The sequence below is a fragment of the Paenibacillus sp. XY044 genome, assembly GCF_002257645.1.
Taxonomy (GTDB): domain Bacteria; phylum Bacillota; class Bacilli; order Paenibacillales; family Paenibacillaceae; genus Paenibacillus_AQ.
Genome location: NZ_NQMO01000015.1, coordinates 57,672 through 115,342, shown reverse-complemented (window position 1 = coordinate 115,342; position 57,671 = coordinate 57,672). Strand labels below are relative to the sequence as shown.

At 55.6% G+C, this 57,671-nt stretch carries 51 protein-coding genes and 1 other annotated feature (2 of these 52 cut by a window edge); of the genes, 15 read left to right on the top strand and 36 right to left on the bottom strand.

Features of this window, described 5'->3' with window-relative positions:
* Positions 1–171, top strand: the 3' portion of a protein-coding gene (locus CJP46_RS34160) for a glutamate-1-semialdehyde 2,1-aminomutase (protein ID WP_094600073.1). Its footprint begins 1,140 nt before the window's first position; only the last 171 of its 1,311 coding nucleotides appear in the window; its start codon lies beyond the left edge, outside the window; its stop codon occupies positions 169–171.
* Positions 172–333: 162 nt separating this feature from the next.
* Here the strand turns inward: CJP46_RS34160 and CJP46_RS34155 are convergent, their stop codons facing one another.
* The 5 genes from CJP46_RS34155 to CJP46_RS34135 form a co-directional block, all read right to left on the bottom strand.
* Positions 334–1,788 carry an ABC transporter substrate-binding protein gene (locus CJP46_RS34155; protein ID WP_094600072.1) on the bottom strand — a complete coding sequence of 485 codons (1,455 nt, stop codon included), beginning with the start codon at positions 1,786–1,788 and terminating at the stop codon, positions 334–336.
* Positions 1,789–1,904: 116 nt separating this feature from the next.
* Positions 1,905–2,777: a carbohydrate ABC transporter permease gene (locus CJP46_RS34150; protein ID WP_094600071.1), complete on the bottom strand. Its 873-nt coding sequence runs from the start codon at positions 2,775–2,777 to the stop codon at positions 1,905–1,907.
* Positions 2,778–3,680 carry a carbohydrate ABC transporter permease gene (locus CJP46_RS34145; protein WP_240913475.1) on the bottom strand — a complete coding sequence of 301 codons (903 nt, stop codon included), beginning with the start codon at positions 3,678–3,680 and terminating at the stop codon, positions 2,778–2,780.
* A gap of 116 nt (positions 3,681–3,796) precedes the next feature.
* The gene (locus tag CJP46_RS34140; protein ID WP_094600070.1) at positions 3,797–5,122 is read right to left on the bottom strand and encodes a response regulator; all 1,326 of its coding nucleotides are present in this window, start codon (positions 5,120–5,122) and stop codon (positions 3,797–3,799) included.
* A 42-nt stretch (positions 5,123–5,164) separates the two neighbouring features.
* The gene (locus CJP46_RS34135) at positions 5,165–6,973 is read right to left on the bottom strand and encodes a sensor histidine kinase (RefSeq protein WP_094600069.1); all 1,809 of its coding nucleotides are present in this window, start codon (positions 6,971–6,973) and stop codon (positions 5,165–5,167) included.
* A 257-nt stretch (positions 6,974–7,230) separates the two neighbouring features.
* Positions 7,231–7,535, top strand: a binding site (T-box leader).
* A gap of 313 nt (positions 7,536–7,848) precedes the next feature.
* Between CJP46_RS34135 and trpS the strand changes: the two genes are divergently transcribed.
* The gene (trpS, locus tag CJP46_RS34130) at positions 7,849–8,862 is read left to right on the top strand and encodes a tryptophan--tRNA ligase (protein WP_094600068.1); all 1,014 of its coding nucleotides are present in this window, start codon (positions 7,849–7,851) and stop codon (positions 8,860–8,862) included.
* Between the two features lie 128 nt (positions 8,863–8,990).
* Here trpS and CJP46_RS34125 read toward each other — a convergent pair whose 3' ends face one another.
* Positions 8,991–9,857: a LysR family transcriptional regulator gene (locus CJP46_RS34125; RefSeq protein ID WP_094600067.1), complete on the bottom strand. Its 867-nt coding sequence runs from the start codon at positions 9,855–9,857 to the stop codon at positions 8,991–8,993.
* 215 nt (positions 9,858–10,072) lie between these two features.
* On the opposite strand from CJP46_RS34125, the gene CJP46_RS34120 reads away from it, so the two are divergent.
* On the top strand, positions 10,073–11,008 hold the full coding sequence (locus CJP46_RS34120; protein ID WP_094600091.1) for an NADP-dependent oxidoreductase: 936 nt from the start codon (positions 10,073–10,075) through the stop codon (positions 11,006–11,008).
* A gap of 589 nt (positions 11,009–11,597) precedes the next feature.
* Here the strand turns inward: CJP46_RS34120 and CJP46_RS34115 are convergent.
* The 13 genes from CJP46_RS34115 to CJP46_RS34055 form a co-directional block, all read right to left on the bottom strand.
* On the bottom strand, positions 11,598–12,860 hold the full coding sequence (locus CJP46_RS34115; protein ID WP_094600066.1) for an SGNH/GDSL hydrolase family protein: 1,263 nt from the start codon (positions 12,858–12,860) through the stop codon (positions 11,598–11,600).
* 94 nt (positions 12,861–12,954) lie between these two features.
* The gene (locus CJP46_RS34110; RefSeq protein WP_094600065.1) at positions 12,955–14,562 is read right to left on the bottom strand and encodes a response regulator; all 1,608 of its coding nucleotides are present in this window, start codon (positions 14,560–14,562) and stop codon (positions 12,955–12,957) included.
* Between the two features lie 14 nt (positions 14,563–14,576).
* Positions 14,577–15,929 carry an ABC transporter substrate-binding protein gene (locus CJP46_RS34105; protein WP_094600064.1) on the bottom strand — a complete coding sequence of 451 codons (1,353 nt, stop codon included), beginning with the start codon at positions 15,927–15,929 and terminating at the stop codon, positions 14,577–14,579.
* Positions 15,930–15,964: 35 nt separating this feature from the next.
* Positions 15,965–17,689 carry a sensor histidine kinase gene (locus tag CJP46_RS34100; protein WP_094600063.1) on the bottom strand — a complete coding sequence of 575 codons (1,725 nt, stop codon included), beginning with the start codon at positions 17,687–17,689 and terminating at the stop codon, positions 15,965–15,967.
* A gap of 99 nt (positions 17,690–17,788) precedes the next feature.
* Positions 17,789–18,655, bottom strand: a complete 867-nt coding sequence (locus tag CJP46_RS34095) for a carbohydrate ABC transporter permease (RefSeq protein WP_094600062.1) — start codon at positions 18,653–18,655, stop codon at positions 17,789–17,791.
* The gene (locus CJP46_RS34090) at positions 18,652–19,605 is read right to left on the bottom strand and encodes a carbohydrate ABC transporter permease (RefSeq protein WP_094600061.1); all 954 of its coding nucleotides are present in this window, start codon (positions 19,603–19,605) and stop codon (positions 18,652–18,654) included. Before CJP46_RS34090 ends, CJP46_RS34095 begins: the two co-directional genes overlap by 4 nt.
* A gap of 115 nt (positions 19,606–19,720) precedes the next feature.
* Entirely contained in the window at positions 19,721–21,067 is a 1,347-nt protein-coding gene (locus CJP46_RS34085; protein ID WP_094600060.1) for an ABC transporter substrate-binding protein, read from the bottom strand.
* A gap of 210 nt (positions 21,068–21,277) precedes the next feature.
* Positions 21,278–21,550: a hypothetical protein gene (locus CJP46_RS34080; RefSeq protein WP_094600059.1), complete on the bottom strand. Its 273-nt coding sequence runs from the start codon at positions 21,548–21,550 to the stop codon at positions 21,278–21,280.
* A 133-nt stretch (positions 21,551–21,683) separates the two neighbouring features.
* A complete protein-coding gene (locus CJP46_RS34075) occupies positions 21,684–22,544 on the bottom strand; it encodes an inositol monophosphatase family protein (protein ID WP_094600058.1) in 861 nt (286 codons plus the stop codon).
* Positions 22,545–22,785: 241 nt separating this feature from the next.
* Positions 22,786–23,787 (bottom strand): UV DNA damage repair endonuclease UvsE, encoded by a 1,002-nt coding sequence (uvsE, locus tag CJP46_RS34070; RefSeq protein ID WP_094600090.1) that lies wholly within the window; start codon positions 23,785–23,787, stop codon positions 22,786–22,788.
* A gap of 36 nt (positions 23,788–23,823) precedes the next feature.
* On the bottom strand, positions 23,824–24,144 hold the full coding sequence (locus CJP46_RS34065) for a hypothetical protein (protein ID WP_076175803.1): 321 nt from the start codon (positions 24,142–24,144) through the stop codon (positions 23,824–23,826).
* A 139-nt stretch (positions 24,145–24,283) separates the two neighbouring features.
* Positions 24,284–25,378: a D-alanine--D-alanine ligase gene (locus CJP46_RS34060; RefSeq protein WP_094600057.1), complete on the bottom strand. Its 1,095-nt coding sequence runs from the start codon at positions 25,376–25,378 to the stop codon at positions 24,284–24,286.
* A gap of 69 nt (positions 25,379–25,447) precedes the next feature.
* Positions 25,448–26,458, bottom strand: a complete 1,011-nt coding sequence (locus tag CJP46_RS34055; protein ID WP_094600056.1) for an amidase domain-containing protein — start codon at positions 26,456–26,458, stop codon at positions 25,448–25,450.
* Between the two features lie 448 nt (positions 26,459–26,906).
* Here CJP46_RS34055 and acnA point away from each other — a divergent pair, with 448 nt between their 5' ends.
* Positions 26,907–29,621, top strand: a complete 2,715-nt coding sequence (gene acnA, locus CJP46_RS34050) for an aconitate hydratase AcnA (protein ID WP_094600055.1) — start codon at positions 26,907–26,909, stop codon at positions 29,619–29,621.
* Positions 29,622–29,711: 90 nt separating this feature from the next.
* On the opposite strand, the gene CJP46_RS34045 is transcribed toward acnA, so the two are convergent.
* Positions 29,712–30,926, bottom strand: coding sequence for a M20 family metallo-hydrolase (locus tag CJP46_RS34045; protein ID WP_094600054.1), 1,215 nt, complete (start codon positions 30,924–30,926; stop codon positions 29,712–29,714).
* Positions 30,927–31,240: 314 nt separating this feature from the next.
* Here CJP46_RS34045 and CJP46_RS34040 point away from each other — a divergent pair, with 314 nt between their 5' ends.
* Entirely contained in the window at positions 31,241–32,563 is a 1,323-nt protein-coding gene (locus tag CJP46_RS34040) for an NCS2 family permease (RefSeq protein ID WP_094600053.1), read from the top strand.
* Between the two features lie 25 nt (positions 32,564–32,588).
* A complete protein-coding gene (gene ade, locus CJP46_RS34035) occupies positions 32,589–34,361 on the top strand; it encodes an adenine deaminase (RefSeq protein WP_094600052.1) in 1,773 nt (590 codons plus the stop codon).
* Positions 34,362–34,488: 127 nt separating this feature from the next.
* Here ade and CJP46_RS34030 read toward each other — a convergent pair whose 3' ends face one another.
* Complete coding sequence (locus tag CJP46_RS34030; protein ID WP_179281443.1) at positions 34,489–35,046, bottom strand: hypothetical protein; 558 nt, start codon at positions 35,044–35,046, stop codon at positions 34,489–34,491.
* Positions 35,047–35,271: 225 nt separating this feature from the next.
* On the opposite strand from CJP46_RS34030, the gene CJP46_RS36760 reads away from it, so the two are divergent.
* Positions 35,272–35,415: a hypothetical protein gene (locus tag CJP46_RS36760; protein WP_179281439.1), complete on the top strand. Its 144-nt coding sequence runs from the start codon at positions 35,272–35,274 to the stop codon at positions 35,413–35,415.
* Positions 35,416–35,535: 120 nt separating this feature from the next.
* Here the strand turns inward: CJP46_RS36760 and CJP46_RS34025 are convergent, their stop codons facing one another.
* Both CJP46_RS34025 and CJP46_RS34020 read right to left on the bottom strand, forming a co-directional pair.
* Entirely contained in the window at positions 35,536–36,099 is a 564-nt protein-coding gene (locus CJP46_RS34025; protein ID WP_094600050.1) for a DUF1700 domain-containing protein, read from the bottom strand.
* Positions 36,096–36,440, bottom strand: a complete 345-nt coding sequence (locus CJP46_RS34020) for a PadR family transcriptional regulator (protein WP_094600049.1) — start codon at positions 36,438–36,440, stop codon at positions 36,096–36,098. The genes CJP46_RS34025 and CJP46_RS34020 overlap by 4 nt, the downstream gene beginning before the upstream one ends.
* A 276-nt stretch (positions 36,441–36,716) precedes the next feature.
* Here CJP46_RS34020 and CJP46_RS34015 point away from each other — a divergent pair, with 276 nt between their 5' ends.
* The 4 genes from CJP46_RS34015 (at position 36,717) to CJP46_RS34000 (ending at position 42,161) form a co-directional block, all read left to right on the top strand.
* A complete protein-coding gene (locus CJP46_RS34015; protein WP_094600048.1) occupies positions 36,717–37,115 on the top strand; it encodes a GntR family transcriptional regulator in 399 nt (132 codons plus the stop codon).
* On the top strand, positions 37,115–38,215 hold the full coding sequence (locus CJP46_RS34010) for a DUF1648 domain-containing protein (RefSeq protein ID WP_094600047.1): 1,101 nt from the start codon (positions 37,115–37,117) through the stop codon (positions 38,213–38,215). The genes CJP46_RS34015 and CJP46_RS34010 overlap by 1 nt, the downstream gene beginning before the upstream one ends.
* A gap of 45 nt (positions 38,216–38,260) precedes the next feature.
* Positions 38,261–39,880 carry an alpha/beta hydrolase family protein gene (locus CJP46_RS34005; protein ID WP_094600046.1) on the top strand — a complete coding sequence of 540 codons (1,620 nt, stop codon included), beginning with the start codon at positions 38,261–38,263 and terminating at the stop codon, positions 39,878–39,880.
* A gap of 268 nt (positions 39,881–40,148) precedes the next feature.
* Entirely contained in the window at positions 40,149–42,161 is a 2,013-nt protein-coding gene (locus tag CJP46_RS34000; protein ID WP_094600045.1) for a S9 family peptidase, read from the top strand.
* 157 nt (positions 42,162–42,318) lie between these two features.
* Here CJP46_RS34000 and CJP46_RS33995 read toward each other — a convergent pair whose 3' ends face one another.
* Positions 42,319–43,062 carry an IclR family transcriptional regulator gene (locus CJP46_RS33995; protein WP_094600044.1) on the bottom strand — a complete coding sequence of 248 codons (744 nt, stop codon included), beginning with the start codon at positions 43,060–43,062 and terminating at the stop codon, positions 42,319–42,321.
* A gap of 382 nt (positions 43,063–43,444) precedes the next feature.
* Here CJP46_RS33995 and CJP46_RS33990 point away from each other — a divergent pair, with 382 nt between their 5' ends.
* Positions 43,445–44,470, top strand: a complete 1,026-nt coding sequence (locus CJP46_RS33990; protein WP_094600043.1) for an alpha/beta hydrolase — start codon at positions 43,445–43,447, stop codon at positions 44,468–44,470.
* 60 nt (positions 44,471–44,530) lie between these two features.
* On the opposite strand, the gene folE is transcribed toward CJP46_RS33990, so the two are convergent.
* From folE to CJP46_RS33960, 6 genes are all read right to left on the bottom strand, one after another.
* Complete coding sequence (gene folE, locus CJP46_RS33985; protein WP_076175829.1) at positions 44,531–45,124, bottom strand: GTP cyclohydrolase I FolE; 594 nt, start codon at positions 45,122–45,124, stop codon at positions 44,531–44,533.
* Positions 45,125–45,180: 56 nt separating this feature from the next.
* Positions 45,181–45,447, bottom strand: coding sequence for a YneF family protein (locus CJP46_RS33980; RefSeq protein WP_094600042.1), 267 nt, complete (start codon positions 45,445–45,447; stop codon positions 45,181–45,183).
* A 95-nt stretch (positions 45,448–45,542) separates the two neighbouring features.
* A complete protein-coding gene (locus CJP46_RS33975) occupies positions 45,543–46,577 on the bottom strand; it encodes an HD-GYP domain-containing protein (protein ID WP_094600041.1) in 1,035 nt (344 codons plus the stop codon).
* A gap of 18 nt (positions 46,578–46,595) precedes the next feature.
* A complete protein-coding gene (gene queG, locus CJP46_RS37465; RefSeq protein WP_094600040.1) occupies positions 46,596–48,374 on the bottom strand; it encodes a tRNA epoxyqueuosine(34) reductase QueG in 1,779 nt (592 codons plus the stop codon).
* A gap of 44 nt (positions 48,375–48,418) precedes the next feature.
* Positions 48,419–49,024: a signal peptidase I gene (lepB, locus tag CJP46_RS33965; protein ID WP_094600039.1), complete on the bottom strand. Its 606-nt coding sequence runs from the start codon at positions 49,022–49,024 to the stop codon at positions 48,419–48,421.
* 155 nt (positions 49,025–49,179) lie between these two features.
* Positions 49,180–49,605 (bottom strand): GNAT family N-acetyltransferase, encoded by a 426-nt coding sequence (locus CJP46_RS33960; protein WP_094600038.1) that lies wholly within the window; start codon positions 49,603–49,605, stop codon positions 49,180–49,182.
* 612 nt (positions 49,606–50,217) lie between these two features.
* Between CJP46_RS33960 and CJP46_RS33955 the strand changes: the two genes are divergently transcribed.
* Entirely contained in the window at positions 50,218–50,835 is a 618-nt protein-coding gene (locus CJP46_RS33955; protein WP_094600037.1) for a superoxide dismutase, read from the top strand.
* A 139-nt stretch (positions 50,836–50,974) separates the two neighbouring features.
* Here the strand turns inward: CJP46_RS33955 and mutY are convergent, their stop codons facing one another.
* From mutY to CJP46_RS33940, 3 genes are all read right to left on the bottom strand, one after another.
* A complete protein-coding gene (mutY, locus tag CJP46_RS33950) occupies positions 50,975–52,123 on the bottom strand; it encodes an A/G-specific adenine glycosylase (RefSeq protein ID WP_256992657.1) in 1,149 nt (382 codons plus the stop codon).
* Between the two features lie 66 nt (positions 52,124–52,189).
* Positions 52,190–52,585 carry a holo-ACP synthase gene (acpS, locus tag CJP46_RS33945; RefSeq protein ID WP_094600036.1) on the bottom strand — a complete coding sequence of 132 codons (396 nt, stop codon included), beginning with the start codon at positions 52,583–52,585 and terminating at the stop codon, positions 52,190–52,192.
* Positions 52,586–52,833: 248 nt separating this feature from the next.
* Positions 52,834–53,088: a hypothetical protein gene (locus tag CJP46_RS33940; RefSeq protein ID WP_094600035.1), complete on the bottom strand. Its 255-nt coding sequence runs from the start codon at positions 53,086–53,088 to the stop codon at positions 52,834–52,836.
* A gap of 228 nt (positions 53,089–53,316) precedes the next feature.
* Between CJP46_RS33940 and CJP46_RS33935 the strand changes: the two genes are divergently transcribed.
* Positions 53,317–53,775 carry a WGxxGxxG family protein gene (locus CJP46_RS33935; protein ID WP_094600034.1) on the top strand — a complete coding sequence of 153 codons (459 nt, stop codon included), beginning with the start codon at positions 53,317–53,319 and terminating at the stop codon, positions 53,773–53,775.
* 122 nt (positions 53,776–53,897) lie between these two features.
* Here the strand turns inward: CJP46_RS33935 and CJP46_RS33930 are convergent, their stop codons facing one another.
* Together CJP46_RS33930 and CJP46_RS33925 are read right to left on the bottom strand one after the other, a co-directional pair.
* Positions 53,898–55,052 (bottom strand): carboxypeptidase-like regulatory domain-containing protein, encoded by a 1,155-nt coding sequence (locus CJP46_RS33930; protein WP_094600033.1) that lies wholly within the window; start codon positions 55,050–55,052, stop codon positions 53,898–53,900.
* A gap of 114 nt (positions 55,053–55,166) precedes the next feature.
* On the bottom strand, positions 55,167–56,903 hold the full coding sequence (locus CJP46_RS33925) for a pyrroloquinoline quinone-dependent dehydrogenase (protein WP_094600032.1): 1,737 nt from the start codon (positions 56,901–56,903) through the stop codon (positions 55,167–55,169).
* A 220-nt stretch (positions 56,904–57,123) separates the two neighbouring features.
* Between CJP46_RS33925 and CJP46_RS33920 the strand changes: the two genes are divergently transcribed.
* A complete protein-coding gene (locus CJP46_RS33920; protein ID WP_094600031.1) occupies positions 57,124–57,522 on the top strand; it encodes a cupredoxin domain-containing protein in 399 nt (132 codons plus the stop codon).
* 82 nt (positions 57,523–57,604) lie between these two features.
* Here the strand turns inward: CJP46_RS33920 and CJP46_RS33915 are convergent, their stop codons facing one another.
* Positions 57,605–57,671, bottom strand: partial view of a dipeptidase gene (locus tag CJP46_RS33915; RefSeq protein ID WP_094600030.1) — the 3' portion only. It continues 875 nt past the right edge of the window; only the last 67 of its 942 coding nucleotides appear in the window; the start codon falls outside the window, past its right edge; it ends in the stop codon at positions 57,605–57,607.

Below are 57,671 nucleotides of genomic sequence, written 5' to 3'. Positions count from 1 at the left end.
GATACGGACGGCGAAGCCTTCGCCGCTTTCTTCCGCGCCATGCTCAGCCGCAACATCAATCTCGCGCCGTCCAAATACGAGGCCTGGTTCCTGACCACAGCCCATACGGAAGCCGACATCGACGTGACGCTGGAAGCCGCGGAAGCTTCCTTCAAGGAAATCAGCAAGTAAGGAGCATCTGGGGAGTACGGGGAGTACGGGAACTACTGCAATCAACCCCGATCACAACGAAAGACCCTGCCTGCGGCTGTACATGCCGCGGGCAGGGTCTTTCTGCATTTAATAATTATTGCTTTGGGCCAAGCCTAACCGGGATTCCGGCTCCCTGATTCATTACTGCTGGGGTTTGATCTCATCGAAAAATTTGGTTTGCACCAGTTTGGCCGCATCGTCCAACTGCTTCTTGGAGTCCGTGTCCTTCTTCGAGAACAGCTCCTGTACGACGTTGGACATCGCGCCATAGTAATCCTGGGTGCCGTACTGGGCTTCAGGCTTGCCGTCCAGCAGTCCGAACAGGTTCGGATCGTATTTGTACACGTTGTCGTATTTGTCGTATATCGCGGCCACTTTTTTGCCGTATTCCGAATCGTCCTTGAAGTAGTTCAGCGGTGCCGGTACGAAATATTTATTGTTGGCTTTACGCTCCTGAATGTTGCCTTCGAGCGCTTCCAGCCCTTTATCCGTAAAGTAGTCGAAAGTGATATAGCGGAACGCCATTTCCTGCTCATCCTTGGTGGCGTTCGGATTAATGACGAGATAGTTGCCGCCGAGAATTCCGTAATGCTTGCCGCCTTTCTCGGCCGCCGGCATCGGATAAGCCAGCACGCTCTCCGGCTTCAGCCCGCCTTGGTTGAGCGCGGCGTCAATGACGTCATACGCGCCGGCAATGACCATCGCCGTACGTCCCTGCTGGAACGCGTTCAGGGCATCGCTCCAGCCGAGAGCCCAATCCTTCGGAATGGCGTTCGCTTCCCATCTCAGCTTTTTATAGAAATCGAGCGCTTTCACACCGGCATCCGAATTGAACGCCGCCGTATACTTCCCGTTCTCCACCTTCTGGATTTCCCCGCCCGCTTCGAACAGGAAGTTCGTCCAGTTCCATCCGGATTCATTGCCTTTCCCCATCGGTGCAATCCCGGAAATACCCTTCTTCACGTCAGCCGCGCCTTTGGCCGTGTTATACATGTCGTCCCACGTCCAATCCAGCGGCGGCACCGGTACCTGCTTAGCGTCAAGCAGCGCTTTGTTGATCATCGTCGACGTGATATACCCGTTCTGAGTAACGCCGTAGACTTTGCCGTCCACCATAAACTGGTTTTGCAGCAGCGGATTCATTTCGTCCTTGTATTCCCACTTGTTGTACAGGTCCGAAATGTCTGCGACCCAGCCGCGTTCCACCAGCATCTGCGCTTCGGTCGCAAACGTGTTGTAGAACGTCGGAGCTTCGTTTGAAGCCATTTTAATGCCGATTTCGTTGACGCTGTACTGCCAATCGTCCTTCACGATCGTCACGTTCGGATACTTCTCGGTGAACCGTTTGATCTTGTCGTCTTCCTGCGCCCGCAGATCTTTTTGGTCCGGGAGCGGATAATGGATCTTGATCGTGATTTTCTTCTGGGTAATATCGTCCTCCGATTTCCCCGCATCCGTCGTCGCCGTCGTTCCCCCGGATCCCTCGGATCCGCCGCCCTGATTGTCGCCGCCGGCCGTTTTGCTGCCGCCGCCGCACGCCGCAAGCACCGAGGCCGACAGCAGGAGGCACATCAGCACCATGGAAAACTTACGCATTGAAACTCCCCTTTTCGTCAAATGGTATGGTTTACCCTCTCATCATAAGAGAGGATGGTTCATCAATCGATGTGTAATCGTATGCCCTTCATGTGCATGCCTACGATGTTGGCCGGTCATCCTTTGACCGCCGACAGGCTGACGCTCCGCATAATGAACCTCTGGAACACGAGGAATACGAAGATCGGCGGGATCATGACCATGAACAAAATCGTGAATTTGATGTTGTTGTCCATGCTCCGTGCGTTGATGACGTATTTGTAAATCGCCGTGGCCAGCGTATACTTCTCCTCACTGTGCATCACGAGCGACGGCCAGAACCAGTCGTTCCATGCCGTGGAAAAGATAAAGATGGCCAGTGTGGCGAAGATCGGCACGGACAAAGGAACGGCAATCCGGACGTAGCTTGTGAGCTCGGACGCTCCGTCGATGCGGGCCGCTTCGAAGATCTCCGGATGAATACCGTCGAAGAAATTTTTCATCAGCAGAAAATAGTAGGCGCTCGCTCCGGCCGGCAGCCAGAACGCCCAGTACGTATTGAGCAGGCCCAGCTCCTTCAAATTAACGAAGTTCGGAATGATATAGCTCGACGCCGGGATAAACAAGGTCATCAGGATGAAAAAGTAAATTCCCCTGCGGAACGGCACATTCAGCTTCGAGATGCTGAACGAGGCCAGGCCCAGCACCAGCACGGTCATCAGCAGATTGCCGACGAAGATCAAGATGGTGTTCTTCAAAAACATCGGCAGGTTGATATAGTCCCAGCCTTCCGAGAAATTGTCCCAATTCCACGTTTGCGGAAAGAAATGCGGCGGGAACGAGTTCACTTCCTGGTTCGTCTTCAGACCGTTAAACATCGTCATCAGAATCGGGTACAGCATCGTGACGACCATCACCGCGATGCCAAGCACCATGATGCCGTACACCACTTTGTTCAGCGGCTTCCTCAAATCGGAAGAAGAAAGGATCCCTCTGTCATGCTGGCTCATCTAGTAATCCTCCTTGTTCATCTTGAATTGAAGCAGTCCGAGCAGGCTGAGAACGATAAACATCAGCATGCCCAGCGCCGTCGCCGAGCCGTAATCCAGCTGGTTGAACGCGTACTTCACGATAAGCAGCGCATACGTCAGCGTCGTGTTGTTCGGTCCCCCGTCCAGCAGGGCGAGCTGGGATTGGTAGGCTTGGGACGTCCCGATGATTTGCAGGATAAACATCAGCACAATCAGATTCCGAATAGAAGGGATCGTAATATACCGGATCCGGTTCCATACGCCGGCCCCGTCGATCTCGGCGGCTTCATACCAGTCTCTCGGAATGCTGAGCACGCCGGCCAAATAGATCAGCATCGCGGATCCGAACTGCTGCCACGTCTCCATGAACACGATCGAGATCATGGACCAGCGCCCGTCGGAGATAAAGGACACTGGTTCCACACCGAAGCTGCTGAGCAGCCCATTGATCGGACCGACCGGGTCATACATCCACCGCCACATGCCGTACAGCACCACGCCCGGCACGACAAACGGCAGGTAAGCGGCAATCCGGGCAAAGCCCTGAAAAAACCGCAGCTCCGAAATCGCAATCGACGCCACAATCGGCACCCAGAAGCCGATGATGACCGTTAAAAACATGTAATACAGCGTATTTTTAACGGCTGTCCACACATCGGGGTCGTGCAGCACCCTGGCGTAATTATCGAAACCGACAAAGGTGTTGCCTTTGACGAAATCAATCGTAAAGAAGCTGTACACCGCTCCTTTGATAATCGGCACCCACAAAAACAAAATGAAAATGACAATGGCCGGCAGGATGAACAGGTATCCCCAAAGATGCTTTTTCCACCTGCTCGTTCGTCTGCCCGCCGGCTCGCTCTTCGCTTCCGGCTTCAACATGGCTGTAGCGGGTTCCCCCATCTGTCTCCCTCTTTCCTCTAATGTCTCTTAAGGATCATTGTAGAAAAACGGGCTGCCCGCGCACATGTCTAGTTCTATGGAAATGATGGCTGTTCTTACTTCTTCATCTCGCTCGGGCTCATGCCGAAATACTTTTTGAATATTTTGCTGAAATGCTCCGGCGATTCGTATCCCACCCGCTCGGCGATTTCATAGCGGCGCAGGTCCGTGTTCTGAAGCAGGTGGCGGCTCTCCTCCATCCGCAGCTTGATGACGTACTCCCACAGGTTATGCCCGGTAATTTTCTTAAACAGGTAGCTCAAATAGTTCGGACTGACATGATTCTTCTTCGCCACCTCATGAATGGTCAGCCCCTTCTGGCTGTAGTTCTCTTCGATATAGCGCTTCGTGCTCTCCACGATCCGGTTGCTCTGCGTCGACAGCTCTTCCGCGGACGGGTCTTCGGCGTAATTATGCCAATTGAAATCTCCATAATAAAACACATGGTAGTCCGGGTAGTGCCGGCTCCACAGCATCGCCTTATCGGCTTGGCGGCCAAGCGTGGAAAGAAAAGGAATACCCTTCAGGATCTGGCTGATAGCGACCGTGCATTCCAGCCTCAAATATTTGTGGATATGATGATACATGCTGCGGCCGGCCATTTCGAGCTGGCTGAGCTTGTTCTCACCCGTTTCGGCATTCGTCGCTTCGCTCCACTGGATAATCGCATGGATGTCATGATCCGGTGAGTAGAATAGGACCGCATCCCATTCCTGATCAAGCAGCTCCTTCACGATATTCAGCGAGGCGTATTGGAGCAGTCTCCGATCTTTCTCGGTATAGGACGCACTGCCGGAAGAAAGGTCTAGCCTCATTTTGATGACGGCAAAATACGGCCCTTTCAGCCCAAGCGACCGATATTCACCGTTGGTCTCCGCTTCCCCGGATTCGTGGCCCGCTTCTTCCGACAGCAGCCGGTTCAGAAGCTCGTTCTTGCGGGGCTGGGGCTCCTCCATCCGAAAATCTTCATGGGTCACGGTCAAAAGCTCGCTCACCTGCGGCATTCGTTTATCTATTTTGAGCAGCACGCTGCCGACGGTGTCCAGAAACTGCTCGCTGTTCAGCGGCTTGAGCAAATAGTCCTTAGCACCGAGCCGGATCGCGCTTTGCGCGTACTGGAACGTTTCATGTGCTGAAATAATAATCGTCTGCACCCACGGCTTGATGATTTTCGCCTGGTGCATCAGCTCGATTCCGTTCATCTCGCCCATCTGAATGTCGGTGATGAGCAGGTCGACCTCCTCCATCCGGACGATATCAAGCGCCTCATGGCCGCTGCCCGCCGTGTAGACTTGACCGATGTCGAGGCCCGATGCGCTCAACAGCCCGGCCAATCCCTTGCAGATGAGCGGCTCGTCGTCGACGACCAAAATATTGAACATGGATGCTCCCCCTTGTATGTACCTTTGTTTATACCTTGTTTGTCATGAACCGCCTGTCGTTTCGGCGGGAAGCGTGATCGTCACCAGCGTGCCTCCGCCCGGGCGGGCACTGTAGACAAGGCCGTACTCCTTCCCATAGTGAAGCTGAATCCGTTGATGGATGTTCCGGACCCCATAACCGGCCGCAGGATCGTCTGTTTCATTGCTTAAAGTCCGGTTGATGGCTTCGATGTCCACCGGTTTGTAGCCGTTATCGGAAATGCGGATGCGCAGGATGCCTCCGGACGTCTCCGCTTCGATGCGGATCTCGCCATCCTCACCCATATTTTTAATGCCATGAATGATTCCGTTTTCGATCAAGGGCTGAAGCGTAATTTTGGGAATGCTGACCGAGTACAGCGATTCCGGGACGTCGATGCCCACATGGAACGCATAATCGTAGCGGTTCTGCTGCAGCTTGATATAGGCGGTCGCATGCTCCAGCTCCTCCCCAAGCGTAATCAGCTCCCTCCCCCGGCTCAGGCTGATTTTCATCAGCTTGGAAAGGTCCTTGATCATCTCGGCCGACACGTGGTTGCCTTCCATCTTGCTCTTCCAATAGATGCTCTCCAGCGTGTTGTACAGCAAATGCGGGTTGATTTGCTGGTACAACAGCGACAGCTGCGCTTCCTTTTGCTTTAAATCCATATCGTATTTGTAATGAATGAGATCGTTCAGGCGCCGGGCCATTTCGTAGATTGTGGAGATCAGCACGCTGACCTCGTCGTTCCGCCTCCGTTGCGGCGTCTCAGGTACGGCATTCCCCGGCTCATACCGCCGGACGAAGGTGACCAGCTTCTGCAGCGGGGTCATTAGGGACCGCCAGAAATATAAAATGATGATCAGGCCGGCGGCAAAATAAGCGACCGAGATGATCTGGATGACATGCTTCATTTCGTCCTGCTGCTGCAGAAGCGCTTTGACCGGCACTTTGTACACCAGCTTCTGCTGGAGCACGTAGTTATAATCCACGACATAGATAAAATCCTTGGTAATGACGTCCTTGACGCCCATGGGCGAGTTCCCCGGCTCCACTTCCGGAGGAAGGCTGAGCACGCCCTCGGCATTCGGCTGGGTGGAGGTCAAGATATGATTATTCCAATCGGTAAAATACAGCTCGCCCTCCGGCAGCGACACGGTCTTCAGCGATTCGCCGATCCGCGCGTCGACGTTCGTTACCATCAGCACGCCGATGGTACCGCCCTGATCAATGTTATTGATCGCACGGACATAGCCAAGCGTCTTCTGGTCGTACTTGCCCTTGGCCGGCGGGGATAAATGATCGGTAAGCCGCAAATAGCCGTTCCCTTTGCGGGCTACCGCCTCGTCAAACCATTCCGGCTTCTCGGCCTCGCTCGAAAAGAAATAGACCCCAGATTTTTTGGACTCCGGATAATAAGGGGCAAAAAAGTAATGGTTGCCGGGATCGTAGACGTACAGCGAATAGTACAGCGGCTCCCGCTCATCGGTCTCCTGCGAGTACGAGCTCAGCATTCGTTCCAGCCTCTCGTAGATTTTCACCCGTTCCAGCACCGTGTCCTTCCCCGTCGTGTCCAGCTGCTGGACCACCGAATTCTGAAACACCGTCGCCGTCACCTTGTTAACGGTTTCAATATCGCGGCTGATCAGTTTGAAATTTTGCTTGTTCAGCTCTATATAAGCATTGGTCACATGGCGTTTTAAAATCTGGCCCGCCCTGTTGTTACCGTACCCGTTCAGAATAAACACGGGAATGACGAGAACCAGAAACAGCAGGATCATCTGCTGCCTGACGTTCATTCTCGCCAACGGATTGCGGATCCCCCGCTTCATCAGTCATAACACCTCCGGCTTTCTTTCAATATACCAACAATAAAAATGGGGAAGTATGTGCGTTTCTACGACAATCATTCGCGATTGTAAGATATGCCCCGGTAGACAGGCCCATGGGCGATTAGTCCTAGTGTAATTTATTTTCGGCGGGTTGCCAGCAAAATTTTATGGCAGTGTTCCTGGAGGGTCGCGGCGGCGGAATAGCTGCAAATACCTCTTTCTTTCCGCGGAAAAATGAGCTACAATATTCCAAATCCATTTTCACGATGATGAAGAAGAGTACGCGCGAATGCAGCCTTACAGAGAGCCGGCGGGTGGTGCAAGCCGGTGGCGGCGCGCGCGGAAGTGGGCTTCGGAGTGCCCCGTCTGAACAAGAACGCTTCCCAAAGAAGCGGACAGTAGGATGGGCGGCAGGTCCCCACCGTTAACCGGGGCAGGGTATCGAGGAAGGCATGCGCAGTTTCATTTAGCTGCCGGAATCCGTACCTGTTGAGCAGGGCTGCATCCCCAGAGGATGGCGGCCAATCAAGGTGGCACCGCGGGCTAGAGCCCCGTCCTTGGATAGATCTCCGTCTGGAATAATTCCAGCATGGGGATCCCAAGGACGGGGCTTTTTTGGTGTTCAATGCGCATATGGACTGGGGCTTGTCTTGAGGCTTGAACTAAAGGGGCATGAGCTTGAAGCCCTTCCCAAGCATGGCATAGGCGTCTATCGCCGGTCCTTCTGCCCGATCAACCAAACAAAACTGCAGTACTGAAGGAGGTGATGGCCATGGATGATGGCTGGTGGTGGCGGCCCGGGAAAGCCGGGTTACAAGGAATGATGGTATGTACAGTTTGGTACACAAACAAAAGTAAATTCAGGAGGAATAACGATGACACATTCGAAAAACACAAACCCCAAGGACATTGTCCTTACCGGAGACCGGACGACCGGCAAGCTGCATCTCGGCCATTACGTCGGCAGCCTGAAGAACCGGGTGCAGCTTCAGCAGCAGTACGAAACCTATATCATGCTGGCGGACGTGCAGGCGCTGACCACCCATTTTCATACACCGGAAATGCTGGCCGGAAGCGTGCGCCAGGTGGCGCTGGATTATTTGTCCGTAGGCATTGACCCTGAGCGTGCAACGCTGTTCGTGCAGTCGATGATCCCCGAGATCGCCGAGCTGACGGTGTTTTACTCGATGTTCGTGTCGGTCAGCTCGCTTCGTCACAACCCGACGATCAAGAGCGAGGCGGCCGAGCGCGGATACGAGGATCTATATTACGGCTTCCTCGGTTACCCGGTCAGCCAAGCGGCAGACATCACCTTCTGCAAAGCCACCTTGGTTCCCGCCGGCGAGGACCAGATTCCCCATATCGAGCAGACGCGCAGAATTGTGCGCCGCTTTAACGAACTGTACGCCCCCGTCCTGGTGGAGCCGCAAATCATCGTGGGTGAGCGGCTGGACGGACTCGACGGTTCGAGTAAAATGAGCAAAAGCCTCGGCAACGCCATCTCCCTGGATTCCACCACGGACGAGGTCCGCAGCCGGATTCGCAAGGCCCCCACCGATCCGGAGCGCGTGCACAAAACGGATCCCGGCCATCCGGAGGTTTGCACGATTTACGGGTATCATCAGATTTTTCGCCCGGAGGACAGCGGCAATATACACGACATGTGCACCCGGGGCGCGCTCGGCTGCGCAGCCTGTAAGTCCAAAATCACCGATGCGATCGAAGAGGTGCTGGAGCCGATCCGCGAGCGCCGCGCACAGTATGAACAACGTTCGGGCGACATCGACGACATCTTGATGGCCGGTACCGCAAAAGCCCGCGAGGCCGCGCGCCAAACGATGGGCGAAGTTCGGGAGGCCATGGGCATCAACTATTTTTCCCGGACATAAATTTCACGTAAAAAAGGGCCACCGGAAGACTCCCGGCCGGCCCAACTGAGGATATCCGTCCAAGGTGATACGGCAGTAGGCCGCTCCTTGGGCGGTTTTTTGTTTGTCATGCAGAAACCCGGCATACCCTAAAAGCTCTGGACCAGGAAATCCCGGAATTCGCGCGCAGCCTGGGATAAATAGCGGTCCTTTTGCCATGCGATTTGGTACGTTCGCCGGCAGACCGGTTCCTCAATCCGCAGCACATGAAACGGAAAGCCTATGCGATCCACGAGCGTTTCAGGGAAAAAGGCGATGCCTACCCCCGCCCGGATAAAATGGCCAACGGCCGAATGCTCATCCACCTCGCACACGATATCCGGCTCAAACCCGGCCTGCCTGCAAAACTGATCCGTCATTTTCCGGAACGGATTGCCGCTCTGAATGCAAATAAAAGCTTCCCCCGCCGCTTCGCTTAACCGGATGCTGCTGCGACCCGCAAACCGGTGCGATGAAGGCACCGCCAGCAAAATATCCTCCATCAAAAATGAAATTCCCTCGATGCCCGGCTCCTCGATCGGAGGGAACGTGATGCACAAATCCAGCTCTCCGCTTTGCAGCTTATCCCGCTTCTCCTGCTCTCCCGCCTGGGAAATTTGCAGCCGGATTTCCGGATGCATCGCCAGAAAATCTCCGATCCGATCGGAGAAACACTTATGTGTGGTCGTCGCCAGGCTCACCCTGCCCTTCTCCGCTCCCGCCAGATCCTCGAGTTCTCTCCTTCCGTCTTCCAGAGCGTTCAGTGCGGTCTCCACCTTGCGCAAATAGGCCCGGCCAAAAGCATTGAGCCTAATCTTCCGCCCTTTCCGGTCAAACAGCGGCACGCCCAGGTCCTCTTCCAGCCGCGAAATCGTCTTGCTGAGGGCAGGCTGGGCAATGCGCAGCTCCTCCGCCGCACGGGTTATATGCTCAAGCTCGGCGACTTTGCGAAAATATTGAAGCTGCAGCAGCTCCATCGAAATCCCTCCTTATATACTCAAAGCTATTAATAAATAACATTATATATATTTTTTATTATTTATGATCGATTATAGAATAAATACAGGCCGAGGGCGATAGCAAAAATCAGGCCGCACAAGCTCACCACCGGCAGCCATGAAATAAAAAGCTCCGGATTTAACCATATTCAAATACCGAAAGGATGATCCATGTCATGGCAGAACAACGAAAAATGAACGCGGCGGTAATCCGCATGTTTGGTCCGCCGGACGTACTGCATACGGCGGAAGTGCCGCTCCCCATACCCGGTCCCGATGAGGTCAGAGTGCGTGTAAAAGCAGCGGGCGTTCAGCCGTTCGACCTGGCTGTCCGGGAAACCGGATGGGTCCCGCCCGGTCTAAGCATCCGGTTTCCGCAAATTCTCGGCAATGACTTCGCCGGAACGATCGAGCAGGCCGGAGACAACGTAGCGGACTTCTCCGCCGGCGATGCCGTGATCGGCTGGGCTCTGCTGGCCAGCTACGCCGAATACGTCGTCGTTCCCGCCAGCCAAATCGCACGTAAACCGCCGGGCATCCCATGGGCAGAGGCCGGGGCGCTCGCGGCTTCAGGGCAAACGGCCCATACCGCCCTTCAAGAGCTCCGTGTCGGCAAGGGTGACACTGTCCTGATCCATGGCGCCGCCGGCGGGGTCGGCACCATGGCCGTTCAGCTTGCCCGCGCCCTGGGCGCTACGGTCATCGGGACCGCAAGCGAGCGGAACCACGACTACCTGCGCGCCCTGGGGGCCATCCCCGTCGCCTACGGCCCCGGCCTAGGCGACCGGGTCCTTGCCTTGGCTCCCGGCGGTGTCGATGCGGCCCTCGACGCCGCCGGGAGAGATGCGCTCCGCGTGTCCGTGGACCTCGTCCCGGACAAGGAGCGCATCGGCACGATCGCGGACGGCGAGCTTGCAGAGGAGCTCGGCGTCCGCATGATCCGCAGCCAGCGCTCGGCCGCACGGCTGGCCGAGCTGGCGGAGCTATGCGCCGCGGGCATGCTGAAGGTCCACGTCCGTAGGACCTTCCCGCTGGAAGAGGCCGCCGCGGCGCACCGCGAGCTGGCCAGCGGGCACGGCCAGGGCAAGGTCGTGCTGATAATTGGGCAGGTGAAAGCAAGCGGCCGGTAATGAAGACGGCTGTCCAGCCAATTGGCGTATCCGTCGCGGGAGACCGCATTTCAAGTAAGGTCTGAACCGGATACTATCCGATGCCGAGTACGCCGTCTATGTTATGGAGGGAGAGAATGGCCACGCAGGGTCGATCTATGTGCACGGAAGGCTCCCTGCGGAGCCCTCGCCGTTCGCTGAGATAGGGACTTGCCTGCCGGGTTGCGGTGGCAGGAATAGGGCTATGGGCGAAGCCAGGCTTCGCCTCCTCCACTTCTCCGATTTCAGCGGAGCGGCCGGATTCATGCTGGAGAAGCGGCAGCGGCCGCCTAAAAGCTTTCCGCAGGAAAGCTAGCATCGAAAGCATAAGCTGTGAGCGAATTTCGACATCATCGTCTAATCCGGGAAATTCGCGAGCAACAGCGGTCGGAAGCATGAGCCGGACGCGCAGCGGGCTTGCAAAGAGGCTTCGGAGCGATTCCATCAGAGATGTGGGCGTCGGAGAAGATCCCACCAGAGGTATGGGCCCCGGAGCGCCTGCCCTCAGACTTCGAAGCCCCCACAAACAACAAGGGCTCCCCCATCACCGGGGAAGCCCTTCTCGTGCTTATTATGGATTGATAAATGCCGTTCTCAGCTTCGCCACGTACTGGACGTCGAAGCCCAGGCCTTGCGCCAGCGCTGCCAGCGGTACATACGTCTTCGACTCCTTGCCGACCTTGTTCAGGAACGCCGGTGCGCCGACGGCGACCGGTTGGCCGTTCACCTTCACGGTGCTGGCGCCGATCGTAATCACGACCGTGTTGCCCGCGTAGCTGATCGTCGCGCTGGACGTCTTGCCGTCCCACTTGGAAGTGGCGCCGACCGCGTTCACGATGTCCTGGATCGCCACGAAATTCGCGCCGTTCTTGATCACCGGCTTGTAAGGCGTGTTCAGCTCCTTGCCGCCGACGATGATGCCCATCGGCGAACCGGATTCGTGAACGGCCAGCTTGGTGTAGCCGCCCCAGATCACTTCGGAGAACACCTTCGCCATCGCCTCATACCCCATCTGGTTCGGGTGAATATCGCGATCCGCAATGATATGCGTCATCGTGCCCTCGCCGCCGACGAACTCCTTGGCCACATGGGCCACTTTGACATTGACGCCCTGCGACTGATAGGAGGCCGCCATCTTGTCAATGACGTCCGTAAAGGCCTGGGCCGTCTGCTCCAGCTTAGGATACAGCGCCTTGTCGGCGATTTCCGGCATCGGCTGGTACTGGTCGGCGACCACGATCAGCGCGTCCGGATTTAAGCCGTGCAGGTCGTCCAGCACGACCTTCATGCTGTCCGAGTACAGCTTGAACAGCTCCTGTACCCGGTCGGACAGCTGCTGGTCCGTCATCTGGCTCCCCGTCTGCAGCAGCTCGGACATATCGTTGCCGCCGATCGTGATTGTGATCGCGTCTGCGGCCTTCACGGCCGACTGGGTCTGTGAGACAGCCGCTCCGATCTGGGCGGTACGGGGATCCGGCAGGTTTGGCTGAATCGCCTCGGCACCGATCGGCTGTCCAGCTGTGACGGCCTCAACAAAGTGTTGGAGCCCCTCGCTCTTCAGTCCGGCGATTCCCACATTCACCGTTTCCGTCCGGCCGTGCAGCAGCCCCTGCTCCTGCAGTCGGTCCACAAAACCGTAAGTAACGTCCTTCTCGCCCTTGCCGGGCTCATAGCCGACGGTTAAAGAATCGCCGAAGGCGACGATCCGATAGGGCTCTTTCACCGCCGCTTGCGGTGAAGAAGCTGGTGCCGCACCCGCCCCGCTCAGCACGAGGGCCGAGGACAGCAGCGCAACGGACAGCGAACCTATGTACTTGTGAACAGTTCGAAGCATTTCATCACTCCTTATTCAATGGAACAAGCCTCCGGCAGGATGCCAAAGGCTTGCTTGCTAACTTCAGTTTACCACCATTTACCGGTTTGCGGGATTAGTTTTTCCCCGGAACAGCGGCATGCGATTCCCGGTATTCGGTCGGAGTTTGGCCCGTGGCCTTTTTAAATACCTGGGTAAAATACTTCGGATCCTGATACCCCACCAGCGGCGCGATTTGGTACACTTTTACGCTCGTATGGCTCAGCATGTATTTGGCTTTGTCCATCCGGCACTCCGTTAAATACTCAAGGAACGTGTAGCCGGATACCTGCTTGAACAAGGTGCAGAAATGACTGATGCTCAGGTCTGCGACTTCGGCGACCTCCTCGATGCTGAGATCTTGATGGTAATGGTTCAAAATATACTGCTTCGCCTTCTCGACCACGGTGGGCCCGTCTTCCCGGTGCTGGCTTTTCAGGTGATCCGTCAGCTGCGCCGCAAATACCCTTTTGAGCAGAGCGATCGCGTCATGCAGGCTTCCCTGGTCATGCAGCTCATGAATCAGGCCGTCCAGGCGCCAATCGATCTGCGGATTTCCCTGCTCCAGCTGGCGGCACAGGCCAATCGTCAGCTCGATGAGCAGCCGCTCGGCCGCCTCTTTCGGATAGGCTTGTTCTTCCAGATATCCCTTCAGCTCATCCCAGCTTGCGTTCAGGCGCCCCGTATCGAGCGTCCGGATGGCATCCAGCAGCAGCGATTCCAGATGCTTCGGATATTTCAAATCCGGATGTCCGGCCATTTCCTCATGTTCCGTGCCGGCAAACACGCCCTCCTGCTTGGAATAAAAGCGCTGGTACAGCGCCCGGGCTGCCCCGTCATAGGCTCTGCTCAGCTGGTGGATTCCCCGGGTCGTACGGCTGAGGCCAACCGAGCACTTCAGTTTGGAATACGTACGGATCCGGTCGATCATATCGTGGCCAAGCGTGATTTTTCGCGGCTGCAGCACATCCGGGAACAGCACGATCCATTCCCCGCTGTGAAAAGGAAATACCGCCAGGCAGCCGAACTGCTGCGACCACTCCTCCAAAATGTTGCGGACCGCAAACAACCACAGCCGCTTTTCGGCCATCGTCCACCGTTCGCTCAGCTGTTGGTAATGATCGAGATGCACGACGGCCATAAAGTAGTCCTCATCCAGTTCATGGCTATCCAGCCACTCCAGCGGCCCGCGCGGACGGTCGTTGCCCTCGATCCATTCCGCGTACATCCGCTCGCGGGCCATCACGGACAGCACCTGGACCGAATGCAGCAGGCTGTCGCTGGCCCGCCGCGCGTCCAGCCGGGCAGCCGCCCGCTTCAGCATCTCCGTTAATTCGTCATGATCAATAGGCTTCAGCAGATAGTCGAAGGCCCCCTGCCGAAGCGCCTCCCTGGCATATTCAAATTCACCATAGCCGCTGATCACGATGAAAATGCGGCCGGGGTTCTCCGTAAGCACTTCCTTCATCAGCGTAATGCCATCCATGCCGGGCATGCGGATATCGCTGATAATAATGTCCGGCGCTTGCTCCCGGACCAATTCGAGCGCCCCTTCGCCGTTTTTTGCCTCGCCGGCCACCTCGATCCCCAGCTCCTCCCAGGGGATGGCGGCCTTCAGACTCCGCAGGATGATCGGTTCGTCATCCACCAATAGGGCTGTATAATGCCGGCCTGAACCTTCCACTTCTTATCCCTCCTTTATTTCACCGTTGTGCTGCGCCTCAGGTTCCAGTACTGCTGCGAGGAGACGTCCAGCTCCTGCAGCGCGTCTCCTGCCGAAATGTCTCCGTGAATCATCTCTTCGATCACCGCCAGAAACGATTTGTTCACTTCCGGGGACAGCATATTGTCATAAGGAACGAAGGTTTGCGGATACTGCTCCATCAATGCGGTCACCTGCGGAAAGACCGGCCCGGTCCGCTCCGCGTCAAAAGGAATGCGCATGGACGGAATCCGCAGTCCCTCGTACACGATCCGCTCCTGCACTTCCGTCGTGTATAAGCTCTTCATCAGCTCCAGAGCCGCCCTTTTCTGCGCTTCCGTTAAATTGGAAGATAAGCCGATCCCGATCGTATAACCTCCCGCAAGCGACTTGGAGCCGCCGGGCTCGAGGGACGGGAACGGAATAGCCTTAATATCGTTCTGAAAATCAACCGGCGCCCGCTCATTATGAAACAGCGTAATGTCCCAGTTGCCATTTAAGTACATGCCCGCTTTGCCGTGGCTGAACAGGTCGATCGCTTCTTCGGTCGAAATATCGTTGGGATGGGGACCGAACGCTCCTTTTTCCGCCCATAACTCGATCTGGTTAAATGCCTTCAGATAGGCAGCATTTTGAAAGGCGGCGTCGCTCTTTCCCTCGACGAGGTTCTCGATCATTTGCGGATTACCGTAGCGGTCCATTAAATAATGGGCAAAAATGGCCGCCGGCCAGCGCTCCTCGTTGCCGAGGGCAAACGGGATATAGCCGTGCTGCTGCAGCACGTCCACCGCTTCGTTTAATTGGCTTAACGTTTCCGGAATGGCGATGCCGAGCTTGCGGAAGAGCGCGGCGTTTACATACAACGGCTCCGCATTGCCTTCAATCGGCAGGCCGTAGACATGGCGGTCGAAGGTCCACAGCTTCAAATCTTTGAACTCGTTCTCCAGGTGGTTGCCGTTCACGAACTCCGTCAAATCGAGCAGCCGGTTCGACCTGACGTACGGCTCCATCTCGGCACCGCCGAACAGGACGAACATGTCCGGTGGCGTACCGGTCACCATCTCGCTCTTAAGCTTCTGCTCCCGGTGGATCGTTTGATCCATCCCGTCGAAATTGACCTTGACGTTGGGATGAGCCTCCTCAAACTCGCGGACGACATCCTCAAAAATGTTCAGCATCGGCCGGTCGTGCTCGCTGATCCAAAAATGCCGGAAGGTCAGCGTGACTTTATCGGTGGCGTCCTCTTCGATCGGCTCATGGTTGGCATGCGCCACCACGACGACCGTACCGGTCAGTATGACCGCATACAGGAGAACCCAGCCCCAGCTTCGCAGTTTTCTTCTTAACATCCGTCTTTCTCCTCCTTTCCCGGACGCCCCCGGTGCTATGGCATAATTTTCGGCACCCGGATTCGGACGATGGATCCGCCGCCGGGAGAGGAGCAAATGAGGATGCCGTAATAGCCCCCGAACCGGATCCGCAGCCGTTCATGGACGTTCTTTAAGCCCACACCACTGTCATGATACTTGTTCGATCCGGCGGACTCCTTGTTCCAAATGCGAAGCAGCGACTCCGAGTCAAAGCCCGGCCCGTTGTCCGTCACGTCGATGACGATGTCCCGGCCGGCTTCATGAGCCTGAATGCGGATATATCCTTTGTCCTCCATCGGCTCAATGGCATGGTACAAAGCGTTTTCAACAATCGGCTGAACGATCAGCTTCTGGGTCATATACGATCGCAGCGTCTCGGGAATGTCGATTTCATAGTCGAACCGGTCTTCGAACCGGTATTTCTGAATGTTCAAGTAATGGCGCACATGCTCGAATTCCATATACAGCGGAATGAGCTCCTGGTTCTCGCTGATGCTGATCCGCAGCAGCTTGCCGAGGGAAATGACCATTTTGCTGATATCCCGGTTTCCGGCCAGCACCGCCATGGAGTTGATCGACTCCAGCGAGTTGTAAATAAAATGGGGATTGATCTGGGCCACCAGCGCCTGCAGCTCGGCTTCCTTCTTGCGTGTCTGCTCCGTCTCTACCTGCTGGATCAGCTCCTGGATCTGCGAGCTCATCCGGTTGAAGCCGTCGATCAGCAGATCGGTCTCATCATCGCTTTGCGTGTGGGATGTGATGGGCACGAAGATGCCCTGCTTGACCCGCTTCATGCCGTTCACGGCGCTGATAATGCTGCGGACCAGCCTGCGGATAAAAAACTGGTCGAACCAGAGTGCCGACAGCAGGGAAAACAGTCCTAAAATAATGGCGATATTCCGAATGGAAACGGATTCAGAACGAATCAGCTTCAGCGGCGTCACCGCAACCAAATACCACTGTTCATTGTGAGAGGGCAAAAAGGTAATGAGCGATTTCTCGTGATGAAAGGAATCTACGTAATAGTCCTTTGTCTTCGTGTACGTGCCTGATAGAAAAGGAAAAGCTATGTTTTCCCCGATCCGATCCCCGGATTTGTTGAACACGACGCTTCCCTCTTTGTTCACCAGCAGAATGTCCCCGTTCTTCAGCGTCGCAGCTTCCCAGAATACCTGATCCAAAATATCCGGCTTCACATAGATGACCAGGTAGCCAATCGTCTCGAGCGAGTAGTAGTCCTTGATGACACGGGCATGAATCATGACCGGCCGGCCCGATGCCGCCGAACCGTTCTCCCCCGGTCCGGACCATACCGGACGCCCTTCGGCGCTCAGCATGGACGCATACCAGGTTTGCTGCTTCAAATCGTCGAATGACATCGGCGCATTATACTGATAGATTAATTGGTTTGTGGAGTACAGACTGAACGAAGAAATCATCGGGTGGTTGATCAGCAAATTGTTGATCTCCTGCCTGCGGTCGTACGTCACGCTTACATCCGGATTTTTCAGAAACTGCTGAATGACCGGCTGGGTAATCGCCGCATTGGAGACGGAGTTGATCTCGTTCAAGGCGAACTTGAGCTTGCGGTCCGTCTCCAGCAGCGAAATCCAGTAGAAATTGTTCGACTTCTTCTCCATGGCGCTGGAAAAGTTGTAATAGGTGACCACGCCCATAATGATGACCGGTATGAACACCAGAAGAATAATAGCCAGTAATATTTTGCGGCGGAGCTTCATGGCATTTAGGTCCTCCTGCCTCCTGCTTCCATGTCTTTAGATCTATTCATTCTTCATGGCATGAAATAATTCCTTCGTGTCTGACAGATTTTAGGGGAATCAGCTCTTGATGGCCCCGGAGGTCAAACCGGCAATGACCCAGCGGCTGAAGAGCAGGAACACGATCAGGAGGGGCAGCGTCGCCGTAAACGTCGCGGACATAACCATGCCGTAATCAAGCCCGTCGCGGTTGGAGAACAGCTGCTGCAGCGCGATTTGGATCGTAAAATGCTCACTGTTCTTCAGCACGACGAGCGGCCAGAAGAAGTCGTTCCAGACGTTCATGAAATTGAGAATGCCCAGCGTCGCCATAGCCGGCGTAATGACAGGGATCGCAATGCTCCAGAAAATCCGGAAATGCCCGCCGCCGTCGATCCGTCCGGACTCGATCAGTTCGGAGTGGACCGCTGTGGAGATATACTGCCGCATCCAAAAGATCCCGAAGGCGTTCACCATCGCCGGAACGATCAGCGCCTTGTACGTATCGATCCAGTGCAGCTTCGCCATGATGATATAGGTCGGCAGCACGCTCAGCTGGGTCGGCACGAACAGGGTCGCGATCACGAAATAAAAGAGCGCATTTTTCAGCGGAAAATCGTACTTGGCAAAGGCGTATCCGGCCAAGGTGCAAAAGAATACCACCGACACGGTCACCATGGAAGAGACAAAGAGCGAATTGAGCAGCGCGCGAAAGAAGTCCGTCCGCTCCAGCACCCGCTGGAAGTTGTTCAGAAACTCGCCGCCGATGGACAGCATCGGGGGAATATGAAATACCGCGCCGCGGTCATTCGTCGCAATGACGAACATCCAGTAAAAAGGAAATATCGAGACCAGCGCCCCGATTACGAGCAAAATGTAAAACAGCGTTTTGCCGATGATTCCCGTATCCCCCGGCGTCCGGGAAGAAGCCGTTTGAAGTGAACTCATGCCTTGCCACCCTCCGTATCTCCGTTCATCCGTCCCGAAACCCACATGTTAATCATGGAGAAGATGATCGTAATGATAAACAGCATGACCGCCGTGGCCGCCGCCGTACCGAAAAATCCGTTGCGGAAAGCTTCGCTGTACAAATAAGTCACCATCGTAATCCCTTCTTGGCGGGTCGATCCCGTTCCGGACTGCCCCAAATAGACGTACGGTTCGGTGAACAGCTGGAGCGCGCCAATGGTCGAGATCAGCGTTACGAAGACGATAAACGGTTTGAGCAGCGGCAGCGTAATGTAGGCCAGCTGCTGGCGGCGGTTCGCTCCATCGATGCGCGCGGCTTCGTACAGGTCCATGGGAATGCTCTGCAGACCGGACAAGAAGATGATCGCGTTGTAGCCCGTCCAGCGCCACATGACCATGGTGGAGATAGCGATTTTGACGCCCCACCAGCCGGAATTGAAAGCCACGCTTTCCAGCCCCAGGCCGTTCAGCATCCAGTTGATCATGCCATTGTTGCCGAACAGGGTGCTGAATACGAGCGTTACGGCCACGATCGACGTAATGTTGGGCATGAAAAAGAGAACCCGGAACGTCTTCTTGAACCGGGTCATCGCCGAGTTGAGCATGACCGCCAGAAGCAGCGCAATAATCAGCTGCGGGACGGTGCCCATGACGCCCATGATGAGCGTATTGCCGAACGAGATCCAGAAGGTCGGATCACTCGTGATGAGGTCGTAGTTTTTCATCCCGACGTATTTCATCGGTCCGAGCGCGTCCCATTTATAGAAGGACAGATAAATCGTAAAGAAAATCGGGTACAACCCGAAAATGGCGAACAAAATAAAAAAAGGCGAAATAAACGTATAGGCTGTAATCCGGCTCCGCCTTTGCTCCGTCAGAAAAGGCTTCTTGCTGCTCCGGGCCTGCGAAGCGATTACGGTTTCTGCCATGCTGCACCTCCGCGGTTCTCATAGGATCATCCAAACCCGCCAAGGATGGCCCTGCGGCCGTCCTGACGAGTTTGGATCAGACCTCAATACTTCAACAATCGGATTTCTGAAAATGTTAGCTGCGCTCTGCCAGCGTTTTGGCTTTCTCGACGGCAGCGTCCCATTCTTTGGCCGGATCGGCTTTTTTCTCGAGGACGTTTTTCAGCGCATCCTTGAAGAACGTATCCGTCTGGTCATGCAGCGGGCCGTAGTAGACCGGTTTGACGCGCTGCGCGGCTTTGCCGTATTCCACGGCCGTCGCCTGACCGCCAAAGAAGTCGTCCTTGAAGCCGGTGAAGGCTTCATCTGTGTACAAGGCAGGAATCGAAGGCATCAAGCCTTTGGATTTGAACGATTCCAGCTGATTCTCCTTGCTGTCGAGCCAGGCGATGAATTCATAAGCTTCCTTCGAATGCTTGCCCTGCTTCGGCAGCGTCAGGAAGGAACCGCCCCAGTTGCCCGCGCCTTCAGGCAGCTGCGTAATTCTCCATTTGCCGGAAGAGTCCGGCCCGTTGGTCTTGATGTTGCCGGCCATCCAAGCCGGTCCGAGCATGACGCCGAATCCGCCGTCGTTGGTCGCCTGACCCCATTCCGGAGACCACAGCAGCGTATTGCCGATCCAGCCTTCCTGAATGCCTTTGACCGTAAAGTCATAGGCTTTCTTTACCATCGGGTTTTTGTCGCCGATGAAGGAGCCGTCCGCCTTGCTGAAATAGATTTCGCCATCGGATTGGTCACGAACGCCGTTGTAAACCAGATCCGTCAAGTCCGCAAACGGCTTGCCGGTTTTCTCTTTGAACTGCTTTGCCACGGCCGCGAATTTATCCCACGTGTCGATCGCCTTGCCGAATTCTTCCGGATCGGTCGGCAGGCCCGCTTTTTCCATCAAATCGGTGCGGTAGTACACAACGGTCGGACCGATGTCGGTCGGAAGCCCGATCTGGAAGCTGCCGTCCTTGGACGAGCCCTGCTTCCATTTCCAGTCCAAGTAGTTGCCGGCGATATCTTTAGCCCCTAAATCGTTCAGGTTGTAAAATTTGTCTTCCGCCGTGATGAACCGCTCCATGAAGCCGATCTCCAGCATGAAAATGTCCGGAGCACCGGATCCGGCGGACAAAGCCGTCGTCAGGTTGTTATGGTGCGCGGTCTGGTCGGATGTGTTCTGGAATTTGATCGTAATGTTGGGATGCTCTTTGGTGTATTCTTTGCCGAGCTCCTCATAGTTGGTCGTGCCGAGCGACCAGAAGGACAGCTCGATTTTCTCGTCCGAGCTTGTCTTCGAGGAATCATCCGTATTGGTGGCCGCCGGCTCCGCCGTTCCTTCCGCTCCGCTGCCGTTGTTGCTGCCTCCGCCGCAGGCGGACAAGGAAATCATCATGATGAGCGCAAGCAGCATGACCGGCCATTTCTTGCCTTTTCTCATTTTCTAAATGCCCCTCTCGAAAATAGGTTGTTTTACAAGGATCAGTCTACCGGATCGCTATCCAAATTTTGAGGAGGCAATATTGCGATTTAGGGTTGAAATTATTACGGTGGGGATAAGGCTAAAAACAAAAAAAGACCTGGCGGCCGCGCTGCCGAATCGGCAGCTGCCACACAGGTCTACTCTGAATTGATTAAACGACCACGTTCTCTACGATTCCTTGTCCTCGAGGGACTTGTCGCCGGACGATCCGTCCCCTTCGGCTCTATTCATATATTTATCATACCGGTCATCAAGCTCCTTCGCCATGCCCCGGTAAATCTTCGTCTCTTCCACGATCGGGTCCATCTTCGTCTGAACCCGGATTTCATATCTCGGAGAAATGAGCTCACGCTCCTTCTCTTCACGGTTTTGCTGCTGCTGCAGCTCGCCTTCGGTCAGCATGTCACTGAGCTGCCGCTCCAAATTGTCCTTCTCACTCATGGGTTGACACTCCTTTGCGCTGTACCGGTGGCCTGCCACCGCGTGATTAAAATCGTTTACTTCCTTTGTTTGGTTACCCTGATTCATGCCTAATGAAACAGCCCGGGGATCAGGCCAGCTTCTGAATCTCTAATTATTCGCCGGTTCCCTTCGCTTCCTTCAATGCGCCGACCAGCTCCTGCTGGATCAGCCCATTGGTGGCAACCACATGGCGAACGCCCAGATGATAAGGATTGCCAAGCGTGTCCGTAATGCTGCCGCCGGACTCGGTGATCATCAGCGACCCCGCCGCCAGATCCCAGGCGTTCAGGCCGACTTCCCAGTAACCGGTAAGCCGCCCGCTGGCAACATAAGCCAGATGCAGTGCCGCGGAGCCTCCGGAACGGATGTTGCGTACCCGCGGCGCGAGGTAGTTGAGCCCGGCCATATTTTGCGGAAGCGTCGTATCTCGGCCTACCGGAAAGCCGGTTGCAAGGAGGCTCTCATCCAGCGTTCCCTGCGGGGATACGGACATGCGCTTGCCATGTACATAAGCGCCTTTGCCCTTCTCGGCCACAAACATTTCATCGCGTGAAGGATCATAAATGACCCCGACGATCACTTCTCCTTTATGCGCAAGAGCAATGGATACGGAAAAGAACGGATACCCGTGAACATAGTTCGTCGTTCCGTCCACCGGATCCACAATCCACAAATATTCCTCGTCCAGCGCTTGCTCAAGCGCTTTCTTGGAAGCCTCCGGTCCGGGCTCGACCCCTTCCTCTCCAAGAAGCGCATGATCCGGAAAATGAGTGAAAATCAGCTTGCGGATCATTTGCTCGGCGCCCTTGTCCACTTCAGTGACCAAATCCGGCGCTCCGGACTTGGTATCCAACTGTTTTACCGTGCCCAGTTTACTCTTAATCCATTCGCCGGCTTTCGAGGCGGCGTTAATCGCTACAGCCGTAAAGCTCTTGCTAGTTACGACGTATGGTACCTTACCCTCTTGGTTCAAAGCATTCACTCTACTTTCTGATTAGATCTGTACTTTGGAACGGCCCCGACCGCGGGCGGAGCCAAGATGACAGGTTTACACAACTCCCGTCCCCGTGTGGATCAGCTGATGCGTCATACCGCTGACTCTATCTTCTAAAACTATACGTATAGACTCCGGCAAAGTTTCGCCCGTTTCGGACCGGGTAACCGATTTCCACACTGGCCCCAAGGGTTATGCCCCGTATGAAATCCCCCTAAAACTAGGGAGTCATCTCGATACTCGCACCATCCAGAATACGCACCCCGTCACCCTTATATGCCTGCAAATCCTCCATCAGCTTAAACAGAGCCCCGTCCTTGGCTTTGGCTTCAATCATGACATCCACGGCAGGCGTATCCCCGGCAATTTTCCGTAAAAAAGTAAGGAGCGGTTCCATCTCGACGTGATCGGCATGACCGCGGGGATCCGACTCGCTCTTGGGGCTGGAAACGTGAATTTTCGGCGGAAGCGGCTTGTCCTCCGCGGCATCGGCCTGCGCCAGCGGCGTCGACCAGGTCTGCAGGATGTCCGGCCACAGCTCCCAAGGCTTCTCACCATCATTATTGACCCATTGGTGGTGAATATCCAGTACCATCGGCAATCCGACATGCTGGCAGACCTTAAGCGTCTCTACGGCCGTGAACGTCTTGTCGTCGTTTTCCAGCGTCAGCCGCTGCTTGATACTCGCGTCCAGTCCGGCAAAATGCTCCTCAAACCGCTGCGCCGCAGCGGTTTTGTCGCCATAAGCTCCGCCGATATGTATGTTGTTCTTCGCTGTCGCGTTCAGTCCCATCGCCTGGAGCATCGTTACATGGTGGCGGAGGTCGCGGATGGAGCTCTCGAGCACCTCGGGCCGCGGCGTGCTGAGAACCGTGAAATGATCCGGGTGAAAAGACACCCGCATGTCATGCTCCCTGACGTATTCGCCTACTTCGGCGAACGGCTCGCGGAGCGCCTCAAATGGATTCCAATCACTAAGGTCCGAATGAGTCGCCAGCGGAATCAGCTTGGAAGAAAACCGGTACACGTGAATTTTGCTGCCATGGTTATGCTTCAGCAGCCGCAGCGTGTTATGCAAATTTTCGGCCGCGATCCGCTCCAGCTTGCGGATGGCCGCCTCCCGGTCGTTCAGTTTGGTGAAGCTGGCCATCGTCATCGTTCTGGAGGGGGACGCATCTTTAATTACGGTTGACATCGCCACATATCCGAAACGGACCCTCATCATCGGCTTCTACTCCTCTTGGTTATAAAATCATCCTTAAGAAGTATGTTCCCCAAAAAACATTTCATAAGCCAAATCGGTCTGAATCCGCGACTCTTCATCGGTCAGCTTGCGGATGAGCTCCATTTCGACCTCCGTGACCTCCTGCCCCTGAAAATTGATCTCGGCGATGCAGCCGACGATCTTAACGATCGCCACCGCCACGTTGTTCGGGGTATAGGCAATCACCTTCTGGCCGGTCGGGAATACGCGGAAGCCCTGCTTGACCATTTTGCCGCGTCCGTATTCGAGCAGCTCGTACAACTCTTGGTCGCTCTTGAACTTGCACACGGAATTGAACTCGGTCTGGAAACCCATCATTTCATCTCCTTCTCCTGATTAAATGGAAAAGGTACCCGGCCTGTACTGCAGAGCCGGCCGGATACCTTATATTGTGTTGCTGTAACGTATAAACCTGCTCCTGGCGCCGTGAACCTAAAGCTTCTGCAGCGCCATGCTAAATGTCGCTTGCAAAAACCAGCGACTGCTTGCTGTTGAACCGCTCCAGCGCCAGCTCGATCATCCGGTCCAGCAGCGCCTGATACCCGAGGCCCGTTTCACGCCAGAGCAGCGGATACATGCTGTATGGGGTGAAGCCCGGCATCGTGTTGACCTCATTGATGAAGATGGCGCCGTCCGATTTGCGGATAAAGAAATCCGCCCGGGTAATGCCGCTGCCTTCGATCGCCTGGAAGGCGATCAGGGCGAGTTCGCGCAGCCGGTCCGCCGTCTCGGCGTCCAGCGAAGCCGGAATGACCATCTCGGACTGCCCATCCGTATACTTGGCTGCGTAGTCGTAGTAGTCGCTGGAAGAAATAATTTCACCCGGCACGGATGCCATCGGCTCGTCATTGCCGAGCACGGCCACTTCCACTTCGCGCGCGTCCACAAATTCTTCGACGATGACCTTGAGGTCATAGCGGAAAGCAAGCTCGATCGCCTGCTCCAGCTCCTCGCGGTTTCGCGCTTTGGAGATGCCTACGCTCGATCCCAAATTCGCCGGTTTTACAAAGCATGGGTAGCCAAGGTCGTCCTCAACGCCCATGATCAGATTAAAGCTGCTGCGCTCCCATTGCGTTTTCGTAAAATAGCGGTAGCCGCATTGTGGCAGGCCTGCCTGCGCAAACAGCTTTTTCATTACGGCCTTATCCATTCCGGCTGCGGAAGCCAGGACTCCGGCGCCTACGTAAGGAATATTCGCCATTTCGAACAGACCTTGGATGGTTCCGTCTTCCCCATAGGTACCGTGAAGTAGCGGGAACATCAGGTCGATGCCTCCCCCTCCGCCGTACAGCCTGCTGAAAATCGTTCCCAGCGCAGCTTCCGTTCCTTCCTGGCTCTGTTCCAGCTTCAACTGGTCCAGCTTGCCGAGGGGAGCCTGCAGCGTCGTCCCTTTTCTCCACTCGCCCTGCTTCGTAATATAGAAAGGAATAAGTTCGTATTTATCGTAATCAAAGGCGTTCATTACCGCAAAGGCCGTCTGCAGCGATACCTCGTGTTCTCCTGATTTACCGCCGTACACAAGGCCTACGGTTGTTTTGTTGTTCCCCATGCCAAACCTCTCTTTTTCCTAATGATTGCAGGTGACCTCCTGCCGCTGTTCATATACCATTATAATGGTTTAGAAGTAGTCCGGGATATGTAAAAAACGGTATACGGTGTTCTCCGACCAGGCGTAGGAGTCCTTGTAGTCCCAGAAACGGTGCTTGCTGCTGACCGTATGAGCGTTAACCAGCGGGCTGCCGCCGGCGTCAAATGCCGTGACGATCGTGCTGTGCTGGAAGGAGCCGTCGCCGTCCCAGTCATAGAAAATGACGTCGCCCAGCATAAGCTGCTCAGGCCGTTCCACCAACTCTCCGCGGAGACCCCAGCTGCTTGACGACATAAAGGACTGCAGCGCGTTCGAAACCGCCCAGCTGTAGCTCCACCACTCTTTGCTCCCGACATACCCTTTGTACCACCAACCCGCTTCTCTTTTACCAGTATAGTGGATCGGAGCCCCCCCTGCAAAGAGGCATTGCGAGATGTAATTGGTGCAGTCTACCTCAAATACGGCAAACTCCGGATTGCTGGACTCCCACCACTCGTCGGCATAAGCCGCCGCTGCTGCGCGGTTGTAGCGCGATGTTTTGCGGCCCGGACCGCCCTGCAGCACCTCGGCGTTCAGGTAAGGCTTCGACCCGCCCGTGGCATAGGCGTAGGCCGGCTGCCCGGTATGCACGGCAGGGATGCCGGCGGCCGGGTGCTTCTCCGGCGTCAGCTGCTCCACCGACACGATCACCCAGGCGTCCCCGTCCCGGATCAGGCTCAGCCTCTCCCGCTGGATCATTTCCTCTACATGGTTGACGCCGCCCTTTTCGTAAAACAGCTGAACATACAGCTGCACGTCGATGACCGCCTCCTCCGGGGTATCGCGGATCGTCCGCAGCAGCTTGGCCCTTGTCTCGCTGCGAAGCGGCCTTGCCCCCCTTCCGGCATACCATTGTGACAGCCGGGAGGCCCGCTCTCCCCTCGCCAATAAATAAGCCGGATCCGTCACGACCTGATCTGTATGTTGTGACCGGTAATCGATCTGATGCTGGTTGTATTGATTGACGTAGGTGTACAGTGTCTGCTTCCATTCCTTCTCCATTCCATGCATTCCCCTTTCACCCGTTTCGTTAACCCGAATCTAATGCTCGGCTGCGTATATTCCACTATATGAAAAAAAAGGCGGACCTATGAACCTTGGTCCGTTTTCGCAATATGTATGTCCGCCGGAGGTGGGGAAATGATAAGCCTGCGCAGCCTCGGCTCAGAATCGCCCAGAACCAGTCCCGGCGCAGATCGGAGCATCGTTTCCTGCTCTTTTGCCGCCTCGGTCTCTTCATATAAATAGACGCAAAAAGTACTTTACTCCCCGGCTTGTAAACGGTATACTAAAAGCGAACCTCACTATTTTGAAATTATGTTTCATCTAGTGAAACAAGGAACGGCAAAGTGATCGCCCTTATCGCTCTCACCCAAGCCACCTGAATGATGACTGATTTGATGAATCAAAGTAAACAGAGGAACCGAATTACGATCAAGGAGGTACATGTATGACAGCAAAGGATCAATTTTCCACGGCCCGCAGTCTGGAAGTCGGAGGCAAAACCTACCGCTATCACAGCCTGCAGGCTCTTGAAGAGCAGGGACTCGGCAGCATTTCCAAGCTTCCGTTCTCCATCAAGGTGCTCCTGGAAGCCGCTGTCCGCCAATTCGACGGACGTGCCATTACCGAGGAGCATGTATCGCAGCTGGCCAAATGGAATGAAGAACGTGACGATAACAAGGAAATTCCGTTCATTCCGGCCCGTATCGTATTGCAGGATTTCACCGGCGTGCCGGTCGTCGTCGACCTTGCAGCTATGCGCGACACCGTGAAGAAAGCCGGCGGGGATCCGAAGCAGATTAACCCGCTCGTTCCGGTCGATCTCGTTATCGACCACTCCGTTATGGTTGATGCGTTCGGTACCAGCGACGCCCTTAACTACAACATGCAGGTGGAATTTGAGCGCAACGAGGAACGCTACCGCTTCCTGCGCTGGGCCCAAACCGCATTCAACAACTTCCGCGCCGTTCCTCCGGGAACAGGTATCGTTCACCAGGTCAACCTGGAATATCTCGCATCCGTGGCTGCTACCAAGACGACGGACGGAGAAACGGTTGTATATCCGGACTCCCTCGTAGGTACGGACTCCCATACCACGATGATCAACGGCCTCGGCGTCGTTGGCTGGGGTGTCGGCGGGATCGAAGCCGAAGCGGGCATGCTCGGACAGCCGCTTTACTTTGTAACGCCTGACGTTATCGGATTTAAGCTTACAGGCAGCCTGACGGAAGGCGCTACGGCGACCGACCTCGCGCTGACCGTTACCCAAATGCTCCGTAAAAAAGGCGTTGTCGGCAAATTCGTCGAGTTCTTCGGACCGGGTCTGGCCAACATCAGCCTGGCTGACCGTGCAACGGTTGCCAACATGGCACCGGAATACGGCGCCACCATCGGCTTCTTCCCAGTCGATGACGAAACGCTGGCTTACCTGCGCAACACCGGCCGCTCCGACGATCAGGTTGCTCTGGTAGAAGCCTACTACAAAGCACAGAACATGTTCCGCACCGCGGATACCGAAGATCCGGAATTTACGGACATCATCGAACTCGACCTGGCCTCGGTCGTACCGAGCCTTGCCGGACCGAAGCGTCCGCAGGACCGTATCGAGCTGACTCATATGAAGGATTCCTTCAACGACATCGTCCGCACGCCGATCGAAAAAGGCGGATACGGCCTGAGCGATGCCAAGATTGAAGAAAAAGTGTCCGTGAAGCATAAAGACGGCTCCGTCAGCGAAATGGGAACCGGCGCGGTCGTTATCGCGGCGATCACCAGCTGTACGAATACGTCGAACCCAAGCGTTATGCTGGGCGCAGGTCTCCTGGCGAAGAAAGCCGTGGAACGCGGCTTGAAGAAACCGGGATACGTGAAGAGCAGCTTGACTCCGGGCTCCCTCGTCGTTACGGATTACCTGGAAAAAGCCGGTCTGCTTGAATCGCTTGAAGCCCTTGGCTTCTACGTAGCCGGATACGGCTGCGCAACATGTATCGGTAACTCCGGCCCGCTTCCGGACGAAGTGAGCCAAGCCGTCACCGACAACGACATGACCGTCGCTGCCGTGCTGTCGGGTAACCGTAACTTCGAAGGACGCGTCCATGCGCAGGTTAAAGCCAACTACCTGGCTTCTCCGCCGCTCGTTGTTGCTTACGCGCTGGCGGGTACGGTCAACATCGACCTGCAGAACGATCCGATCGGTTACGATCCGAACAACCAGCCAGTCTATCTGAAAGATATCTGGCCGACTTCCGCGGAAATCAGAGAAGCGATCGGCTTGTCCGTCAGCCCTGAATCGTTCCGCAGCAAATACGAGAACGTGTTTACCGCCAACGAGCGCTGGAACGCGATTCCGGTTCCGGAAGGCGAGCTGTACGAGTGGGACGACCAGTCCACGTACATCCAGAATCCTCCGTTCTTCGAGAATCTCGGAAACGGCCTGGCCGACATCGAGGATATCAAGTCTGCACGCGTGCTTGCGCTGCTGGCTGACTCCGTCACGACGGACCACATCTCTCCTGCCGGCAACATTTCGCCGACCAGCCCTGCAGGTCTTTACCTGAAGGAGCACGGCGTTGAACGCAAGGACTTCAACTCTTACGGTTCCCGCCGCGGTAACCATGAGGTCATGATGCGCGGTACGTTCGCGAACATCCGCATCCGGAACCAAGTGGCACCAGGCACCGAAGGCGGCGTTACGACTTACCTGCCTACGGACGAAGTCGTGTCCATCTATGATGCTTCCATGAAGTATCAGGACAACGGACAAAACCTGGTCGTTATTGCCGGTAAAGAGTACGGTACGGGAAGCTCCCGTGACTGGGCGGCCAAAGGTACATTCCTGCTCGGCGTCAAAGCCGTCATCGCCGAAAGCTTTGAGCGGATTCACCGCAGCAACCTCGTCGGCATGGGCGTGCTTCCGCTGCAGTTCCAGGAAGGCCATGGCTGGAGCAGCCTGGGCATCAACGGCCGCGAAACGTTCGACATTACCGGCCTCAGCAACGAAATCAAGCCGGGCGAGAACCTGACTGTCACCGCCACACGCGAGGACGGCACCAAGTTCGAATTCCCGGTAACGGCCCGTCTGGACAGCATGGTCGACGTGGATTACTACCACAACGGCGGCATTCTGCAAACCGTGCTGCGTCAAATGATCGCCAATCAATAATTTATGTGCAAATCAAGAAGCCCCGCAGAGCCATTGAGATGGCCTGCGGGGCTTTTTTTGTCATGGAAGGATTGCCGTATTCCGAATCGTTCAATAGGCCAGCCGGCGCAGCAGCTCGGTCAGCACCTGGACCCCTTCCTCCAAATGCCCAGGCTCGGTATATTCCAGCGGCGAATGGCTGATGCCCTGGCGGCTAGGGACAAACACCATCGCGGTTTTGCAGTGCGAGGCGAAAATCTGCGCGTCATGCCCGGCCCCGCTTGGCATCCGCCGGTAAGACCGTCCCTGATCGATACAGATGTCTTCGATCATGCCGGTCAATCCGGCATCCATGCCGATCGGGGCGACGTTCATCCAGCGCTCCGTCGACACATCCACGCCCCGCTTCCGCGCTTCATACCTGACCATATGCAGCAGGCTGTCGCAGGCCTCCTCAAGCCGGCCTCCATCGGGATGGCGCACATCCAGCGTGAACGTCGCCTTTCCGGGAATAACGTTCGGCGTATTGGGATGAAGCTCCATCTGGCCGACCGTCGCCACGAGCGGCGCGCCCAGCTCCTCGGTCCGGTCCATGATGGCCATGATCATCGCGGACGCGGCGCGGGCCGCATCCCGCCGGTACGCCATCGGTGTCGTCCCCGCATGGTTCGCTTCGCCTTGTACACGGATCGTGTACCGCTGGAGGCCGACGATCTGTTCCACGATGCCGATTGACCTGCCCTCCTGTTCCAGAATCGCGCCCTGCTCAACGTGAAGCTCCACAAAGGCCTTCACATCGCTGCGGGGACCCTGGCCATGCGAGCCGGGGCCGAACCCGGCCTGCTTCATTGCCTGTATCAAGGGTACTCCCTGCGGGTCCAGTGCCTGCTCGACATCCTTGTAAGTGGCGGAACCCGTCATAAAGGTCGAGCCCCAATAATTGTACGGGAAGCGGCTTCCCTCCTCTTCACAAAACGCCACGACCTCAATCGTTTTGCGAGGCATGCCGTATTGTTCCCGAAGACGGGACAACGCCGTAATGCCGGCGACAATGCCGTACGCCCCGTCATATTTGCCCCCGCGCTGTACCGTATCGACATGGGAACCCGTCAAAATGCACGTACCGCTCCCGTCCGTTCCCTGAAGGCGTCCGCACAGGTTGCCGGCATCGTCGTAACGCACAGCCAAACCCAGCTCCTCCATTTTGCCCGCCAAAGCTTCCTGCGCCTCCTTCCAGGAAGGCGTATATAAAAGCCGGGTTACCCCGCCGTCTTCATCGGCCCCAAAGGTGCCGAGCCACTGGATTAGTTGTTCTGTCATCAACATCGCTGATTTACTCCCATCCTGCTTCCGGCGATCCGGATTTTTTCTAAATATAAATAAGTAATGAAATGGCCAAGGTCTTCGTTATCGCCATCCCTATTCCAAACTGTATATTACCATATCATTGCGGTCACCAAAACTCCATAGACATTCCCAAAAACTTCATTTCGCAGCCCACAGCTGCCTGTATATACGAACATTTTTATTTGTTTATTTGTACAAAGTTCGCTTTTAGCTTTGACGGCTTCAAAATGTGCATGTTATAGTTACAGGACGCGAAACGATTATACAACATGTAAAGGAGTCCTCTAGCAATCATGAATCAGACGAATGCTTCCTGGCTGGATCGTTTTTTCAAACTGAGCCACTACAACACGAATGTCAAAACCGAAATCATTGCCGGTCTGACGACCTTTGTAACGATGGCGTACATCATCGTGGTTCAGCCGGACCTCATGAAAGCCGCCGGAATGGATCAAGGGGCCGTTATGGTCACCGTACTGCTGGCCTCCGGCCTCTTCAGCATCATTATGGGCCTGTATGCCAAACGTCCTTTTGCGGTAGCGCCCGGCATGGGCGGCAACGCCTTCTTCGCCTACAGCATCGTTGCTGCGGGTCTAGCAACCTGGCAGCAGGGCCTCGGCATGATCTTCATTTCAGGCGTCCTCTTCCTTCTGCTGACCTTCCTGGGTCTGCGGGAAACGATTTCCAAGATCATTCCTAAAAATATCAAGCATGCCATAGGCGCAGCCGTCGGCCTCTTCATCATCGGCACCGGCTTCTCCAATGCCAAGCTGATCGTACAGAACAAAACCGGTACGCTGACGCTGGGCAGCCTGCATTCGCCGACCGTGCTGCTGTCCGTGATCGGACTGGTCATTATTCTCGGCCTCATGGCCCGCAAGCTGAAAGCGGCCGTCTTCCTCGGCATTCTGATCACATCGGTGATCGGCATTCCGATGGGCATCACCAAGCTGCCGCATTCGTTCGCAGACTTGTTCTCCCTGCCGCCGAATCCGTCTTCGATCATGTTCCAGGCGGATATTCCGGGCGCGCTGAAGCTTGCCTTTTTCCCGCTGCTGTTCACGTTCTTCACGGGTGAGTTCTTCTCTACCATGGGCACGGTGCTCGGTGTCGGCGCAAAAGCCAATCTGCTCGACAAGGAAGGCAACCTGCCGGATATTAAAAAGCCGTTTGTCGTGGACGGGCTCGCTACCGTCGGCGGCGCGCTGATGGGACAAACGACCATCACCACCTACATTGAATCGGCCAGCGGCGTGGAAGCCGGCGGACGTACGGGCCTGACCGCCGTAACGACAGGGATCGTCTTCCTGCTTGCCCTGTTCATTACGCCGATTATTCTGCTTATTCCGAGCGCGGCCACGGCTCCGGCTCTGATCATCATCGGCCTGTCGATGCTCGGGACGCTGAAGAATATTGATATGGACGAATGGGAAGAAACCCTTCCGGCACTCCTGACTGTCATCTCCGCCGGACTGACGTTCAGCCTGGCAAACGGGATCGTATTCGGTATTCTGTCTTACGTCATTATCAAGGTATTCGCAGGCAAAATCCGCGATATCCATATCGGATTGTGGATTCTCTGCATACCGCTCGTATATTACCTCTGGCTAAAATAATCTAAGGATAAGGAGATCGATCAGCATGAACCGCAAACTTATTGCCGCCGCGCGCGGCGATCGACCATTAGACTTGGCACTGAATAACGTTCAGTTCGTGAACGTGTTTACCGGAGAGATTTATCCTGCCGCTATCGGGATCGCGGACGGCACCATCGTGCACGTCACCGAACCGGGCGTTACGGAGCTCGAAGCAGAGAGCACGGTGGACGGCAAAGGCCAATTCGCCATTCCCGGCCTGATCGACACGCATCTGCATATCGAGAGCAGCATGCTGACTCCCGCTCATTACGCGGAAGTGGTGTTGCCGCACGGCACGACTCTGATCGTGACCGATCCCCACGAGATCGGCAACGTCCTCGGCGAAGACGGCGTTCGTTACATGGTAGACGCGAGCCGCGAGCTGGACCTCCGCGTCATGACGCTCGCCCCTTCCTGCGTGCCTTCCGCACCGGCGGTTGAAACCGCGGGCGCCGACTTCACGCCGGAAGTCATCGAACGCATGCTGGCCTGGGAAGGCATCGACGGCGTAGCGGAAGTGATGAACTATCACGGGGTCATTCACGAGGATCCCCGCATGATGGGCATTCTGGAGGCAAACGAACGCGCGGGCAAAATTCCGCAGGGGCACGCGCCGACCGTCGTGGGACGCGACCTGTCCGCTTACTTGGTCGCCGGTCCGGACTCGGACCATGAATGCCGGACCACGGAGGAAGCCATCGCCAAGCTTCGTGCCGGCATGATCGTCGATATCCGCGAGAGCTCCTTCTCGCTCAATATGGCGGAAGTGGCCAAAGCCATCGTCGGCAAAGGCTATCTGCCGAACGTCACGCTGTGCACGGACGACGTCCTGGCATCCCACTTGATCGAACGCGGCCATATCAATCATGTCGTTCGTCGTGCCATTGAGGAAGGCATCCCGGCCGTGGATGCTGTCCGGTACGCCACCCTGAACGCGGCAAACCGTCTGAACCGCAAGGACGTCGGTGCGCTGGCGCCGGGCCGGCTGGCCGACATCGTCCTGGTCGACGCCCTGGAGACCATGAACGTCTCGGACGTATGGATCGGCGGAAAGCATATCGTCCATGACGGTGCACTGACCGAGCGCCAGCGGCATTTGGAGCCCCCGGCAGAATACTTGCAAACGGTTCACCTGCCGGAGATCCAGGAGGATGACCTGCGCCTGAGCGTTGCCGACCCGAATGCATCGGAAGCTCGCGTGCGGGTCATCGAGTACGATTTTAAACCAGGCGTGCCTACGGGCTTTATTGAGGCGACGCTGCCGGTGAAGGACGGTCAGCTCGTTCCCGAAGCCTATGACGGCCGCAAAGGCCCGCTGAACCGCGTTGCGGTTTGGAACCGCCACGGAGTGAACGACAACAAGGCCTTGGGACTCCTGGCCGGCTTTGGCGTGATCGAAGGCGCAGTGGCTACGACGGTCGCGCATGACAGTCATCATCTGGCCGCGCTCGGCGTAAATACGGAGGATATGGTCATTGCCGCCAATGAACTGCGCAAACGGGGCGGCGGCATGATCGCCGTGAAGAACGGAGAGGTCGTCGCTTTCCTGTCCCTTCCGCTCGCAGGGCTGATGAGCCTGGAGGAAGGCGAGGTGCTTGCGCCGAAAATCAATCAATTCGTCGATACGATCCAGGCCGAGATCATGCCCGGCAAAAACCCGATCCACCGCATGATCATGGTCACGCTGCCGGTTATTCCGCAGGCCAAAATCACCGACCTTGGGCTGGTGGACGTGGACAAACAGGAGCTTGTGCCGCTGATCATCGAAACGAAATAAAGGCGCCGCTGAAGGGCGCCTAAACATACAGTTCCACGATATATGCTTACTTTACTGGAAAAACCCCCTGCACGCCGCCTGACTTGGATCAAGCGACGCGATGCAGGGTTTTTTTTACGATGAGAAACTACTCGCTGCTGCCGTGAGACGTTGAATAACTGTCAATGATAGCGATCGTATCCACGATTCCGTCGTACTCCATCGCGTGGAAAAGCAGAAGGTTTTTCGCGGCTTTATCGTTCTTGGGTGCATTCTCTTCCAGGAACACACGCTTTTTCATATTAAAGACATAGGTCAATGGTGCATCGGGGGAGGTGGGCATATGGACGTTTCCATAAATGCTCTCGAACTGGTCTTTCGTCATACCGATCTCGGCATTCAAGGCAGTTTTATAGTGATCCTTTGCTTCTTCTCCCACTCTAAGGTAGACAAGCTTGCCGTCCCGATAAGATGCTTTGACGCCGAAGTCATATTCAATTTCGCCGTTTCCCGATTGTTCTTTTTTCTGGCCCAATATGGCCTCAGCGTCCGCCTGCTTCATTCCATAATACAGCTTTCGTCCATCCGCCTTGCTGACGATGCCCAAGTCCTCCACGGTGAACTTCTTTTCATCCTTTTCGCTGCTGCTGCAGCCTGCCAATGCCACTATGAACAAGATCAGAAGAGCGCAAGCGGTTCTCATCATTTCCCCCCTCGTTTGAATTTACTAAATTTTACAACAATTAAAGCCGTCCGCCAATCGCCATTTTGGGATTCAAAAAACCGCCATCTGCTGTTTCATTCTCTCGGTACAAGGGTAAAAGTAAGCAACATAGGTACGTTACGGACCCAGCATCCCTTCGGTTCAGCCGTTATTTACATCGTTCTTGAAGATCCGCTTCAAAATCCATGGCATGAGGAGGTCTGCAGAGTGATTCATATGCACGGCATTATGCCTTATCACCCGTCTTACCCTAAGCCGCAGCCCGTTAGCCGGCCTGCAAAGGAAGAGGCGGACAAGAATAAGAGCTTTCAGGAGATTTTACAGGAGAAAATCATCAACCAGAACCGCTGATGCTTCAAGGCTGCTGCAGTCAAGTACCAGGCGGAATCATGTGTAGAAATTAAAAGACCGTGCGCTTATGCGTACGGTCTTTTTCCGATTCGGGAAAAATGCAGCTTGGATTGCAGATGCCTATGCCGACACCCGGCCGCCCGGCAGTGATCTTCGATACTGGCTGGACAGAAAGGCCATATACTTTTTAAGACCTACCCAACTGAAGTATGCGATCCCTCCAATGATGGCGCCGACGACCGCCGCTACCACCATGCTGTATTCCGTCGGGACCTCCATGCCGGGTACGCCCATGTTGATCCAGGTCGCGCCGAAAGTGCGGATGACGCCTGCGACCAGAATCAACAATGTGCAAAAGCCGAAGCCGTAGGCAATCACGGCCAGGACCGGGATTACCATGATGCTCAGCAGTCCTGTCGTGCAGTAGAACAACGCCATAGCCAAAATATCGCGGAAGGATCCAGTCCGCCCCCCCTCGGCGAAGTGCTGGCTCCGGTACGCCTTGGCGAGCTTGCGGGGATCGCCCAGACGTGACAGGATCGCCGCCTCCGGCTGCCCGTTCGCGATGCCCTCCGCAATATGGCTCTCGATTTCCATGACGGCATCCATCCGCTCTTCATCGGGAAGCTTCTCCAAGTAATTGTTCAATTTCTCCAAATAAGACCTTCCATATGGACTGATCATGAGATCTCTCCTCCATAGATTTGAATTTGATCGACGCTGCGGCTGATCTTGTTCCACTCCGCAGACATCATCTCCACAAGCTGGTGCCCCGAAGGGGTCAGGCTGTAATATTTGCGCGGCGGTCCTGCCTCCGATTCCTTCCAGAACGATTCGATATATTGTTCCTTTAGCAGCCGTCGAAGCAGCGGGTACAGCGTCCCCTCCGTTACGGCGAGCGGTTCCCACTGATCCAGCAGCGTAACAAGCTCATATCCGTATCTCGGCTGCTTGGCGATCAGCTGCAAAATGCAGTATTCCAGGATGCCTCTGCGGACCTGTGAAGTCCATTCCGACATTTCCATTTCGTTCGTCCGCTCCCTTCGTTATCATAATAACACCAGGTACTTTGCTTTGCAAGGTACTATGTCAAAATAGTTCATTCCGCTTCTCCCTACGATCTTCATCTCTTCACCTTCAGTTGTTCCATTGAATAGTGCCTTGCTCATACTCGGACGCCTGAGTTGTCAGCAAACTATTTACAACCACATTCGCATCTGTTATATTTGTTGTATAACAGATGTTAATACTCTAACAGTAACATCACCTACGCAACATGTTGATGAAAGGAGGGTTCTTCGTTGATTATCCGGTTGGATATGCAGTCCGATGTGCCCATTTACACCCAGCTCCTGAATCAGATCATCGAAGGGATCGCCAGCAAGCAGCTGGCGCCGGGCGAGTATCTCCCCTCCGTCCGCAGCCTTGCCTCGGATATCGGCGTCAATCTGCACACCGTCAACAAGGCTTACACGCTGCTCAAGCAGGAAGGATTTATTCAAATTCACAGGCAAAAAGGGGTCGTCGTGAACCCTGACGGCATGCCGGGAATCACCCCGGACTATCAGCACAAGCAGGAAGCCCAGCTCAGACCCGCTATCGCTGAAGCCATCTGCCGGGGTATGGATAAGGCGGAGCTTCTGCGGATCGTGGAAAGCTTTTACGACGATATTACCCAAGAACCAAAGGAGAATGCGTAATGTACTGGATATCCGTTCTGTTTCTGATGGCTATGTTCGTCCCCCTGTCGCTGTCCCTGATCTGCATGCCTTATTTGACGCGTGAAACCGTCAGCTTCGGCGTATCGATCAGCGAAGCCGTGTATCACAGCGACCCTCTGCGCCGCATGCGCAGACAGTATGTATGGTCCAGTTCGGTCGCATATGGCGTGCTCCTGATCGCTTGCCTCTTCGCCATGCTGAACGTGCCGGAAGAGCAGCAGCCCACCATCATCTCAGGATTCGTGCTGCTCCTGATCATCGCTTCGGCGGTCATCAATCTGACTTTTTATACGAAAATGAAACGGTACAAGGCCACACTCCCTCCGGAGACGTTGAACCATTCCGTCGTGGCCGTGGATACGTCGTTCCGAAGCGGGAACAAGCTGATCTGGTCGAATAAATGGTTCCTGATCCATGGGGCTGTTGCCGTTATCAGCGCCGGCCTCGCCCTGGCCTACTACGACAAAATCCCCGACACGCTGAACATGAAGTTCAACTGGCAGGGTGAAGTGACACGTACGGCCGCCAAATCGTACCGGACGGTTCTCGGCTTGAACTTGATGCAGCTCGTCATGATCGGGATCTTTATGACCACGAACTGGTCGATCCTTCGCAGCAAGCAGCAGCTGAGCCCGGCAGACCCGCAGCAGTCGGTGCGCCGGAACGCCGCCTTCCGCCGCAGATGGTCCATGTTCAACGTCGCGGCCGGCTTGATCATGGTGCTCCTGTTCTCGTTCATCCAATACAACATGATTTATCCGCTGAGCCGGGACGTCATGATGCTCGTCAGCCTGATGATGCCCATTCTGATCGTCGTGCTCGCCATCGTAATGGCCTTTTCCACCGGCCAGGGCGGACGGCGGATCGGCGGCCCCACTTCCGGCTCCGGGAACACGTACGTAAACGACGACAGATACTGGAAGCTGGGCAACATTTATTTCAACCCGCAGGACCCTGCCCTGTTCGTGGAAAAGCGTATGGGCATCGGCTGGACGGTCAACTTTGGCAGACCCGGCACCTGGATGTTCCTGATCGGTCTCCTGGCGGTGATCATCATCGCTTCCCTGATTGCGATTTAACCTTCGTCCATCATTCGGGGATCATCCCCTTTAGGAGGAATACTTATGAAATCGAAACGAACCCTAAGCGCGATGGCCGCTGCTTCCCTCACTGCCATCAGCCTGTCTGTCCCTGCGGCGGCCGCTGCCGAAACGCCGGACGCTGCATCATACGCTCCCGTGCGCGAAACCGCCGTGCGGCTGGGTGCCCAGGTCAGCTGGGACCCGGAGCAGCACTCGGTGACCGTCAAAAAGGAAGATACGACGCTTGTACTGACGATTGGGCGGTCCACCGGCGTATTGAACGGCAAAACCGTGCCGACCGGAGGAACCGTCCGGATCTCCGGCCAACAGGCGATGGCTCCGGCCGCCTTCCTGTCCGCAGCATTGGGCGGTACAGAGAGCGCAGCCGGCCCTTCTGAAGCCGCCGACAATGCCGACTTGTTCCTCCACGCCCTGAGGGCCGGAGACGGGGTCGAAGCTGCCAAAGTTATGAGCCCTGCGCTGCAGCAGGCCCTGCCCGTTCAGACGCTGAACAGCCTCTGGAAAAACTACGAGGGCGCCTATGGCCAAGTTTCGTCGGTAAGCGGCAAGCAGGAGAGCGATAATACCGTCCACCATAACGAAGTGTACACGCTGCAGACGGCGGCGGTTCCGCTTCAGATCACCCTTCGCCTGAATACAGGCGGCCTGGTGGACGATCTGAACATCGGCCCAGTCTCTGCGGGAGGATACCAGCCGCCGGCCTATGATCACCCGGCAGCTTATTCCGAGCGGGAGGTCAAGATCGGCGAAGGGGAGTGGGCCCTTCCCGGAACGCTGACCCTTCCGGCTGGCCAAGGGCCGTTCCCTGCCGTCGTGCTGGTTCACGGTTCCGGTCCAAACGACCGGGACACCTCCATTGGCGGAGCCAAGCCGTTCCGCGACCTGGCGGCGGGATTGGCCGCGAAAGGCATCGCCGTCCTGCGCTACGACAAGGTCACGTTCGAGCATACCTTTAAAATCGCGGCCAACCCGAAACTAACCGTCAAAGAAGAAACGGTTGACGACGCGCTGTCCGCGGTGAAGCTGCTGACCCAAACCCCGGGCATTGATCCCGCCCGAGTTTACGTGGCGGGACACAGCCAGGGCGGCTATGCGATGCCGCTCATCATCGAAGCCGATGCCGGCCGGAACATCGCCGGCACCATCCTGCTGTCCGGCCCGAGTTCTTCATTCATCGACGTTGCCGTAGAACAGCAGGCCGAGCTGGTATCCCGCATCAAGCAGCTCGGCCAAGACCCTGCGCCTTACGAGCAGCAGGCAGCCGCTTGGACCCAGGCCGCCAAACTGCTCGACGACCCGCAGTACTCCGTCTCCCACTTGCCGGAAAGCTTTCCGATTCCACCGGCCTACTGGTGGTACGATAAGAAGGATTACAAGCCGGCCGAATTAGCCAAAACGCAGAGCGGACCGATGCTCATCCTGGAAGGCGAAAACGACTGGCAGGTGCCGATGCATGAATTCGAGCAGTGGAAAGCGGCACTGAAAGACCGCACCGACGTGGAATATAAGTCTTTTCCGAAGGTAAACCATCTGCTCGCGGAATATGACGGCCTCTCCACCGGTTCGGAATACGCTCAGCCTTCCAACGTGACACCGGAAATCATCGATACGATCGCAAGCTGGATCGGCAAGCAGAAATAAACCGAGGACTAGGGCGTCCCGTCCGGCGGAAACGGAAAGCACTCCATCGGAGGGTCGAAGCGTCCGTCAGCGGGACAACGCCCCCAATATATACGGCAAGCCCCTTGAACCGAATCAAGGGGCTTGTTCTTGTTTGGGTCTTCCCATAAACGTTTGGCCACCTTACCTGTCCTGGCGATGGATTTCCCGCCGGAACTCTGGGATAATGTGGTTTAGAATCTGATTGCTTCATACTTATTTTCATTTCATTTCTTAGGAGGCCCTGTCCATGAGTGAAAAACGTTCCATTACCCCCGATGACTTGTACCGGATGCATTGGGTCAGCGATCCTGCCGTCTCCCCCAAGAATGGCGCCGTCGCGTACATATCGAAAACCGTTAACGACCAGCACGGAGGCTATGCCTCCCATATTCGCCTGATCTCGCCGGACGGCCGGGAGGATACCGCCTTTACCGCCGGTGAGCAGGACGCCTCGCCCGCCTGGGCTCCCGACGGCTCCAGTCTGGCCTTTCTGCGCAAGAAGGGCGATGCCCGTCAAGTCTGGGTCATGCCTGCGTACGGCGGCGAAGCCCAGGCCGTAACGGAGCTGAAGCACGGCGTAATCGCCTTTAAATGGGCACCCGACGGAAGCGCCCTTGTGCTCCGCGCCGAAGCTCCTAAGGCCGATGAAGGCAACGATGCGGACTCTGCCACGAAAACGGAAAAGACCGGCAAGGACAAACAGCCGGACGAAAAGATTATTAATCGTATTAAGTACAAGGCCGATGGCGCCGGGCTGTGGAATGACCGCAGAACGCATTTGTTCGTTCATGATCTTGCGTCATCCGCATGCACGCCGGTCACGTCAGGCGACTTCGATGTGTCTTCGTTCAATTGGTCGCCGGACGGCAGCCGTATCATCTTCACCGCTACACGCGACTCCGCTTCCTTCCCGGATCCCGACCTCCGCCTGACGGGCGACCTGTTCGTGGCGGACCGGGACGGCGGGAACGTCCGCCAATTGACGGATGGGCGGCTTAGCATCGGGCCGGTCACCTATACGCCGGATGGCAGCCATATTCTAATGCTGGCCGACGACCTGAACTGCGGCTTTGCCACGCTGACGCGCATTTACCTGATCCCCGCCGAGGGCGGCGAGGCCCGCGCTTACTACGAAGATCTGGACGTGCAGCTCGGACACGCCTGCGTGGGCGATATGCGCGCGGGAGCTGGCAGTCCGCCATTCTTCAGCGAAGACGGCAAGCATGTGTACCTGCAGATCAGCGAGGACGGCGGCGTCAAGGTCGCCCGCTTTGCGCTGGACGGCTCTGATTATGAAATCATCGCCGGCGGCGACCGGGAAATTTACCAGTTTGCCCTGGCAACGGAAGGCAAGCTGATCCTCGCCTTCGCGGATACGCTGCATCCGGGAGATCTGTTTGCCTTTGACATGGCAAACGGTGAAGAGACCCGGCTGACTGACTGCAACAAGGAGCTCTTCAGCGAGCTCGCGTTGAGCGAACCGGAAGCCTTCCGCTTCGAAGCTTCGGACGGCTGGCCCATCCAGGGATGGATCATGAAGCCGGCCGGCTTCCAGGAAGGCTCCAAAGTGCCGGCCGTTCTGGAAATCCACGGCGGACCGCAAGCGATGTACGGCTACACGTTCATGCACGAGTTCCAGCTGCTCGCTGCGGCCGGATTTGCCGTATTCTACACGAACCCGCGCGGCGGTCACGGGTACGGTCAGGTCCATGTCAATACAGTCCGCGGCGATTACGGCGGACGCGACTATCAGGACCTGATGGATGCGGTGGACTATGTCCTGTCTGCCTATGACTACATCGACGCTGCCCGGCTCGGCGTGACCGGCGGCAGCTACGGCGGCTTCATGACGAACTGGATCGTCGGGCACACCGACCGGTTCCAGGCCGCCGTCACACAGCGTTCGATCTGCAACTGGGTGTCGTTCTACGGCGTCAGCGATATCGGGTACTATTTTACCGAGGACCAAATTTGGGGCAATCCGTGGGACGATCTGGAGAAGCTGTGGAAGCATTCCCCGATCGCTTACGTGAAGCAGGTGAACACACCGCTTCTGATCCTTCACGGGGAGCAGGATCTCCGCTGCCCGATCGAACAGGGCGAGCAGCTATTCGTTGCACTCAAGCGTCTGGGCAAGGAGGCGCAGTTCATCCGTTTTCCGGGAGCCGACCACAACCTCTCGCGCAGCGGCAACCCGCATCTGCGCACCCGCCGGTTGAGCCATATCGTACGCTGGTTCGAAGAGCATATCGAGCACTGATTTCCCTGATTTCTAATGTATAAACTCTATAATCTTAAAAAAGCCCGCCATGCAGGTATTCACCGGCATGGCGGGCTTTTCTCTATGACTAGGACGCAGACAGTGCGTTTCTTTCCTCAGTTCATCCAGTAACAGCCGCAGGCGGGCTTCCAGCCGCCTACGGAATCATCAGCCCCATTTCCCGCGCCGCTTCGATCAGCACCGGGGCAAATTCATGGAGCGTTTCGCTCGACAGCCGGCTCACCGGACCGGACACGGACAGGGCGGCGGCAACGCGCCCGTTCCGGTTTACGATCGGCACCGCCACCGCGGCGGCGCCGGGCTCGCGCTCCTCGATGCTCGTCGCATAGCCCCGCTCCCGGATATCCTGCAGCTGGTGCACATAGCTGCCGCTTTTCGCCAGCTCCGCCCAATCCGGATCGCTTAGGAGTTCCTCCTGATCGGCAGGCGCGGCAAACGCCACCAGCACCTTGCTCGATGCTCCTACCGTAAGCGGCAAGCGCGCCCCGACCTGCGCCACCCTCCGGATGGCCTGGTTGCTCTGCACCGCCTGAATCCGCAAACGGTCCTTCCCGTCCCGCAGGTACAGGCTGACCGTCTCCCCAAGCCGGTCGCGCAGGCGTTCCATCGCCGGCAGCAGCACCACCGCCGGATCGTCGCTTTGCGACAAATGCGTGGACAACTCCCACACTTTAATGCCAAGCCGGTATTTCTCCGTCGCCGCATCGCGGACGACGAAAGCCTTCTCCTCGAGGGTAGTCATCAGCCGATGGACGGTGCTCTTGTGCAGCCCGATCATTCCGGCGATTTCCGTCAGTCCCAGCTCACTGTTCTGCGTAAAACACATCAATATATCCAGTGCCCGTTCAACGGCACGAACCGTTAATTTGCGGTCTTCCATTCCGATCCCGCCCCTCAAATGTTTCACCACATGAAACATGGTTACATAAATTATAAGAAATTCGCCGGATAAAGTCTATCATTTCTTCTCTGACCATCTTATAAGGAGACGTCAATCTGTATACTGCATGGCGAATATTCGGCTCCGCATGATCGGCTCATGGCGCGGGGCGCTTTATAAACATGTCCTCATCAGAAGGACAAAGGTAGCTGACATGTGAACCATGGGGCGGTTCACTATTACAATTGTCTAACAATTGTCCGCCCCGGATTGACTTTGGCCTCAGGCTTGCATAGGATATAGAGTAAAATTTTATATGTTTCGTAAACGAAGCCTGGAAGTTAAACTTAATATAGTAAAGTATTTATAAGGAGGGGCACGCATGAACATGACATCCCGAAACGACGTACATCTTCCCCGCCCCCTGCCCGATACACCATTACCGTTATCTACGCGAATGATTCGCTTTAAGCATATTCTGGTCGCACTGCTCTTGTCCGTTGTGTTTTTCCTGCTGTTCTGTTTCATTGCACTGCATGCCTACATCGCCTGGGTGCTGTCCAACCCGACGGTCGCACCGCTGTATTCCAACCCGATGCAGGCCAAGACCATGCAATACGAGGACATCACCTTCCCGGCTCATGACGGCAGCCGGATGATGCAGGGCTGGTATATTCCCGCAGCAGGCTCAACCAAGACGATCGTGTTCAGTCACGGGTACGGCGCCAACCGGGAGGAAACATGGATCCCGATGTATGATTTGGCGCATTTCGCCCACCGCTTAAACTTTAACGTCATTATGTTTGATTACGGTTTCGCCTCCCAGAACAGCAAAGCCGCCGCGACGGGCGGCAAGGTGGAGGCCCAGCAGCTGCTGGGGGCCATCGATCTGGCCAAGCAGCGCGGGGCTAAGCAGATCGTAGTATGGGGCTTCTCCATGGGCGCCGGTACCGCCCTTCAGGCCGGCCTGCAGACCAAGGATGTCGACGCCATGATTCTCGACAGCACCTTCCTGCTTGAGCCGGATACGCTGTACCATAACATCAAAAATCAGATCGACCTGCCGCGGCATCCGTCACTGGAAATTTTGCAGCTGCTGTTCCCTGTGCTGAACGGCACGAGCTTGAACCAGATCCCATACCAGCAGGTCAAAAAAGAGGATTATCCCTTCCCGATCTTTTTTATCCACGGGACGGAGGACGAGAAGGCGCCGTATCCGATTGCGGAGAAACTCGCCTCCAATCAGACCAATCCGTATTCAGATGTCTGGATCGTGAAAGGCAGCCACCATGAGCTGATCTTCCGCGAGCACTCGCGGGAATACCTGCGCCGGGTATCCACCTTCCTGGGCAACATCAAGTTGGCCGAGCAGAAGGATATCGACAACGATCCAATGATCAAAAAATAGCTTCGCAAATCAAAAAGGGCATGCCCCCTTCCGGGCATGCCCTTTTTTATATTGCCGTCATTATTCTTTGATCAAAGACAGGAACTCCGCTCTAGACGCCGGGTCTTCACGGAAAATACCGCGTACGCCGGAGGTCACCGTCTTGCTGCCGGGCTTCTTCACGCCCCGCGAACACATGCACAGGTGCTCGCCTTCCACGACGACCATCACGCCATGCGGCTGCAGCACATCGACCATAATGTCGGCGATTTGCGACGTGATTCGCTCCTGCACCTGCAGACGGCGGGTTACCGCTTCGACCAGTCGGGCCAATTTGCTGAGTCCGGCAATTTTTCCGCTCGGAATGTAGCCGATATGGACCTTGCCGAAAAACGGCGCCATATGATGCTCGCATTGGCTGTAATACACGATATCCTTGACGATCACCAGCTCCTCGTGATTTTCGTCAAAGGTCACGCCCAGCACATCACGCGGGTCTACCTCATATCCGGCGAAAATTTCCTCGTACATCCGGGTTACGCGGGCAGGTGTCTCAAGAAGCCCTTCCCGCTCGGGATTTTCACCGATCAGCTTCAAAATTTGCTCGATATGGTACTCGATTTTCTCGCGGTTTTCACCAACACGCGTGTTTACGTAATCTTTAACGCCAGCCACAGCACTTCCTCCTATCGCTACCCCCGCTTCTCTGTAGACGTTCTATGCCGAGGGGATTATTTCTTCTTACGGCCTTGACCTTGACCTTGACCTTGACCTTGAGCCGGGCCCTTCTTGCCGGAAAACTGCTGATTCTTCATCATCTGCTGCGCCTTCTGCATCTGGCGTCCGTTCAAGTTGTAACCCATCTGCTTGGCCATCTTCTGAAGCATTTGCGGGTCATTCTGCATTTTTTCCATTTGCTTGCGCAGATAAAACACGCCGATGAAAAACCCGCCGACCAGGCCGACGATCAGCGTAATAATTGGAATTACATATTGCATGTTCCGCCACCCCTATAGTATAAATACATTCCTTGCGCATGCCTGAGCAGCACGAACCTATCATAGCATGTCCAAATGCGGCTCGCAAATGAATTCTAGGCCAATACAGCCTCGATAAATACGGTCGTTTCCTGCGCCAAATCAAGCTCTTTAATATCCAAATGACCCGCTTCGCCGCGCACGATCCGGACGACCGGACGCCCGGGCAGCCCCCGGTGCTGACGAACGACAAGCCCCGTCTCCTTGCTCGACAGCCTGACGGCCGTTCCGTTCGGATAGATCGACACCATCCTCGTAAACTGTACCAGCACGCCATGGTCGAGCTGCTTCTCCGACATGGCCATCATTTGCTCACAGGCTTCATGCGGCATTAGCCTCCGGCTCGAAGGCTTCAGCGGATGAATCATCCGGTCGTAGGTGTCGGCGGCAGCGACAATTTTGGCATATAAATGAATCTCGTCTCCCGTCAATCCACGGGGAAGGCCTAGGCCGTCCATCCGTTCGTGATGCTGAAGGGCAACGTGAGCGATCAGCAGGCCGAACTCCCTCTTGTTCTTAAGCTTCTCGAATCCGCGCCAGGTATGATGGGTCTTGGAATCCGGGAACAGCTCGTCTCCCTCCTGCATGCCATTCTTGCCGATATCATGCAGCAGGGCGCCTGTAGCGAGTTCTTTGACCTGCTGATAATTCAGGCCCATATTGACGCCCATCACCGTGGACAATAGGCATACATTCATCGCGTGTACATACTGGCTGTTGTCTGCGGTACGGACGTCCGTGAGCTGCACGAGCAGCTCCTTGTTGTTCATCACGTCCTCCAGGAGATGATCCACACTGGCGCCGATCAGTTGAGTGTTCCATTCTTTCCCCGACCTCACCGCCTCAAAGGCGTCGCTCATTTCCTGAATCAGCCCCTGTTTCGTTGCCTCGCTGAGCATGTCCTCCGTCTCCACGTCCGCATACAGCGGATCCTGAATATAGAGCATCGTGACCCCGATGCGGTTCAGCGTACTGATCATATATACGGTAAGCTGGACTCCCGACGACAGCAGCACCGTCCCATTCCCGGAATAAATGGTTTTCCCCAAAAATTGACCGGGCTCCACACTTTCAATGCCTACATACCTCATGAACGTTCCCCCGATTGGTTACTTATCGGCCCATCCTTTTCTTTCGGGCAGGGAGTTCTCCAGGGTCAAGAGATGGCGCTTGATCTCCATCCCTCCGCCATAGCCTACGAGACTGCCGTCAGCGCCGATCACCCGGTGACAAGGGACGATCAGCGGTACGGGGTTTTTGTTGTTGGCTCCGCCGACGGCCCGGACGGCCTTCGGTCTGCCAATCGCATTCGCGATGTCTGCGTAGGATCGGATCTCTCCATAAGGAATATCGGCTAGCGAGCTCCAAACCTGAAGCTGAAACGGCGTACCCCGCATATCCAGCGGCACGTCGAACGTCTTGCGTTCCCCGGCAAAGTATTCGCCCAGCTGGCGTTTCACCTCTTCCAGACGCTCGTCATCCTGTACGAAATCACCGCCGCCGCACCAAGTGCGGGACCATTTCTGGAGAACCGCCTCCTTGACGTTAAACGGCCCGAACTCGATCAGGCACAGCCCCTTCTCCGTTGCGCACAGCGTCAGCGGGCCGATCGGGGATATCATCTCCGAATAATAGACCGTTTCCTTCTCTCCTCCCAATCCGGGAGAAAAGTCCTCCGCAGCCATCTCGACATCCGCGGTTTGACCGCTTTCTGCCGGCTGAAGCTTTTCCTGCGCTTCGTTCATCATGTCTCTCACCTTTTCGTCCTGTTCTGAAGCCAGACCTTTATTCAGCCAATTCAAAGCTTCTTCCCCTCCTATACGGCCCAAAGACCAAGCTGCGGCACCCCGCAGTTCCGGTCTTGGGTCTTCCAGCAGCACCCTGCCGAGACGGGGCACCGCCGATTTATCCTTAAAGTTGCCAAGCGCGATCACCGCATTGCGCTGAATCGGCTTGCGGCCGCGCCAGGCGGCGGCGCTTTCCCCAAACTTCTCCTTGAACTCCTTATTGCTTAAATCCAAAATAGGCAGCAGCAGCGGCTTGTCCTTCTCGGGCTCCGGCAGCAGATACTCATGATGCGTCCAGTTCTTCCCCTTGTTTTTCGGGCAGATGACCTGGCAAGTATCGCATCCATACAGACGGTTGCCGATCTTGCGCATCACCTCGTCCTCCAGGAACCCTTTCGTCTGGGTCAAAAAGGAAATGCACCGCTGCGCATTAAGCTGACCGGGTCCGACCAGCGCCCCCGTCGGACAAGCGTCGATGCACAACGTGCAGTCACCGCAGTCCTCCGTAACGGGCGTATCCGGCGGAAACGGAATGTTGGTCACCATTTCCCCGAGATAGATCCATGAACCCCATTTAGGCGAAATAATGCAGCAATTCTTCGCGCTGAAGCCGATGCCGGCCCGCTCCGAAACCGCCCGGTCCACCAAGGCCCCGGTATCCACCATGCTCTCCAGCACGGCATCCGGCACCCGCTCCCGGATAAACGCCTCGAGCTTGCCCATCGCATCACGCAGCACCTGATGATAATCCCGTCCCCACGCGGAACGGGCGAGGATCCCCCGGTATTGTCCAGGCACCTGCTTCGGCTTGTGTTCCATTTTGGAAGGATAGGCTACGGCGATGGCAATGAGGGAGGCGGGCTGTGCATCGGGGAGGGCCGGGGTGACGCGTTTGTCCAGATCCGGCTCTTCAAAGCCGGATTCGTAACCGAGCTTGCGGTGATTCTCGAGAATCGATTTCAGGGAAACAAACGGGTCGGCGGAAGCAAAGCCGATATCGTCAATGCCAAACCCGGCCGCCGCCTCTTTAATGTCCTGCTTCAGCTGCTCCCACGGCGAAGCCGAAGGAGCGTACGCAGCCTGTTGTTTGCCTAATGTCATTACTCCTTGCGGCCTCCTTTCCGATAAGAGTCGTTCCATAATGCCTACAGTGATCTCGCTTTGGACAACGGCCAGAAAATAAACTCTGCCCGCCCCACGATGGCGCTAGATTCCACACTGCCGAAGGAGCGGCTGTCCCGGCTTGCGCCGGCATGCCGGTTATCCCCCATCACAAAATAGTGATCCTTGTCCAGCTTCAACGGGCCGAAATCCGGATCCTGGATTTCAACCTCGGTGTAAGGCTCGCTCTGCTCCTTACCGTTTACGTACAGCTTGTGGCTTTTCACTTCCACGGTGTCACCCGGTACGCCAATGATCCGCTTGACCAGGAATTCCTTTTTCTCCGGACCGTTGCTCGGGTCGCGAAGGACGACGACCTCGCCGTGCTTCGGTGCGGTAAAATCATATACGATCTTATCGACAAACAGCCGTTCCTGCTCCACCAGCGTCGGCTGCATCGACTGCCCGCGGACCATGGATAGATTAAAAACGAATAAATTCAGCAGCATCATAATGACAAATGCGATAACCAGTGTTTTGGCCCAATCCCAAAATTCGGACAGCCAACCGCGCTTGCCTGGTTGTTCTCCGGGCGTCGGAACCGGGATCGGCTCGGGGCGGCCTTGTTCCCGCTGATCGACTTGATTCATGCTACACCTCATTTTTATGACAAATTCCCATATATACAGAAAAGCATATCTTCGGGCCTTTTGCAACGCCGCGAAGATATGCTCAAGTATAGTAAATATTGCTTATTAACGATATGGATGTAAGTTTTCTCCATAATACCAAAGGGTCGTTCTCTCTATTGTGGCGCGACAATGCTGAGTTTCTGGAACGCCTGCAGCACCTTGTTGGCCCCGTAGCCCATTGCCTCGTACAGAGGCATGGCGGCCTTGTTATGCTCGTCTCCTGCAATCATAATTCCGCTGACTTTACGCTGTTGGAACCGGCCTTCCATCATGGTGACCAGCGCCTTGCCCACTCCCTTGCGGCGATAATCCGGATGGATGGCGATACGATAGTAGAAGCCGTGGTTATGCTCGATCGTGCCGATCAGGGCACCGACGATCTGCTCATTCTCTTCTGCAACCATAATCAGGTCGGAATCCCAGTAGAGCTGCCTGGAGAACGGTTCGATCGTATTCTCGTAGCATTCTTCGGATAACGCGATTTGCAGCAGCTCGTTGACACGAGTCGCATCACTTAACTGAAAGGAACGAACATGCATGTTTTAAATCTCCCTTTTCGTTAGCTTTATAGGATTAAGGGACTTTTAGGGAAAACAAAAAAACCCTCTAATCCAAGGTATAGTATTACGACAAAAACCGTGAAAATCCTTCTTTATCATTCATTAAACCATAGTTTACTTTAAAAAACACGCGTTTTCTTTTGAAAGCGCTTCAACGCAAGCGTTTTCATTCTATCATCTGTAAATTTCCCATATAATGGGCTTATTCTACGGCATAATTCTTCGTGATTTGGGTAAAGGATAACAAAGGCGTCTGCCGGCGCGCCTTCACGGAATCCCCCAAAAAAATTTCTCGGGATGAAAGAATCGTTCAACTTGACCGGAAAACTTGTGAGTTCCCTCCGGCTGAAATGCGGCTGGCAAATCCGTCCCCATACGGCTGACAGGGCCTCCTCAGGATTAAATCGACTTTGTAAACATAAATGTTGATTTAATCGAAAAAATACGGTTTAATAGAAATGGAATCACATTCCATGCTACATACTTATGCCGATAAAGGGCTCTTTTGGACAACAAAAGTGTTCCTTTATTCATATGAATCAACCACCTGCGTTGATTCTACCCAAAAAACATTAACAGGAGGTATTTATCATGGCATTTCAATTACCACCACTTCCATACCCGAATGATGCGCTCGAGCCGCACATCGACGCTCAAACGATGGAAATCCATCACGACCGTCACCATAACACGTATGTAACGAACCTGAACGCGGCTCTGGAAAATGCTCCTGAACTGCAAAACAAAAGCCTTGAAGAACTGATCTCCAACTTGGACAGCGTGCCTGAGAACATCCGTACAGCCGTTCGCAATAACGGCGGCGGACATGCGAACCACTCCCTGTTCTGGGAAATCATCGCGCCTAAGGGCGGAGACAAGCCAAACGGCCTTCTGGCTCAAGCGATCGACAGCGAGCTTGGCGGCTTGGACAAATTCAAGGAAGACTTCACCAAAGCGGCTACAACCCGTTTCGGCAGCGGCTGGGCATGGCTCGTCGTGGACAAGAACGGCAAACTGGCCGTAACAAGCACGCCTAACCAAGACAACCCGCTGATGGAAGGCCAAACGCCGATCCTCGGCCTGGACGTTTGGGAGCATGCTTACTACTTGAAATACCAAAACAAACGCCCTGACTACATCGCAGCGTTCTGGAACGTTCTGAACTGGGATGTTGTCAGCAAACGTTACCAGGAAATCGTACAGCCGTAAGCTGTATCTTTCCGGAAATAAAGGGGCTGCCCCCAAGAACTGCATCCGCAGTTTCTTGAGGGCAGCCCCTTTTGCTTGTCTCCGCCGGATGAATCCCGGCGGCCGCAGGCAAACATGTTCTTAGTAACGTCTTAAACGATTAATCGGATGAATGTTTGAAATAGTTCTGTAAAATTTTCAGAAATACATTAGGAAAGGCGTAATGCTGCATATCCTGCTCATCAATCCAGCGGTATACCGTCTGGCCGGACGGTTCGCCGCTGTCCCCGGCGACGTATATCGCCTTCAGCTCGGCTGCCTGCGGCAGGTCTTCTTCGCGGCAGCGGTAGACCTGCAGGTTCCAATGAATGTGGCTGAAGGTATGCTCCGCGTCCGTCAGATGCGCAATCGGCCGCGTGGCGATGCCTTCCTCGAGCAGCGCCCCGGCGAGAATGTCCATCGCCGGCTCGTCCGGCATCCGCCCGCTGCGCACTGCCGGCGTCTGCAGATGCGGCAGCTCCCACATGCGGGCAAGCAGCCCTTCCTGCGGGCGCTGGCGGATCAGGACGCGGCCGATATGATCGCCCCGGCCCTCCACGAGGGCCACCACCCGGTACTCGGGCCGCGGCGGCTTCGCCTTGGTTTTGATCGGCAGCTGCTCCTCCTTGCCCTCCTGCCTGGCGGAGCAGTGCTCCATCACCGGACAGGTCAGGCAGTGCGGCGACTTGGGCGTACACACCAAGGCGCCCAGCTCCATGAGCGCCTGGTTGAAGTCCGACGCCCGGCCGTCCGGGATCAGCTCCACAACCAGGCTCTCCATAAAGGCGCGGGTGCTTCCCTTCATGATATCTTCCTCGATCAGGAAATATCTCGACAGCACCCGCATGACATTGCCGTCAACGGCCGGCTCCGGCTTGTTGAAGGCGATGCTCAGAATCGCGCCCGCCGTATACGGGCCGACCCCCTTCAGCGCGAACACGGACGCCTTATCGTCCGGTACCATACCGCCGTGCAGCTCCTTCACCTGTTTGGCTGCCGCCTGCAAGTTGCGCGCCCGGGAGTAATACCCGAGGCCTTCCCAGCATTTGAGCACATCCTGCTCTGGGGCGTCGGCCAGGTCTTCCACGGTCGGAAACCGCTCGATAAACCGGTTGAAGAACGGAATAACCGTGTCCACCCGCGTTTGCTGCAGCATGATTTCCGACACCCAAATATAATAGGGATTCCGGTGGCGTCGCCACGGCAAATCCCGTTTATGCTTTTCGTACCATTCCAGCAGGTTGATGCTGAAATGACGTTTTTGCTCCATTGAACTTATCGAACTGCTCATGAGGTCCTTCATACCTTTCTGGCTAGCTTGTTCATGAGCCGGCCCCTATTCCCGCTTCTCTACAATGGCGAAGGCGGAAGCCAGCTCGGTCTGGTGGGAGATGGACAGATGAATCACATATTCCGGCTCACCCGGCAGCTCGAGGCGTTCCCAAGCCTCCGCGTCCAGCACTACAACGGGTTTGCCGTTCTCATCGGGCAGCACTTCCATGTCCACAAAGCCGATTTTCCCGCCGATGCCGCAGCCAAAAGCCTTGGAGATGGCTTCCTTTGCGGCAAAGCGCCCGGCGACGAACTCGGTCAGATTGCCTCCCCGTCTCTTGGCCTCTTCCCTCTCCCGGGCGGTCAGCACCCGCTCCATAAAACGGAAGCCCTGACGGCTGCCGAGAAGCAGCCCAACCCGCTTGATTTCCAGCACATCGTGTCCGATTCCGTAAATCAATGCCCCGCACCTTCCCTTCCATGACATACAAGTCCTATTGTAGCAGGTGCACGTCCCAAAAACGAGCAGCTTGTGAAAAGGCATCTTTCACCAGGAATTCCGCATGGATCGATGCCGAACGAAAAAAAACGGTGAAAATCACATGATTGATTTTCACCGACCTTTAGGACCGACTCTTCGATTGCTAACATACCCATTCGTTAATCTTCATCGGTATTGAGAAATCGCTTCTTACTCATTCATTCTGTTTATTGAGACTCGAGGCCGGCCGTTCTCTTAGCCTGAGCCATTTCGCCACGGGCGCCGGCTTCCTGCGCTTCGCGCTGATCGAACATTTTGCCGATTTTCCAGCCGATGCCTATATTCAAAACCGCCATCGCACCAAATAAGACCACGTCACCCCACGGCTCCGGCAGCAGCAGATCGGCCAGCAGCCACCCTCCTGTCATCGAAGCCCCCATCACTGCGCCCTTTACGGACGACTTCAAATGAATTTTTCCCATTCGACACACTCCCCCATCGGTTTCCGATGACCTTAATCGACAAGCAATAGGCCTGCACGCCAAAGTTCTTTGTTTCCTGCTCTTTTCGATATATATGTCGTGGACAAAAACGAATATGCCCGTAAAACCGTTAAAAAGCTTCCGATCTCCCCATCTGCATAAGTTCACCTCTTCCGTGACACAATAACGTAAGTTTAAAAACATACTCCAAAAAGGTAGGTAGCCTCAATGAGACAAAAGATAAGAATCGGTGTATTGATTGCAGGCATGTCTTTGATGCTCACCGCTCCGGCCTATGCTTATGGGGCGGGTGGAACGGCGCAAGACGGCGGTAATGGCGGAATGGGCACTGGCATGGGCATGGGGAACATCGGAACCGAATCCATCGATGGTTCGCATTACCGGGTGAACAATGCCGGGACGACATCCAATTACCATGTCAGCGTATATGGCACTGGAACAGGCAGCCAATACTTGAATGCGAATTACGGAACGAACAACACCGGCCGGATGGGAACAAACAGCTACACCGGATACAATACCGATACACTGACAGACAACAACAGACTCCGCACGACCGCAGCGACGACCACGAACCGCGGCAGCGGCTGGGGATGGCTTGGTCTGCTGGGCCTTATCGGGCTGGCCGGCATGCGCAGAGGAAACCCTGAGAGGGACCGCGGTTAGTTTGCCTCAAACCTATTGGGCAGCCATCATTAAAAATCCCTGACTTACTTTTAGGTAGGTCAGGGATTTTTTTGCGATTTGGCGTCAGAGGCGTCCAGCACCCACCACATTCTCTTGTTTCACTAGATGGCTGTGGAGTGAGCAGGACGTTCATCGTATTTAAACGGAATATGTTTCGGATCTTCGGCAGCAGGCTGGACAAAACCAGCCGGGAGGGTGTCGCCCCAAGTTAAGCGGCCCTCGACGAATTTGGACATCCGGGTCTCGAAAAAGGCCGGCCGCTGCTTCCACACTTTTTTGGCAACGGTCACGATAAATTCCCCTTTTTTGTTCGGGATGGTGACGGAGTACGGGACATCCTTGGGCAAATTCAGTCCGACCAACACTCCAGTGTACATCGCACCCGGCGATGTCCGGCTCACCAGATACGGAGGTTGGTCATTGATGACCGTACCTTCTTCGGGCAGGGTGATGTCGATCTCCACGCTCGTGTTTTCGGGCATTTTAAACACCCTTCCTTCAGGAAGCGTGTACTTCCTGGTACCGATCGTGACCAACAGATTCGTTTCTTCATCCTCGGGCCAATAGAAAATGGAATATCTGCCGTTCTGGTCGCTTGGCGTCGATTTTCCGAAGCCTTCGCCTTGATCCCGGTCGAACCAGACCACCGCGTTCTCGACCGGCCTGCCGTTCGCGTCTTTTACAATGCCGCCCATCCGGTATTTATCCACCTGAAAGTAAGATACGATGTCCCCACTGCCGGCGATGACCTGTCCGTGAACCCGGACCTTGGATGCATCCTTGGGATCGTCTTCCACCTTTACCACCTCAACCGGATAGTTCACGCTGAACATGGCTGAAGAAGCAAGAAGCCGCTGCGACATTTCCGCCGTAAGTCGTCTTCCCGAGACGGTGGCGTCTTTGAGGGAAGCGATACGGATCTTCGTTTCAGCCAGCAGGCTCTGGTCAACCGTCAGGGTGAAGGAGCCGTCCTCCCCTGTGGGAACGTCGATCTGGCTCTGGCTCGAATGCACAATGGCATTGACCACAGGCCGATTGTCGAGAAGCAGCCTGCCGTGAACGGGGGTGATGTGAGACCCGTCCGGCTTCCACTGCTTAAGCAGCAGTGCCGATGTATCAACCGTCAACTGAACGCCATGGTCCGCCGCTTGCGGTGATGCGGGAGCCGCCGAGGAGACCGGCTTCGAAGAAATCCCGGCACATCCGGTAAGACATGCCGCCAGTATCAAAATGGACAGGCGCTGCAAATACCTCATCGTTTCGATGCATCCCCTTTACTTGAGAAATAACTAGATGTACGTCGATCGTCGCTTTTCCTTTGCGAAAATAAACAGGGGCAAAGCCATAGGCTCTCCCCCGTTTCATGAACCCTATTTTTTCTGGTGAGCGTTCGTGTCTTCCGCCGTTCCCGCCTTGCCTTGGGTTTTGTCGCCGCCCAGACCGAACACGAACACTTTCGGTTTGGGACCGCCGGAAGTAAAAGCCATATATTGTTTGTCGTCTACGATGAAAATCGCCGGAGCCGCTTGAATGGTGCTGCCCGTGGTTTGGAAAGTCCAGATGACCTTGCCGTTTTTAATATCCAGCGCGTTGATCTTCCCGTCCAGCTCGCCGTAGAAAGCCAGCCCCGCCGTCGAGCTCGTAAAGCCGCCGCGCATCGGGTCTTTCGTCTTGAGCTGGTACGCTTTTTTGCCGGTATTTACATCCATCGCCGTGATGGTCCCGTACGGCACATCATTCGCAGGCGCCGAGGTCGTCGTACCGAACGCGGCCGCCCCCGGCATGTCCGGCGTCGAGGCTTCTGTCTGGCTTTTCGCGGACTTGATGACGGCCCCCTGTTCCACACCCGGAATCAACACGTAATTTGTTGCCGGATCATACGTTTCGGGAGCATAGTTCTCGCCTCCGAGCACGCCGGGGTACACCGTGACACCCTCCGGCGTCGGCTTGGGATGATCGATTTTGGCAAAAGGCACCCCATCCCAGACGACAGCTCCGGTCTTGGCGTCCCATGCGTACCATTGACCCGACTTCCCGCCCTGCACAACAATTTTTTGCTGCTTGCCTTTAACGGTGGCATTCAGAATCATCGGCGAAGCCGCGGCGTCATAGTCCCAGAGGTCATGGCTGATTTCCTGCTTCGCCCATACCAGCTTGCCTGTAGCGGCGTCGACGGCGACCACCGAGTCTGTGTGAGGATTGTCCCCCGGCCGGGATTCGCCGTAAAAGTCCGGCGCCGGGTTGCCTACGGCAAAGTACATGATCCCTGTCTCTTCATCGATGGCCGGCGGATTCCATACCGCGCCTCCGCCCTGGAATTTACTGTTAGCGAGCCAGTCTTGGCCCTTAGGCGGGACCGTATAGAAAGGAGATGCCCAGGCCGGCGACAGGTCGCTCGCTTTGTAGGCGTTGACAAACCCGCGGATACCGTTGTCACCGCCGCTGCTGCCGATGTAAATGTTCCCTTTGTAATACACGGGCGCGGTCGTTTCATAATAACCGTTCTCCAGCGTAACTCCATTGACGGAGTCGGAGATCGGCACCATTTTATTCAGCTTGCCTGTCTTCTGATCCAGGGACACAATCTGATTGTCCACGGTGAGCATGAACACTTTGCCTTCACCTACGGCGACGCCGCGGTTGGCAATAATCCCTGACTTGCTGAATGTCGCGGCTTGCTCCGCAGACGGCTTCCAATGCCAGATTTGACTACCGGTCGCTCCGTCGAAGGCGAATACCTGATTTCCGGCGGTCGTAATGTATACGATGCCGTCGACGAAAACCGGGTAGCATTGGTTCCCGTTCTTGACGTCCTTGTCGAGCTCCTTCAGGTCCGCGCTCCAGATGACGCCCAAATCCTTGACGTTGGCGGCAGTCACCTCTTTATAAGGGACATGACGGGTATTTTTAAGATCGAATCCATAGGTGCTGAAGTTTTTGAAAGAGGTCCCCGTCACTTTTCCCGGCGTCGTGGACGGCTTGTTTTCGGTCGTATTTTGCGGCGGGGCCGGTGTGGCAGCGTTGTTGTTCTTATTCGTATTGCAGCCGCTTAGAGCAAGACTGGTACTTAAAATGGCTGCGCCAATCATCGCGTGGGATTTTTTCATTGGAACGATCTCCTCATCTTTTACTTAGAAGCGTTGTAACGTAATATTTCCAGCATTGCTAAAAATCATTCAAAAATTATATGCGGCCTTGCCGAACGCAAAACCGGGCATGAACCTGCCGCATCCCGGCTCATTTCAAGCAGGTATAAAAGCGGCTCGATTCGGTCATCTTTAAGGAGAAGGATTCCACCATCCAAGTTGCATATTAAGGAGGACAACGATGAAACCGAAATTCCGTTTGGCCTTTACGATAGCGCTGCTAACGATCGTATTGGCATTAAGCGCATGCGGCAAGAGCAATAACAATACGGCGGCTCCGCCTGCCAACAACACAGCTCCATCCGCCGGTGGCGGTCAAACCAAAGAAATTACCGTGACGGCAAAAAGCTTCGCTTTTAACCCGCCGAATATCGATCTGAAAGTCGGCGACACGGTCAAGCTCACCCTTAAAAACACGGATGGCGTGCACGGCTTGGAAATCCCCGATCTGAACGTCAATTTGCAGGATGGGCAAACGGCCACCTTTACCGTAGATAAAGCCGGGACCTATGATTTCAACTGCTCAATCCAATGCGGCTCTGGCCACGACAATATGACGGGAACGATTACGGTATCCTAACGACCGAACGCAAAAAAGGAGTCCCATCCTTGGATGGAACTCCTTTTTTCGATTTTTGGATTGTAAGCCGCAAAAGCAGTCCTTATGTCGCCTCCGGCAAATGCTCTGAATAGAAACGATGCCAGTTGCCGCAGACAAAGCCTTCCACC

What these genes read in the sequence shown, in the direction of transcription:
- CJP46_RS34120 (WP_094600091.1), top strand. Translation starts at nt 10,073, where the DNA reads ATGAACGCGGCGGTAATCCGCATGTTTGGTCCGCCGGACGTACTGCAT.
- CJP46_RS34000 (WP_094600045.1), top strand. Translation starts at nt 40,149, where the DNA reads ATGAGTGAAAAACGTTCCATTACCCCCGATGACTTGTACCGGATGCAT.
- CJP46_RS34150 (WP_094600071.1), bottom strand. Translation starts at nt 2,777, where the DNA reads ATGAGCCAGCATGACAGAGGGATCCTTTCTTCTTCCGATTTGAGGAAG.
- ade (WP_094600052.1), top strand. Translation starts at nt 32,589, where the DNA reads ATGAACCGCAAACTTATTGCCGCCGCGCGCGGCGATCGACCATTAGAC.
- CJP46_RS33980 (WP_094600042.1), bottom strand. Translation starts at nt 45,447, where the DNA reads ATGCAATATGTAATTCCAATTATTACGCTGATCGTCGGCCTGGTCGGC.
- CJP46_RS33920 (WP_094600031.1), top strand. Translation starts at nt 57,124, where the DNA reads ATGAAACCGAAATTCCGTTTGGCCTTTACGATAGCGCTGCTAACGATC.
- trpS (WP_094600068.1), top strand. Translation starts at nt 7,849, where the DNA reads ATGACACATTCGAAAAACACAAACCCCAAGGACATTGTCCTTACCGGA.
- CJP46_RS34140 (WP_094600070.1), bottom strand. Translation starts at nt 5,122, where the DNA reads ATGTTCAATATTTTGGTCGTCGACGACGAGCCGCTCATCTGCAAGGGA.
- CJP46_RS34090 (WP_094600061.1), bottom strand. Translation starts at nt 19,605, where the DNA reads ATGGCAGAAACCGTAATCGCTTCGCAGGCCCGGAGCAGCAAGAAGCCT.
- CJP46_RS34060 (WP_094600057.1), bottom strand. Translation starts at nt 25,378, where the DNA reads ATGGGGAACAACAAAACAACCGTAGGCCTTGTGTACGGCGGTAAATCA.
- CJP46_RS34080 (WP_094600059.1), bottom strand. Translation starts at nt 21,550, where the DNA reads ATGAGTGAGAAGGACAATTTGGAGCGGCAGCTCAGTGACATGCTGACC.
- CJP46_RS34105 (WP_094600064.1), bottom strand. Translation starts at nt 15,929, where the DNA reads ATGTTAAGAAGAAAACTGCGAAGCTGGGGCTGGGTTCTCCTGTATGCG.
- CJP46_RS34095 (WP_094600062.1), bottom strand. Translation starts at nt 18,655, where the DNA reads ATGAGTTCACTTCAAACGGCTTCTTCCCGGACGCCGGGGGATACGGGA.
- CJP46_RS33940 (WP_094600035.1), bottom strand. Translation starts at nt 53,088, where the DNA reads ATGGGAAAAATTCATTTGAAGTCGTCCGTAAAGGGCGCAGTGATGGGG.
- queG (WP_094600040.1), bottom strand. Translation starts at nt 48,374, where the DNA reads ATGACATTAGGCAAACAACAGGCTGCGTACGCTCCTTCGGCTTCGCCG.
- CJP46_RS33990 (WP_094600043.1), top strand. Translation starts at nt 43,445, where the DNA reads ATGAACATGACATCCCGAAACGACGTACATCTTCCCCGCCCCCTGCCC.
- CJP46_RS33930 (WP_094600033.1), bottom strand. Translation starts at nt 55,052, where the DNA reads ATGAGGTATTTGCAGCGCCTGTCCATTTTGATACTGGCGGCATGTCTT.
- CJP46_RS33995 (WP_094600044.1), bottom strand. Translation starts at nt 43,062, where the DNA reads ATGGAAGACCGCAAATTAACGGTTCGTGCCGTTGAACGGGCACTGGAT.
- CJP46_RS33935 (WP_094600034.1), top strand. Translation starts at nt 53,317, where the DNA reads ATGAGACAAAAGATAAGAATCGGTGTATTGATTGCAGGCATGTCTTTG.
- CJP46_RS33975 (WP_094600041.1), bottom strand. Translation starts at nt 46,577, where the DNA reads ATGAGGTATGTAGGCATTGAAAGTGTGGAGCCCGGTCAATTTTTGGGG.
- CJP46_RS34155 (WP_094600072.1), bottom strand. Translation starts at nt 1,788, where the DNA reads ATGCGTAAGTTTTCCATGGTGCTGATGTGCCTCCTGCTGTCGGCCTCG.
- CJP46_RS34145 (WP_240913475.1), bottom strand. Translation starts at nt 3,680, where the DNA reads ATGTTGAAGCCGGAAGCGAAGAGCGAGCCGGCGGGCAGACGAACGAGC.
- acnA (WP_094600055.1), top strand. Translation starts at nt 26,907, where the DNA reads ATGACAGCAAAGGATCAATTTTCCACGGCCCGCAGTCTGGAAGTCGGA.
- CJP46_RS34025 (WP_094600050.1), bottom strand. Translation starts at nt 36,099, where the DNA reads ATGATCAGTCCATATGGAAGGTCTTATTTGGAGAAATTGAACAATTAC.
- CJP46_RS34030 (WP_179281443.1), bottom strand. Translation starts at nt 35,046, where the DNA reads ATGATGAGAACCGCTTGCGCTCTTCTGATCTTGTTCATAGTGGCATTG.
- CJP46_RS34010 (WP_094600047.1), top strand. Translation starts at nt 37,115, where the DNA reads ATGTACTGGATATCCGTTCTGTTTCTGATGGCTATGTTCGTCCCCCTG.
- CJP46_RS34085 (WP_094600060.1), bottom strand. Translation starts at nt 21,067, where the DNA reads ATGAGAAAAGGCAAGAAATGGCCGGTCATGCTGCTTGCGCTCATCATG.
- CJP46_RS34065 (WP_076175803.1), bottom strand. Translation starts at nt 24,144, where the DNA reads ATGGGTTTCCAGACCGAGTTCAATTCCGTGTGCAAGTTCAAGAGCGAC.
- CJP46_RS34005 (WP_094600046.1), top strand. Translation starts at nt 38,261, where the DNA reads ATGAAATCGAAACGAACCCTAAGCGCGATGGCCGCTGCTTCCCTCACT.
- CJP46_RS34100 (WP_094600063.1), bottom strand. Translation starts at nt 17,689, where the DNA reads ATGAAGCTCCGCCGCAAAATATTACTGGCTATTATTCTTCTGGTGTTC.
- uvsE (WP_094600090.1), bottom strand. Translation starts at nt 23,787, where the DNA reads ATGAGGGTCCGTTTCGGATATGTGGCGATGTCAACCGTAATTAAAGAT.
- CJP46_RS34115 (WP_094600066.1), bottom strand. Translation starts at nt 12,860, where the DNA reads ATGCTTCGAACTGTTCACAAGTACATAGGTTCGCTGTCCGTTGCGCTG.
- CJP46_RS33955 (WP_094600037.1), top strand. Translation starts at nt 50,218, where the DNA reads ATGGCATTTCAATTACCACCACTTCCATACCCGAATGATGCGCTCGAG.
- CJP46_RS34020 (WP_094600049.1), bottom strand. Translation starts at nt 36,440, where the DNA reads ATGGAAATGTCGGAATGGACTTCACAGGTCCGCAGAGGCATCCTGGAA.
- lepB (WP_094600039.1), bottom strand. Translation starts at nt 49,024, where the DNA reads ATGAATCAAGTCGATCAGCGGGAACAAGGCCGCCCCGAGCCGATCCCG.
- CJP46_RS33960 (WP_094600038.1), bottom strand. Translation starts at nt 49,605, where the DNA reads ATGCATGTTCGTTCCTTTCAGTTAAGTGATGCGACTCGTGTCAACGAG.
- CJP46_RS34135 (WP_094600069.1), bottom strand. Translation starts at nt 6,973, where the DNA reads ATGAAGCGGGGGATCCGCAATCCGTTGGCGAGAATGAACGTCAGGCAG.
- CJP46_RS34045 (WP_094600054.1), bottom strand. Translation starts at nt 30,926, where the DNA reads ATGTTGATGACAGAACAACTAATCCAGTGGCTCGGCACCTTTGGGGCC.
- mutY (WP_256992657.1), bottom strand. Translation starts at nt 52,123, where the DNA reads ATGGAGCAAAAACGTCATTTCAGCATCAACCTGCTGGAATGGTACGAA.
- CJP46_RS34055 (WP_094600056.1), bottom strand. Translation starts at nt 26,458, where the DNA reads ATGGAGAAGGAATGGAAGCAGACACTGTACACCTACGTCAATCAATAC.
- CJP46_RS34040 (WP_094600053.1), top strand. Translation starts at nt 31,241, where the DNA reads ATGAATCAGACGAATGCTTCCTGGCTGGATCGTTTTTTCAAACTGAGC.
- CJP46_RS34125 (WP_094600067.1), bottom strand. Translation starts at nt 9,857, where the DNA reads ATGGAGCTGCTGCAGCTTCAATATTTTCGCAAAGTCGCCGAGCTTGAG.
- CJP46_RS33925 (WP_094600032.1), bottom strand. Translation starts at nt 56,903, where the DNA reads ATGAAAAAATCCCACGCGATGATTGGCGCAGCCATTTTAAGTACCAGT.